Below are 53839 nucleotides of genomic sequence, written 5' to 3'. Positions count from 1 at the left end.
GCGCCGCCGGCCGCATCGTCAACGCCATCCCTGCGGTGATCGCCGCCCCGCCCGGCATCCGCACCACGCTGAACCTGCCGCTGGTGTCCGAGGTGGAGTTGTTCGCCAAGCCCTAGGTCCGTTTGACCGAGACGTCGCCGGGGTAGACCCCGCACCGATTCGACGGGTGCGTAAGGAGACTTTCATGTCGGTGCGTCGTTTGGTTCTGCTGGTGGGTGCGGTGCTGCTGATCGCCGGTGTCATTGCGATGCTGGTGCCGGTGTCGACCCCGGACGGCAACGGCGGCAGCATCGGCTGCGGCAACGCCATATCGGCCGACCTGTCGTCGGCACGTGCGGCCAACGACAAGAACGTCGTCGCCAATGTCCCGATCTTGAACCAACTCGTCCCGCACACCGACTTCGTGGCGCAGTGCCAGTCGTCGGTGTCGCAGCGGCGGTCCTGGTCGATTCCGCTGGCGGTGATCGGCCTGTTGGTGGCCGGGGGCTCGCTGCTGGTCAGCAGCCGACGAGGAGTCGGCTCGACGAGCTAGCCGACGAGGCATCAAGACCTAGGGCCGGTAGCCCGGAACGATCAGCGTGCCTGGGTAATTCACGTAATACGACAGGCAGATCGGGCTGTGCCGGCAGGCGATGATCGCTCCGGCGTCGGGCGCAGCGCCGATGGTGTGATTGCCCCGCGGCGGCAGACCGCAGTTCACCACGTAGGGGTTGAGCGGTACGACGCCGTTGGTGCAATCGGGGCCGGTTTCGGCGGCGGCAGTGCCGGCGGGCGCCAGGGCCGCGGCCAGGGCGGCGGCGATGCCGAGCAGCGCGACGCGCCGCATGCGAAGTGTCGAGACAACCATGGCTAACACCCTCTCGCCGACGATGAGCCGACACCGCCAACGGTACTCCGCCGTGCGCTACTTCACGGGCTCTCGCAGGGGTGATTGCGCCAATAGGCATTCGTTCGCGGATCGATGGCGGATACCTGCAACTGGCACATCGGGCGCGTACTAAACTAGAACACGTTTCAGTCTGCTTACGCCCCACGCTTGAAGGAGCCGGTCCATGCGCACTCCCCTCTGCGACGACCTCGATATCGAATATCCGATCTTCGCGTTCACCCACTGTCGCGACGTGGTCGTCGCCGTCAGCAAGGCCGGCGGCTTCGGCGTGCTCGGCGCGGTCGGATTCTCCCCCGAACAGCTCGAGATCGAGCTCAAGTGGATCGACGAGAACATCGGCGACCACACCTACGGCGTCGACATCGTGATCCCCAACAAGTACGAGGGGATGGACTCCACGGACCTGTCCCCCGAGGTGTTGAAGAAAACGCTGAACGACCTTGTGCCGCAGGAGCACATCGACTTCGCCAAGAAGGTTCTCGCCGATCACGGCGTGCCGGTCGAGCACAGCGACGACGACGCCATGGGCCTGCTGGGCTGGACCGAGGCGACCGCGACGCCGCAGGTCGAGGTCGCGCTCAAGCATCCCAAGTGCACGCTGATCGCCAACGCGCTCGGCACCCCGCCTGCCGAGATGATCAAGCACATCCACGCCGAGGGCCGCAAGGTCGCCGCGCTGTGCGGGTCGCCGTCGCAGGCCAAGAAGCACGCCGAGGCCGGCGTTGACATCATCATCGCCCAGGGCGGCGAGGCCGGTGGGCACTGCGGCGAGATCGGTTCCATCGTGTTGTGGCCGCAGGTCGTCAAGGCGGTGGCGCCGGTGCCGGTGCTGGCCGCCGGCGGTATCGGCAGCGGCCAGCAGATCGCCGCGGCGCTGGCGCTCGGCGCCCAGGGGGCGTGGACCGGTTCGCAGTGGGTCATGGTCGAGGAGTCCGAGCACACCGACGTGCAGCACGCTGCGTACGCGAAGGCCGAAAGTCGCGACACCGTGCGCAGCCGGTCGTTCACCGGCAAGCCCGCCCGCATGCTGCGCAACGACTGGACCGAGGCGTGGGAGAAGGACGGCAACCCCAAGCCGCTCGGAATGCCGTTGCAGTACATGGTTTCCGGCATGGCCGTGGCCGCCACGCACAAGTACCCCAATGAGAGCGTCAACGTCGCGTTCAACCCGATCGGACAGGTCGTCGGTCAGTTCACCAAGGTCGAGAAGACCGCCACGGTGATCGAGCGCTGGGTGCAGGAGTACCTGGAGGCCACCACCCGGCTTGACGAGCTGAACGAAGCGGCGTCCGTCTGACCCGTACTCACAACGCAATCAGGGCGAGCGATCTTCGTGATCTCTCGCCCTGATTGCGTTGTGGCCGATCAGCTGGCCGGGTAGAAGTCGTTCCCGTTGCCCCAGTCGCCGGAATGCATCGATCCGGGCTGCCAGCCCTGAGCGCCCAGGCAGAGCATGGGCAGGCCGTCGGGCGACTGCGCCGCGGCCTGTGAACCTGGGCACGGCGAGCCGACGGCCTGCACACCGTAGATCTTGGGCGAGAGCACCCAGAAGCCCACGCCCTCCGGCGGGCGGTCCATCCCGATCGGCGACTGTCCGGGAATCCAGCGGCAGAGCAGCGGCTCGCCACCGGGCCCGCGGCCGAACGCGAACCGGTCCCACTGATAGCACGGGGCGCTCAGATAGGCCTCGTAGCTCATGCCGGGCGGGTCACCCGGGAACGGGCCGTGGGGCTCATCGGCGGCGGCGCCTGGTGCCACGGCCAGCGCCGCTCCGGCGACGGCTGCTGCGATGACGAATTCGCGGAGCATCTATCCACCCTCTAGGTCTCTTCCCGCAGGGCCCCTTGCCCCCCGGCAACCCTCTCGCGTGAGCCTAACTGCTGTTGCGGGTGTGTCTGCGGTGAACTCGGAAAGGCGCGTGAGTCCCTGCCAGAACGCACCGGCAGCAGACTTTGCTCTGGTTGACTGCTCGGAACGCACCGAAGCTTGCTAAGCTGCCCGGCGATTACGTCGTCGGGGGTGGAGAAGGCGACGGGAGAACCAGTGGGTGAAGCGTGCGGCACCGGGACGGTTGCTGTCGAAGGTCGAGACGTCCTGTCCGGGCCTAAAATCGTGCTGACGGTCCGACCCTGCGACGGTGGTGACCGGCGGCGGCTTGCGGTTTCCGGCAACGGCTGTTCGAACCATCCGCAACAATCGCCGAGTACCGGCAGTTACGGTTTGTGCGTCGGAGCAGGCGTCGAAACGCTCGAGGAGTTGCGCTGATGGCAGAGGCCCAGTTCCGGGTCGCGGCTGGTTCCGATCTGGAGTCGCCACAGGTGGTTGCCTCCGGTGAGATCGACCTGGCCAATGTCGGGCAGTTCCAGGACGTCGTGGCCAAGGCCGCCACCGGGTCTGCCGCGTTGACCGTCGATCTGTCGGACGTCACCTACTGCGACAGTGCGGCGGTGCGTGCGCTGTTTGCGGTGGCCGCCACGGCCGAGCTCACGATGATCATCGCCGATGAAGGGCCGATCAAAACCTTGCTCGGCATCTCCGGTCTTGACCGGGTGGCCACCGTCATCACCAAGGAGTGAGTCGCACACCATGCCCGTCCCCGAGTTCCACCGGCGCGACCTGTCCCAGCAGGAGTTGTTCGACCGGATTCTCGAACGCGTCCACCTCGACCTGCCCCATGCCGTCGGTTTGGCGATCACCGTGCACGACCGCCGTCTCGACGAGGATGAAGTGTCGGTCCTGGCCGCCCGCGGCTACGGCGGCGAGATCGTCGAGGCGCAGCTCGCCGGGCTCGGCGGTCCGGTGATCGACGCCTTCGTTCACCAGATGCCGGTGCTGAGCCTGGATTTGTGGGCCGACGAGCGCTGGCCCGAGCTGAGCCTGCAGGCCATGGATGGCCGGGTGCCCGAGCACAGCGCCGCCTGGCGCGAGGTGCGTGGCGCGGTGTCGGTGCCCGGGGTCTGGAAGGCCGACAGCACGGTCGTGTTGTCCTGCGCGCTGGACCTGCCGTCGACGGCCACCACGGTGACCACCCTCATCGGCTACGAGCAACTGGTCTCCGCGGCCATGGTGTCGGCCGGCGCCGAGGACGAGACCGCCACCGCCGACATGCTCGCGGTCCTGCAATCGCGCGGAGCCATCGAGCAGGCCAAGGGCGCGATCATGGGTCGGCTGATGTGTGAGGCCGACACCGCGTGGGCCACTCTGCGGCGCGCGAGCCACGAATCGAACGTCAAGCTCCGCTCGCTGGCGGTGGCCCTGGTGGAACACATCAGCGGTGCACCGGCAGAACAGCCCGCGGCCGGCTCGCCGATCGTGCCCACCGACCAGGCCCGCCAGGCCGCCGCCTTGTTGTGGGCGGTGCTGACCCATGAGTCGACACCGGTCGAACCGACCGAACCGGCGAGCTGAGCGGCGTGACGGGCATCTCCTGCGATTAGTCCGGAGAAACGCCGCTGCACAGCACGGAAAACGCCGCCCGAGGTGGTTCGCTTAGGCCATGTCAGCTCACGAGCCTCACACCACCCACCCGCCGTCGCGCTGGTTGCCATGGCTGGGCGTCGGCGGAGCATTGACGGCGGTCGGACTGGCGGTCGGCGTGACCGTGGCGTCCGGCTCGTCTGACACGCTGCCCGTCGCCCAGGCAGCACCCACGACGCTGTCGACGACGGCCAGCACGACGGCGACCACGACGTCACCGGCCGCGACGTCGACCTCGAGCGCGCCTGCGTCGTTCACCGCCGATTCCCGGGGCTATGTCGACACCGGCGCACGGTGCGACGAGAACCAGACCCTGATGGCCTACGGGCGCACGTCGAAATCACTTGTGGTGATCTGCGTCAACGCCGACGGCGGACTGGAGTACCGCGGAGTGCGTCTGTCCGACAACGCTCCCCTGCACCTACCGATCACGCGCAGCTCCGACGGGACGCTGGTCGCCGTCAATGACGGTGTCACCTACGCCGTGTCGCCCACCCAGATCCTGGTGTCCTCGGGTGACGACGTCATCTACAAGGACTCGTGGATCGAGTTCAAGGAGGCCAGCTTCTCGCCGACCAGCACCTCGGGCACGGCGAGCAGTTCGGCGAGCGCGACCACGACGGTGAGCACCACCACCGTCACGGTGACATCAACCCCGACGACGACCAAGCCGGCCGGCTGACGCTCAGGTGTTACGGCCGCCGTTCACACCGAGGATCTGACCGGTGATGTAGCCGGCTTCTTCGGAGGTGAGGAACGCGCATGCCGCGGCGATGTCTTCGGGCTTGCCCATCCGCCGAACCGGGGTGGCGTCGATCGTGGCCTGAATGTCGCCCATGTTGCCGCGGGCTTCGGCGTTGCGCAGCATCGGGGTGTCGATGAAGCCCGGCGGCACCGCGTTGACCGTGATGCCGGCCGGACCGTATTCCAGCGCAAGGCTTTTCGTCAGACCGTTGACGCCGGACTTCGCCGCGACATAGGCCGACATGTAGGGCACGCCGGAGTGCGTGCTCGACGAGGAGATGTTGACGATGCGGCCCCAGCCGGCCTCGATCATGTCGGGCAGGACGGCCTGGATGGTGTGGAAGACACCGTGCAGGTTGATGTCGACGATGGTCTGCCACTGCTCGAAGGACAGGTCGAGAAAGCGCCGGAAGCTGTCCTTGCCAGCAGCGTTCACCAGGATCGTGACCGGCCCGAGGGCGGCGTGGATCTCGCCGAGTGCAGCGTCGATCTGCGCGCGGTCGGTGACGTCGGCGACATAGGAGTGTTCGGCCTCAGCGGGGTTGAGATCGATGATCGCCACGGTGTGGCCGTCGGCCCGCAACCGGTTCGCCACTGCCGCACCGATTCCCGAACCGCCACCGGTCACCAATGCCGTCTTCGAGGTGGACACAGGTTTCCCCTTTCCGGCGGACTGACCGCCTGATGAACGAAAGATGGTGAAAATCAGGATGTTCGGCGCGGCGGACGCAAACCGAGCGCCCGCCGGCCGGCGTCGACCAGCTGTGCGTGCAGCCACTCGTCGTCGGCCTCGCGTTTCGGATCGGCCGACCCGGCGATTCCGGCGAAGACGAACTGCGCGCGCAGGTACCCGCCCGGGCCCGGATGGACATCGGCGAGCAGCGCCATCTGACGCGAGATCATGTGTGTCCAATCGCGGTTGGCTCTCAGCACGGTGTGCACGCTCGGATCGGCCGCCAGGACCGAGACCAGCATGGGGTTCTCCACCGCCAGGCGGGCGTAGCCGTTGAGCATCCGTTCGGCCCGGGCCTGCACCCCGCGCAGCCTCTCCGCATCGTCGACCACCGCCGACAATTTGTCGATGATCGGTTCGAGGATCGCGGTCAACAACTGTTCTCGGGTCCGAAAGTGATGGTAGATGGCAGCTTTGGTGAAGCCGAGCTCGTCGGCGATCATCTGCAGCGAGGTCCCGGCGAAGCTGTGCCGGATGAACAGCGCAATGGCCGCGTCGATAAGCCGCTGCCGGGTATCGGGGGTGGCTGCGGCGACGGCGCTCATCGTCGACTCCCTTCGAACTCCAGCTTTACGATCGGCTAGTAAACTACCATACGATCGGCTAGCATCCTCCTTGCCGATCGTATAGGCGATGCCGTGACGTGAAGGGATTCTTCAGTGACCGACGTAGACGCCGTCAACTTCTTCACGGATCGCGGCCTGGTGGCTGATCCGTATCCGTATCTGGAGGCGCTGCAGGCCCGTTGCCCGGTCTCGAAGGAGCCGCACCACGGCGTGTGGATGGTCACCGGATGGGAGGAGGCCAGCGAGGTCGCCGGCGACGCCGACCGTTTCTCGTCCTGCATCGCGGTGACCGGCCCCTTCCCCGGCTTCCCGGTTCCCGTCGAGGGTCGTGACGACGTCGGCGAACTCATCGCCCGACACCGCAACGAATTGCCCTTCTACGACCAGTTGCCTGCGCTCGATCCCCCGGTGCACACCGATCACCGCGCCCTGCTGATGCGGCTGATCACCCCCAAGCGCCTCAAGGAGAACGAGGAGGCGATGGGGGCGATGGTCGACCGTGCGCTCGACGACTACCTCGTCGGCAGCGGCGGTGAGGTGATCGCGGGCTTCGCCCAGCCGTTCACGCTGATGATCATCGCCGACCTGCTTGGCGTCCCCGACGCCGATCGCGACGAGTTCGTCAAGGAGATGGCCAGCGGCGCGCACCACGGCGGCGGCATCGGCAGCGTCAAAGGCGAGAGCCTGGCCAAGTCCCCGCTGGAGTATCTCTACGACAAGTTCAGCGCCTACATCGAAGACCGGCGCGCCAATCCTCGCGGTGACGTGCTGTCCGAGATGGCCGCAGCGACGTTCCCCGACGGCTCCGTGCCCGATCCCGGCGACGTGGCCCGGGTGGCGGCCAACCTGTACTCGGCAGGTCAGGAGACCACCGTCCGGCTGCTCAGCGCCGCCCTGCAGATCCTTGGCGACAACCCGCAATTCCAGGCTCAGCTGCGGGCGGACCGTTCCAAGGTCGGCAACTTCATCGAGGAGGCGCTGCGCTACGAGAGCCCGGTCAAGGGTGACTTCCGCTTATCGAAGGAGCCGGTCACCATCGGCGGTGTGGACGTGCCGTCGGGTTCGACGCTGATGGTGGTCCAGGCCGCCGCCAATCGCGACCCCCGCCGCTTCACCGACCCGAACACCTTCGACCCGTCGCGGTCAAATGCCCGGCAGCACATCGCATTCGGGCGAGGCATACACACCTGCCCGGGCGCCCCGCTGGCCCGGGCCGAGGCGCGGGTGGCGCTGATGCGCCTGCTGGACCGCACCACCGACATCCGTATCAGCGAAGAACACCACGGGCCCGCCGATGCGCGGCGGTACACCTATGTGCCCACCTACATCCTGCGTGGGCTCACCGAACTGCATCTGGAGTTTGATCTCGCATGAAAGCCCACATCGACGACGGACGCTGCCGCGGCCACGGCGTGTGCACCACCGTCTGCCCGGACGTGTTCGCGATGACCGACGACGGCTACGCCGAGGCGATCGTCGACGAGGTGCCTGCCGGGCTCGAGGACAGTGCCCGGGAGGCGGCCGACGCCTGCCCGGAGAACGCCGTCATCCTCGATCAGTAGTTCACGATCGAGCGCCAATAGTCTTCGGGTATCTCGGTATTCGACCGCAACACCATCGCAAGCCCGGTGGCCATCGCCACGCCGAGCAGTCCGAGCCATAGCCCGAACAGACCGACCACCGTCCAGATCACGACGGTCAACGCGGGCCAGGGTGACACCAGGGTCAGCAGCGGGGCGAAGAAGAAGCCGGTGCCGACGAACCACGCCGAGCCGGCGCGGTCGGATCTGAGCACAAAACCAAGCCAGCGCGGAACCGGATGCGGATCACTGTGCCGTGTCATGCTTCCCACGCTCCCCCGCCCAGGTAGGCGAGGCAATTACCTGCGGGGTAATGGCGCAGCGCCGCCGCCTGGGAGATGCTGGCGCAATGGGTGGCACAGCGTTCGGGGATCTGTTGCGCGACTGGCGGCGCCAGCGCCGGCTCAGTCAGCTCGACCTGGCGCTGGAAGCCGACGTCTCGGCCCGGCACGTCAGCTTCGTCGAGAGCGGACGCTCCAGGCCGAGCCGAGCGATGGTGCTCCGACTGGCGGACGCCCTGGCCGTTCCGGCCCGCGAGCAGAATCACCTGCTGCTGGCTGCCGGGCTGGCGCCGGCGTATGCCGAGCGAAGCTTCGACGACCCCGCGATGGCGGCGGTGCGCGCCGGCGTCGATCGGGTGCTCGCCGCTTACGATCCGTATCCCTGTCTGGCGGTCAACCGCAATTGGGATGTGCTGCAGATCAATTCGGGTACCGCTGTGCTGTTGGACGGGGTCGCGCCGCATCTCCTCGAAACCCCGAACGCCCTGCGAATCGCATTGCACCCCGACGGCCTGGCGCCGCGCATCCGCAATCTGGCGCAGTGGCGGCATCACCTTCTCAGCCGGTTACGCAGAGAGGGCGGCGCGGGAAGCGCCTCCGGCCTGCTGGCCGAACTCGAGTCCTACCCCGGTGGCGAAGACGCGTCGACCGATCTCGGCGGGGTCGCGGTCCCACTTGAGGTCGACCGGCTCGACGGGGTGTCCCTGACGTTCCTCTCGATGGTGACGACGTTCGGCACCGCGCTCGACCTGACCGCTGCGGAGCTCAGCCTCGAGGCCTTCCTGCCGGCCGACGAGGCCACCGCCCGGGCGCTGAGACCGCCGTCGGCCCAGCAATAGAACACGTTCTAGTTGCGAGTTTCCTCAACCCGCACCCGACGTCTCCGTGCGTGGTGTAGGCATGGATCACCGGGCACTAGATCACGTCGTATGGAGGTGCGCTTTTTATGCCCAGTCCGAACCTGCCCCCCGGCTTCGACTTCACCGACCCCGACCTGAACAACGCGCGGTTGCCCGTCGAAGAACTCGCCGAGTTGCGCCGGGTGGCGCCGATCTGGTGGAACGAGCAACCCCGAGGCGTCGGTGGATTCGACGACGACGGCTACTGGGTCGTCAGCAAGCACAAGGACGTCAAGGAGATCTCCCGGCGCAGCGATGTGTTCTCCAGCCTGGAGAACACCGCCCTGCCGCGCTATCCGGACAACGCGGCGATCTCGCACAAGGACACCGGCCAGTTCATCCTGCTGAACATGGATGCGCCGCGGCATACCCACCTTCGCCAGATCGTCTCCCGCGCGTTCACGCCGCGAGCCGTCGAGACGTTGCGCGAGAATCTGCGAGAGCGCGCCCAGGCGATCGCGAAGGCCGCCGCCGCGCAGGGTTCGGGCGACTTCGTCGAACAGGTCTCGTGTGAGCTGCCGTTGCAGGCCATCGCCGACCTGATGGGTGTTCCGCAGGACGAACGCAAGAAGCTGTTCGACTGGTCCAACCAGATGGTGGGCGAAGCTGATCCCGAGTTCCACCGCAACGACCCGCAGGGCGCCGCCGGTGAGCTGATCATGTACGGGATGCAGATGGCCGCCGACCGGACGGCCAACCCCGGCGATGATCTGGTGACCAAGCTGGTGCAGGCCGACGTCGACGGGCACAAGCTCTCCGACGACGAGTTCGGCTTCTTCGTGATCCTGCTGGCCGTGGCCGGCAACGAGACCACGCGCAACTCGATCACGCACGGCATGACCGCGTTCGCCGATTTCCCCGACCAGTGGGAACTGTATAAAGCCCAGCGCCCGGTGACCGCGGTCGACGAGATCGTGCGGTGGGCGACGCCGGTGACCTCGTTCCAGCGCACCGCGCTGGAAGACGTCGAGCTCTCGGGTGTGCAGATCAAGAAGGGGCAGCGGGTGGTGATGTCCTACCGCTCGGCCAACTTCGACGAAGAGGTGTTCGACGATCCGTTCACGTTCAACATCCTGCGCGACCCGAATCCGCATGTCGGATTCGGCGGTACCGGTGCGCATTACTGCCTCGGCGCCAACCTGGCCAGGATGACGATCGATCTGATGTTCAACGCCATCGCCGACCATATGCCCGATCTGACGCCACTGGACAAGCCGGAGCGGCTGCGGTCCGGCTGGCTCAACGGCATCAAACACTGGCAGGTCGACTACACCGGTGCCGGCGCAAGCAAGTAGCTTGTGGCACAAGCCGATACAGTCGAGGCGTGACCGATACCTCCTGGACACTGACCGCCGCCGAGGGTGAACTGCAGATATTCACCGGGGTCGGGGGTCCTGCCGCCAAGATGGGGCATCGCCTGACCATCACCTTTTCGTCCTGGCAGGCGCAGGTCCAGTGGCGCGGGGATGACCCGGTCGCGGCCCGACTGGTGGTCGACGTCGACTCGTTGCAGGTCGTCCGCGGTGAGGGTGGCGTGACGCCGCTGACCGGACCGGAGAAGGGTGTGGTCCGCTCGAACGCACTGAAGTCTCTCGATGCCAAGAAATTTCCGCAGATCACCTTCGACACCGACGACATCAGCGTGGCCCCCGGCGGCTACCGCCTCGCCGGCGCCGTCACGATCCACGGCACGACACGTCCACAATCGGTCGACCTGGCCGTCGAGGAGCACGACGGGATGTGGGTGATGTCCACCGAGCTGCCGGTGGTTCAGACCGAATTCGGGGTCAAGCCGTACTCACTGTTCATGGGGACGCTGAAGGTGGACGACGAGGTCACGCTGACGTTCACGGCGCGCCACGCCAAATAGCCGTCGCCGATATCGACACGGCCGCACTATCCGACTTTCCAGCCGTATCACTGTCAACGCGGGACAAGTCAGACTGATGCTGGTGTGTCTGAGGTGGGGTCACGCCAGTCATCAGGCGGCTCGATCCGAGCGATCAGCCCTGCGTGCTGTTCAAGCAAGTACAGGAGGTTGGCCCCATCGATCAACTCAATCGGCTTGTTCTGTGCAAAGTCGAATGAGGCTGTGCCGTAACCGCTTGTCGTTACCAGGATGCCCTTTGAAGCGCCTTCATTCTGGAGTGTGCCGAATAAGTCCCTCACCGCAGATACCCCAACGGTGTTCTTGTATCGCTTCGCTTGAATGACGACCTTGCCGCCAAAGATTGGGCGAGTGTCGTATGCGACACAATCCACTCCACCGTCACGGGACGCGCGGGTCTGACGCGCCTCCAGGCCCATCTTCGTGAAGAGGTTTTGGATCAGGGCTTCAAACTCGCCCGGCGTCAGATCCATCAGGTTCGGTCGGCTGTCCATCCCGCTCATAGCGTCTGTCTCAGCGATGAACCGTGGGTCGACCATCGAAAATTCGACGACTGGCCGCACCGGAGCCAGTTCGGTCGGGCTCCTAGAAACACCGGCGTTCAGGTGCTTCAGACAGGCCGCTGGGTCGACATTGACGAGATCGAGTGCATCAAAGGTTTCCCGCGTGACGCGGACACTGATAAGGCACGGTCGAACTGGCTTACCGGTTCGCGGATCCAGCGTGTCCACGACGCCATTGAAGACAGCTACGTCAAACGCTCGGTTGGCGGAGAAGATAACGTGCAGGCAAAGCAGCGAGAGTTGTGCAATTGAGTTGGCGTAGAACGCTTTAACCTGCCCTGCTGGCCGCGGCGTCGCTTGAACCACGTTCTTGTTCTTCACCCACTTGTACGACTTATGTTTCGGGACTATGCCCTCTCGGGGTAATTCGTACTCGACTACGATTTGACGTGATTCGGGTGAATATCCAACTTTCGCGGCTGGCTCAACGCCTGAGGGTACCTCCATCATCGCTAAGGCGATTTCGACGCTGCGGGTGATCTCGTCTGGCTTCGGCTCGTTTCCGATGCTTGCTGCCGCGCTGGCGGCCTCGCTCGGATTTCGGCTAAGGCCGACCCGTAATAAGTCGTTTAGCTCCGACAGACTGTCCTCGACCTTCTCGTTCTGGAGGTCGACCTGAAAGGCGATGTCATCGGCGGCAAGCAAGATGTCACTGATATCCGCATCCGAGGGCCATAGCGCACGATTTCGTTCGATGCGCTGCCGCAATTCCTTGGCGGCGTGGCGTGCGCATACGTCCTGGGCTATTTGAAGTTCGCGGAGTCGCCACGACTCGCGGCTGACGTAGGCGTGCCACTCTCGCTCGAACCGACGCTCGACCTCCTCGCGGGCCTGGACGCTCTGAAAAGACGACGGCGGGTTCGGTGGCAAGAACTCCTCGCGGAGGGGTCGCGGTTCGGGCATCTCCAGACATTGGGCACGGACCCGTGCAATGGTGCTGTCCATCTCTGCGAGGCCACGCGTGTAGTGGTTCGCTAGCAGGTCGTAGACCCTCTGCCATTCGGCGCGATAGGTCGCAAGCAGCGGCCGTCTTTGGTACATGTCCGCCAGCTCCTGACGTGCGCGCTGGCCATCGCTGTTGAAGAGTCCCACTTGCACCTCCTCCTCGAAGCCTCTTGGCTCAGAGGTCCCCCAGTTCGAGGAGAACGTAACAACTTCTCCAGACAGGGAACCATCCCAGGCTGGTGGACCCCGGAGAACCTGGTGACATTGACGATGTACGGCCCAGATTACGGTTTGGGCGATCTGGCGCACTGGTCTGACCACTTGACCTCTGGCCGTCGCCGGGGCATGCTGGCGGCATGGCACTGCAGCCGGTGAGCCGGCGTTCCGTACCCGAGGACGTCTTCGAGCAGATCCTCGCCGAGGTCCTCAGCGGCGAGATGCAGCCGGGCGAACCGCTTCCTAGCGAGCGACGACTGGCCGAGGTACTCGGCGTCTCCCGGCCCGCCGTACGTGAAGCTCTCAAGCGGGTTGCCGCCGCGGGCCTCGTCGAGGTCCGCCAGGGTGATGCCACCACCGTCCGGGACTTCCGCAGGCATGCCGGCCTGGATCTGCTCCCCCAATTGCTCCTGCGCAGTGGGCAACTCGACGTGTCGGTGGCCCGCAGCATCCTCGAAGCGCGCCTCCACAACGGGCCCAAGGTGGCCGAACTGGCGGCGCGGCGCCACCCGGACGGGCTTCCCGAATTGCTCGAGCACTCGATCGCCGCGCTCGAATCAGCCGAAGACCCGCTCGAGCAGCAGCGGCATGCGCTGGCGTTCTGGGATCACGTGGTCGACGGCGCCGACTCCATCGCATTTCGGTTGATGTTCAACACGTTACGGGCCGCCTATGAGCCGGCACTGCCCGCACTGGCCACCCTGATGGCCGCCGAGGTCGGGCAGACCCAGGCCTACCGCACCGTCGCCCACGCCATCGCGGCGGGCAAACCGGACGAGGCGGCGACAGCAGCCCGTGAACTCCTGGAGCCGGCCACCACCGCGTTGGTGACCGCCCTGACCGCACTGGAGGACCAACAGTGAGCGCATCGACCAACGCCCGCCGCAGTCTCACGCTGGCCGACGCGGGCCGCGAGTTCTGGCGGCACCCCACCCCGTGGCTGTTCCTCGTGGCGCTGACCGGGGCCGTCATCGCCCGCGTCGCGGTCGGCGATTGGCGGCTCGGTGACGCGCTGGTGCCGTTCGCAATTGCCGCGGCATTCCCGTTCCTGGAGTGGACAATTCACGTGGTCGTCCTGCACTGGCGGCCACGCCGCATCGGCCGGTTTACTGTCGACCCGATGCTCGCCCGCAAGCATCGCGAGCACCACATGGCCCCGCGCGACGTCGACCTGGTGTTCATCCCGCTGCAGTCCGCTATCGGAGCGGTGGCCTCGGCGGTGGCAATCGCGCTGCTGCTGTTCCCCCGCACCGGCATGGGGCTGACGTTCCTGGTCGTGATGCTGACCTGTGGGCTGCTCTACGAGTGGTGCCACTACCTGGTGCACACCGACTACAAGCCGAAAACCGCTGCATACCGGGTGATCTGGCGCGACCATCGGCTGCATCACTTCAAGAACGAGCACTATTGGTTCGGGGTGACCACGCCGGGCACCGCCGACCGGGTGCTGCGCACCTATCCCGATGCGGCCTCGGTACCGACCTCGCCGACAGCCAGGAACCTGCACGGGACCGACGCGGAAAGCCCTGCCGCAGTTAAGCGTTGATGACGACCGGGTCCCCGATGTGGACCTGGTTGAAATACCACGAGGCGTTGTCCGGGCTCAGGTTGATACAGCCGTGGCTGACGTTGGCGTAGCCCTGCGAACCGACCGACCACGGCGCGGAGTGCACGTACACGCCGCCCCAGGTGACGCGGACGGCGTCGTTCACGGTGAGCTTGTAGCCCTCCGGGTCACTCAACGGAATACCGATCGTGCGTGAATCCATCACGACGGTGGACTGCTTCTCCAGAACATTGAAGCTGCCCACCGGGGTCGGGTGCTTGGGCTTGCCCATCGATGCCGGCATCTGCCGCGCCACCTGGCCGTCGATGCTGACGGTGAACGTGTGCGCCGAGATGTCGGCGACGCCGAGCACGATCGCCCCGGTGCCGAATGTCCGCGGAATCCCGCCTGCCATCATCGTGATCTCGGAGTGTGCAGGCCAGTACTGGTCGGGCACGAACTGCACGGTCTTGTCATCGAGCCAGTCGAATCGGCCCGCGACCGAGGCCGGTGTCGTCACGCTGATCGTCTGCTGCGCCGCCCACCGATCGGTGATCGGTTTGGTGAACGTGACGGTGATCGGCATGGCCACTCCGACGACCTGACCGTTGGTGGGCGCAACGGAGGCGACCGTCGCGCCGTCGATGGAGGGAGCGACGGCAGCTGAACTGGTTTGCACCGAAGCCGCCAATGACAGAACCGCGATCCCTGCGACGGCGAGTGCGCGTCGAACTGCATTGGCCATGGCTCGGTGTCCTCACGTGGGCGAACAGCAAAGTGAAAGTGTAGATGTTCCGCTCGGCGGCGCACGCCAAACATGCGGTGACATGCCGTAACTGCCCCCGATGGACGACGGAACGCGTGCAATGGCAACACGTCAGCGAAAGCCGGGCGGCTATCCCCCGTGGACGCGCTCCCAGATGCGCTCGCGCAGCGTCTGCTTCGGCGGGTTCACCGGTGGCACGGTGGCCACGACCGGCGGCACCGCCGCGGGCTCGACCGGCGGGAGTGCCTCCGGGTTGGCGTCGACCCCGGCGGGCGGCGCCTCCGGTGGCGGCGCAGGCACATTCATCGTCATCGCGACCACCGGGGCGCTGTCGAAGACCGGCTCGCTGGTGGGTTGCGGCGCCTGAGCCGGGCGCGACCCTTCGTCGGCACTCGCGAGCGCCTCAGGCGCGGACTCGGGCGCCGCCGGCGCGGACCCGGGCGCCTCAGGGGCGGTGACCGGGCGCAGCGGGGGCGTCTCGGCGGTGTTGACCACGTCGCGGTGCGCGGGACGCGCGGAATGGTCGGGCAGCAGTTCGAGGCCGACAGCCACCGAGGCAGACACCACGAATGCCACCACACCGCCGGCCAGCAGGGCCGTCGCACCGCGCAGCGCAACCGATTCGCGGCGGCGGGCCGGCGGCGGCACCGGGAGGTCGAACAGGTGATCGTCGAACATGCCGATGCCGTTCACCGAGGCCAGCGCAGCACCCCGGGCCAGCGCTAGTTCTGCTTCGGCGGGTGCGAAGACCGGAATGCCCAGCATCTGCTCAAGGCTGCGAGCGATCGGCTCCAAACCGTCGCCCGAGCCCAGCAGGACAAGGCCGTCGGGCTCCCATTCGCTGGCGCCCAGCAGCTGGGACAGCCAGTCGATCAGGTCCTCGTCGGATTCCAGGGCGTAGCTGACGGCGGTCTGGACCGTGCCCTCGTGCGCATCGACGATCAACGCGACGATGGCCTCGGGCTCGACAACGCACACCGCGGTGACGTCGGATCCGATGACCTGTCCGATTCCGCGTGCGAAGGCCTCGGTGGCCTCGGGCAGGCGGATGGGGATCACGTTCGCAAAGCCGCAGTCGGCCAACGAGTCGAGCAACAGGGAGGCCTCGACGGAGGCGTCGTCGCTCCATGTCACACCGATGGACTGCAGGCGCTGACCGCCCGCGATGGCCTGTGTGCGTGACAGCGCCTCGGCGACGAACTCCGAGGTGGTCACGGGGCTGAATCCACCGCGGCGCACCTCGAAGGCATCATGGCCCTTCGTTGCGCTTTCGGCTCCGTCGCCTTCGACCAGGACGAGGCCGACGGTGGTTGGGGTCATCGACAGTCCCAGGACGGTCTCCAACTTGAAGCACTCCTCTCCGGTGCAGACTTCGCTGGCCTCACACGGCACGCGCAGAGGCACCGATGGCCTGATGGGCGTACTTCGCTGGAAGCGCCGGAAGTGAACCGGGACAGCGTGGTCGTCTTCGATCTCCGTGGAGCCTACCCGCGCCCGGCCGATACCGGCGAATGAGCGCTGTTTGGTCCCGCTATGGCGACGATGCGATAACGGCGGGCTCGACGATGCCGACGAGGAGTGCGGTGCCGGTCAGGACTGGTGTATTGGCAGCGCGGCGACCAGTGGGGTGTCCACCCCGACCGGGCCGAGTTCGCAGGCTCCGCCCGGGTTGCCGATCGGGCCGTCGCGGCCGGGCAGGACCTCGGTGAAGAAGGCGGCGTTGTCGGCGAGGAACTTTCTCTCCTCGTCCGGCAGGTCGGATTCGAAGTAGATCGCATCGACCTCGCACAGGATCCGGCATGCGCCGCATTCCACGCATTCGACGGGGTTGATGTACATGGTCCGGTCACCCTCGTAGATGCAGTCGACCGGGCATTCCTGCATGCAGGCCTTGTGCTTGACGTCGACACACGCACTGCTGATCACGTAGGTCATGATCAGATTCTATGTGTGACCCGGCGTACCAGGTATGGGTTGAAGGCCCCGGATTCAGGGACCAAAGTCCCTGATTGGGCCGACCCCGGACACGACGGCGCCTGAGATCCGTCCGGCTCAGCGGCGTAGCGCGGCGGTGACGTCCACCCACCCGGTGGCATCCCGGCGGTGATCGGTGGTGTTTCGGCATTCGCCGTAGATCTGCATCGTGGCCCGATTGCTGGTGTCGTCGTTGCGGAAGTAGATGACGGTGACCCCATCCCGGGTGAAGGTCCGCCCGCCAGGGTGGCGATTCGGCGGCATCGCCTCGGTCCAGCCGTCGCTTCGCATGGCCGTCGCGATCGCATCGAAGTACCTCGGCGTCTCGAGAACCCCCGGCACGTCGAAGTTGAGGTACATCGCACCCTGGTACGGCGGCTCGTCGGCGTTCGTGCACGACATCAGCAGATAGCTGGCGCTGACGTTGCCGAGCTTGCCGGTGCCGGCGATCTGGCGCGCGGGCCCGAGTACCTGCGCCCTCGCCTGGTCATCGGTCAGCGGCCGCGCCACCGGGTCGACCGCCGCGCCGCGCAGGTCCCGAAAGTGGTGCAGCGCAACGAAACTCAGGCCCAAGATCAGACTGACCGAGAGCGCTGCGGCGATGAGCAGCACTGCGGGCCGGGAGCGAAGGGCGGTCGCGGCTGGCATGCCATCACGATAGTGACACCGAGCAAAGGACCAATGGCCCTACGAGGTGTGGGCCTTCGGCCCGCGACGATGGGCCTCCGGGACCGTAGCGTCACCGTAGACATCGTGATGCTGGCGCACGCCGGGGGATGCGTCGCGGTGATGCCCAATCACCCGTGGGGGTGAAGCCGGGGGCTGGCCGCAGTGTCAGCCCTTGGCTAGGGTGAACTGGCAGATGTCGGTGTAACCCTCGCGGAACAATTCAGCGCACCCGGTCAGGTATTTCATGTACCGGTCGTACACCTCGCGGGACTGCAGGGCTACCGCTTCTTCCTCGTTCTTTTCCAGTGCCGCGGCCCAGATCTCCAGGGTCCGGGCGTAGTGCAACCGCAGTGGGTGGACGCGGTTGACACTGAAGCCGGCACGGGTTGCGCGCTCCTGAACATCCGTCACCTTGGGCAGGCGGCCACCGGGGAAGATTTCATCCATGATGAATTTAAAGAACTTCAGGTGTCGCATGGTGATCGGCATGCCGCGCGCCGCGAAATCTTCATCGCTCGGCAAGACGATGGAGTGCAACAGCATCACTCCGTCAGTGGGCAGCGCGTCGTAGGCCATCTTGAAGAAGGCGTCGTAACGGTCATAGCCGAAGTGCTCGAAAGCGCCGATCGAGACGATCCGGTGGACCGGCTCGTCGAACTGCTCCCAGCCTTCGAGAAGGACCCGCTTGGAGCGCGTGCTTGCCGAATCGTCGAACAATTGCTGGACGTGCAGAGCCTGGTTCTTGCTCAGGGTCAGGCCGACGACGTTGACGTCGTAGGACTCCAGGGCGCGCATCATCGTCGCGCCCCAGCCGCAGCCGATGTCGAGCAAGGTCATGCCGGGTTGCAGCCCGAGCTTGCCCAGCGACAAATCGATCTTCGCGATCTGTGCCTCTTCCAGCGACATGTCGTCGCGTTCGAAGTAAGCACAGCTGTAGGTCTGCGTCCGGTCCAGGAACAACCGATAAAAGTCGTCTGACAGGTCATAGTGGTGCTGCACGTCGTCGAAGTGCGGCTCCATATGCGGCGTTTTCGCGGGTGTATTCAAAAGCTCGATGTCCTGTTCTTGCGTCTGCACTCCGGCCCACCCCCGCGAGACCAGTCGCACTCCCCTCGTGACGTATCCCGGGTAGCCTACGCGACCGCGCTCGAACTCCCCACTTGAGCAAACTGGCAGGGAGCTGGGTGTCAGCTGTTACGAGGATTCGTCCGCGTCCCCGTTTTTGCCGTATATGGGCTGTCCTTCCTCGTCAAGCCAGTCGTTGACCGCGGTGCCGGTCACGGTGTTGTCCGATCCTGGCAACACCGCGGTGGGCCGGTCTTCATAAGCCGTCATCATTTCTTTAGCTTTTGCCTTCGCATTGTCGTCCGGGACCGGCTTTTCGACTTGCGGCTGCTGTTCGTCGGTTCTTTCGGAGCGTTCTGGAGTGCTCACGATCGGATTCCTTCGCGTTCGGTGCCGTGGGACGTGATGCTGGAAGCGGACTGCCCACAAATGTGATGCACCAAACAGCGGCTGGGCGCTCAGCAACGCCGCGAGCGGCCAAAAGTCCACCCGAATGTTCTATTCGCGGCTTTTCGGGCAAAGTTGAGTCATGGACGCAAAGCCATCTCGTCATGGGCGTCGGCTGTCGACCGTGCTGGCCGCCCTTCTGTTGGTGCCCGGCTTGCTCACCGCCCCGGCCCACGCCGCTCCGATATACGTCGGGCCGGCTCCCCTCGCGCCACTCGATCAGTCCACCGTGCTGGGTCAGGTCACCCCGGGTCTGGTCGACATCAACACGACCCTGAACTACCAGAGCGCGGTCGGCGCCGGCACCGGCATCGTCCTCGATCCCAGCGGAGAAGTGCTGACCAACAACCACGTCATCGAGGGCGCCACCGGTATCACCGCGACCAGCCTGGCCAACGGCCGCACCTATCCCGTCGACGTCATCGGCTACGACCGCGCCAACGACATCGCGCTGGTGCGGCTGCGCGGTGCCGGTGATCTGCCGGTCGCCTCGGTGGGCACCTCGTCGGGACTGGCCGTCGGTGACCCCATCGCCGCGATCGGCAATGCCGGCGGCGCCGGCGGTGCGCCGAGCTTCTCCCCGGGCAACATCACCCAGCTGGGTGCCTCGGTTCGCGCGTCCGACGAATCCGGCGGTGGCTCACGTGAACTCACCGATCTGATCCGGGTCGCCGCCGATGTCCGGCCCGGCGACTCAGGTGGCCCGCTGGTCAACGCCGCCGGCCAGGTGGTCGGCGTGACCGTCGCGGCCACCCTGACCTATCGGATGGGCAACGTGCGCGGCGGTGAGGGCTTCGCCATCCCGATCGATCGCGCGCTCGGCGTCGCGGGGGCGATCCGCTCCGGGGGCGGACCCGGCATCCATATCGGGGACACCGCGTTCATCGGCGTCGGAATAGCCGATCCTGGCCCTGGGGCTCCACCCGGAGCCGTTGTGCGCCAAGTTCTTCCGGACACCGCGGCTCGTGGAGCCGGGCTTGCACCCGGTGACATCATCACCGCCGCGGACGGAATCGCGATCAACACGGCCACCGACCTCTCGAACTTCATGGACACCCATCGCCCGGGTGACACCATCACGTTGAGCTGGATCGACCGCGAGGGCGCACCGCGCAGTGCACCCATCGTTCTGGGCGCAGGGCCGGTCGGCTGACCTCAGAGGTGCAACTCGGCCCGCACCTGCATGAACCGCAACAGGCCGGCACGGCCTGCCACCGGCTGGTATGCGGCGACCATGTCGTCGACGAACGCGGCACGGTCGGATTCGGGTAGACGCTCGGTCCACGCTGTCGAGCCCACCGTGCACCAGGCAGTGAACTGCTCGACGCCGCCGAAGTCCCATTCGCGGTCGATCACCGCCATCGAGGTCACCTGAAACCCGCAGCCGTCGGCCAGCTCGCGTAACGTCTCCGGATCAGGATGGATGAACGGGGTGCTGAATCCAGCGAAGCTGGAGCCCCAGCGCGGGTCGGCGGCCACCTGCATGGCGGTCGACTCGATGCTGGGTCGCGTTCCCGCACAAACCATTTGGATGAGCGCCCGGCCCTGCGGTCGCAGCACTGCGGCGACGGCCGCGAGCGCTTCGCCGAGCTGCGGCACCCAGTGCAGGGCGTTGAACGAGACGACCATGTCGAAGCTGCCGCCGAACGGCAGCCGCCGCGCGTCCGCGCACACGTACACCGGGCCGGCCGGTGTGGCCGGTCCGCGATGCCCTGCGGTGGCCACCATCCGCGGTGAGGCGTCGACACCGACGATGTAACCGCGGGGCAGTCGGGCGGCGATCTCGGCGGTGAGGAATCCGTCGCCGCAACCGATGTCGAGTATCCACTCGCTGCCGTCGACGACGAGTTCGGCCAGGCTCTCGGCGGCCACCGAGCGCTGCAGGCCGCTGACCCGGCTGTAGTCCCGGCCGCTCCAGTCCGCCACCGACACAGTTAACGTCAATGCCGGTACTGGCGGCAATAGTCGTAAAGGATGGGCCCATGACCTCTGCCCTGGCGCGCTGCGCCGCAGCGATGATGACGACGATGGCGGTCGCGACGGCCGCACCCGCCTGGGCCGATTCGCCCGAGCCGCTGTACGACCTGGTCGATGCCGCGGCGCAGCGCTTGCAGACCGCGGACGCGGTGGCCGCCAACAAGTGGCTGACCGGCGGGCCGATCACCGACCCCGCGCGGGTCAAAGTGGTGCTGGACGCGGTATCCAAGGATGCTGAATCACGGGGCGTGGCAACAGATTACGTAACCACGGTGTTCACCAACCAGATCAACGCGACCGAAGCGGTCGAGTACGCGCGGTTCGCCGGCTGGAAGTTCGACCCCGCCGGCGCGCCGTCGTCGGCCCCCGATCTGGCGTCGTCGCGTTCGGTCATCGACGGCCTGAACCGGCAGATGGTCGAGCAGATCGCCGCGCAGTGGCCGGTCTTGAGCTCGCCGGCATGCCGAGCCGAACTGGACGCGGCCAAGCATGACGTGGCCGGGCAGCGCCAGTTCGACGATCTCTACCGCACCGCGCTGGACTCGGCGACCCGCTCGTACTGCGGGTCCTAACTCGCCGGGTGCGGGTTGCCCAGGTACGGAAACACGTCGAGGGTGTCGGTATGTGGGGCGAGACCGCTTGGCGGGCAATCACCCTTGGTCAGGAACGCCAGCCGGTAGTCGATGACGTCATCGGTGAATGTGCGACCGTTGGGGTACTTCGCGGGCTTCGCGGGGTCGAAGGTCAACATGTCCGGCAGCGTGCCCTCGGTGTCGATCGCCTCGATGGCCTCGTCGTCGGTGTAGCCGCCGGTGTGCCCCATCAAGTGGATGAATTGCCCGATCCAGCGCTCCCGGTCATGAATCGGCTCGCTGGCGTTGTACTCCTCTTTGGTGTCGTCGGTATTGAAGAAGCTGCTCACCGAGGGGTGTCCGGCCCGGTCGACGTGCAGCAGTTCGCCGTCGCGGTCCAGGCTGCAGCGCCCCCAGATCCGAAGGTCCGGATCGGGACCCAGTTCGGCGGTGGGCAGTTCGATCGCGATCGAGAACACGTTGGCGGTCGTGTTGGAGTCCACCCCGGTCCACGGTGACTCACCGCCGAGGTGCGGCGCGGTGAAGTTGCGCCCGCCGGTGGTGTCGAAAAGGTTCTTGATGCCGTCGAAGTCGAAGAAGAACGCGTCGCTGCGCGCACCGGCGGCGAACGTGTACCCGTCCGAGCGGACGACGTTCGCGTTTTCACCGAACGACACGTCGACGGCTTCGAAGATTCTCTCCCCCACCGCATATGGCGATTGCGCCTCATCGCCGACCGCCTTGAAGACGTCGACGGTCTGCCGCCCCTCGGTCGGTTCCGAGAACACGAAGCTGAACGCGATGTCGTTGCGCAGATCACCGTTGTTGTCGACGGCCAGCCGGTAGATGGCATCGGGATGCAGCGCGTCGGCGTTCGGGTTGGCGTTCAGGATGAGCACCGTGCGGCCGGGGTCGGCCGGCGACTGAAATGCGTACAGGTCGCACAGATCCAGTCGCTGATCGCCCATTGGCGGGCCAAGACTCAAGCCGGTGAAGTGGTTCGACATCAACGAGACTTTGCCGGATCAGTTCTGCCGGGGCAACAGCTCGTGGATGAAACGTTCGATGAACTCGTCGGCGGGGGTGTCGCCGACCGGTCGGATGACGAACTTGCTCAGCCCCGCGGCGATCAGCCCGTCGAGCTGCCGGTGCAGTTGCGGCCAGTCCCCGGCGATCAATTCGGCCGGATCCACGTCGGACCGTCGAGATCTCACGGCGGCGGCGATCTCGTCGGGCAGATGCCCGTCGGCAACGGCCAGACTCAGCCCGTAGTGATCCGGTTCGACCGCACGGCCCGCCTCGGCCGCGGCACGTTCGATGCTCTGCCGGGCTACCCGTGCCTCGTCGGGAGTGAGGAAGCTGCCCAGCCAGCCGTCGGCCAGCCGCCCGATCCGGCGGAATGCCGCCGGTGCCGAACCGCCGAGCCAGACCTCGACCGGGACCGGCGGACGGATGCCCAGCGAAACGCCGGCCAATTGAAAGTACGTCCCGTCGAAGGTGACCTCGTCGCCGGTCAGCAAGGCGCGCAACACTTCCAGCGTTTCGTCGAAGACGGCCGCGCGCTGCCCGTCGGGCACCGGGAACAGATCCCACTCGGCTTTCGACGCCGGGCGCAGACCGAACGCCGGCAGCACCCGTTTGGGAGCGAGCGCGGCCAGCGACGCCAGCTGTTTGCCGACCAGCACCGGGTTGCGCCCGGGCAGCACCGCCACCGAGGTGCCGACTTTGAGCCGGGTGGTGCGGCCCAGCGTGTACGCCATTCCGGCGAACGGGTCGACGGCCGGGGTGTACACGAGTTCCGAGAACCACAGCGAGTCGATGCCGGCCGCCTCGAGCCGGTCGATGACGCGGGGCAGATCCTCCACCGCGCTGCCGAAACTGATTCCGAAGCGGATCTTCACATCGCTCACCCTCGCCACGGTAGCCCGGTCCGGACCGCGACACAGCGGCGGATGTACCGGCTTTCGGCGGTCGCGCAGCTTAGCCTATCGGTGTGACGGGTGTTACAGATGTGACTTACGGTTGTGGGATCGTGACGTGCCCGAGGTAACCCGCCGCCAATTCGTGATCGGCTTGTTCGCCTCCGCCGGACTGGTCGGCGCATCCAGCGCGATCGCGATGTCGCAGACCCCTCCGCCGTTGACGGCCAAGGCTCCCCCGCCACCGATCGGCGCGGCCCCGCTGCTGCCGCCACCGCCGACCACCGCGCGGATCGCGTTGCCGGGCGGCGGCGAACTGACCAGGATCCCCGGCAACGGTGACCTCCTGGCGCTCACGGTCGACGACGGGGTGAACTCCGAAGTGGTCCGGCTCTACACCCAGTTGGCCAAGGACACCGGCATCCGGCTGACGTTCTTCGTCAACGGGGTCTACGACTCCTGGCGCGACAATGCGGCGCTGCTGCGGCCGCTGGTGGACTCCGGCCAGATCCAGCTCGGCAACCACACCTGGTCCCATCCCGACCTCACCACCCTCACCAAGGAGCAGGTCGCCGATCAGTTGCGGCGCAACGACCAGTTCCTGCGCAACACGTTCGGCACCGATGCCACCCCGTATTTCCGCCCGCCGTACGGCAATCACAACGACGACGTCGACGCGGTGGCGGCCGATCTGGGCTATCGGGTGCCCACGCTATGGGCGGGGTCGCTGGCCGACTCCACGGTGGTGACCGAGGACTTCATCGTCAAGATGGCCGACCAGTACTTCATCCAGCAGAACATCGTGATCGGCCACCTCAACCATCCGCCGGTCACACACGTCTTCCCCGCGCTGGTCGACGTCATCCGGTCGCGCAATCTGCGCACGGTCACCCTCAACGACGTGTTCCTCCAGCCGGAGATCCCGCACGTCACCTCCGCGTAGCGGCCAGAGAATCGATGCGGCGCAACGCAATCGCACATACCGCGGTATAGGGCGCGGCCCACCACGGCACCTCGAACCAGACCCGGCACCCGCCCGGAGCCGCCTCGACGCCGTGAGCGGTGGCCGGCACGCCCGCGACCGACCACGCCCAGCGTCGGCCCGGCTCGAATTCGGTGACTGCGAACGGAACACTGACGGCACCGATGGCCGTGACCGTTCCGGTCGAGCCGGCCACGAGATATCTGCCGCCGGAATCGAGTACGGCGCCGCTGATCGACGGGCCCCACCGCGGCCAGGCATCCAGGTCCGTCAGCAGGGTCCAGACCACATCGGCCGGGTACGGCACGTGGCGGTCCACCATCACCATCGGCAGCCGAATTCGTGCACCAAACCCCATATCTGCCAACGCTACGCCGCGTAGCAGATCGGCCGGGGTCGCCGGCTGCATAGGATCAGGTCCATGAAGGGCTCCGTGACAGTGCACATGGCCGCACCGGCCGACAAGATCTGGAATGTGATCGCCGACATCACCAGAACCGGCGAGTTCTCACCGGAGGTGTTCGAGTCCGAATGGCTCGACGGCGCCACCGGTCCGGCGCTGGGGGCGAGGTTCCGCGGACATGTGCGGCGCAACGAGATCGGCCCGGTGTACTGGACCACGTGCCGAGTCACCGCCTGCGAACCGGGACGCGAATTCGGCTTCGCCGTCCTTGCCGGCGAGAAGGCGGTCAACAATTGGCACTACCGGCTCGACCCAGCGGGTGACGGCACCGACGTGACGGAATCGTTCCGGATGGCAAATTTCCCCGGGATGCGGCTGTTCGAGCTGTTGGGCGGACAGCTACGCGTCCGGCGCAACCAGCGAGACATGCGCACCACGCTGGAACGCATCAAGAAGGTCGTCGAGAACGACTGAAACGTCGCCACGGTCGGCCCTCGGTTTGATACAACCGGTGCATGGGTCGGTGGTCACGCGAAGAAATTGAGTCGGCGTTCGAAGAACACAAGCAGGTTGTCGTCGGCATTGCCGACAGCTGGGACTGGTCGCGGTTTGCCGACCAGTTCACCGAGGACGCCACATATGTGGAGCATTCCTACGGCACATTCCACGGCCGGGAAGCGATCCGCGCGTGGATCGTCAAGACCATGAACACTTTTCCCGGCACCGAGATGCCCTGGTTCCCGTCGACCTGGCATTCCATCGATGTGGACAAGGGCTGGGTCATCTGCGAGTTCCAGAACCGGATGCGCGATCCCGGCGACGGCAGCATCCATGAGGAACCCAACATCTCGGTGCTGAAGTACGCCGGCGACGGGCTGTGGAGCTACGAGGAAGACGCCTACAACCCGATGAACTTCATGCCGATGGTGAAGGGCTACATCGAGACGTCCAGGAAGTTGGGAACCATTTCCGAGGATGCGGTCACGTTCGCCCGCAACATGGGATGGGCCCCGGCCTGAGGGGTGGCTGTCAGTCCGAGCTGCCTTCGGTGTCGTCGAAGAAGCTCCACTCGCCGTCGTGTTCGACCTCCATACGCCAGCCCAGCTCGGAGTTGTCGGCCCGCGAGTCGACGAACCAGGCGTGCGCGTCCTCGGCGCTCTCGATGTCCTTGGTGTCGACGACGTCGCCATGCGGGTTGATCACGCGGTAGGTTGCCATGCTTGTTGCTTCCCCGCTGGGGCGTAGTTCAATCGCCCGGATGCTTCAGACCCGCGCCGCACAACGGAATCACCACGTCGCCTCCGGCCAACAGATCGTTGATCCGCTGCCAGTCCGGCCCTGATCGGGCGGCGGCGCCGGCGGCCGCGGTGTAACAGACCGCCGCCGTCGGCTCGACGAACACGCCCTCGCGGCCCAGCGCACGGCGCCCCGCCACGATCGCGTCGTCGTCGACGGTGACGATGGTGCCGTGAGAGTCGCGCACGGCGGCCAGGATCTGCTCGGCGCGCGGCGGCGCGGTGATCGCAATGCCCTCGGCCACCGTGGACCCCAGCGCCGGGTCTCGGCCGTCCCACGCCGCCGCCAGCGGTGCGCACCCGGCCGCCTGGACCGCGATCAGCGCAGGCATCCGGTCGGCCAGCCCGGCGGCGACCAACTCGGTGAAGGCCAGGTAGCAGCCCAGCAGCAGCGTCCCGTTGCCGACCGGTACCAGCACCGCCGACGGCAGCCTGCGTCCGTTCTGCTGCCAGATCTCATATCCGTAGGTCTTCACGCCGTGCATGAAATACGGGTGGTAGACGTGACTGGCATAGAAGATGCCGGGGCGTTCGGCGATCCGTGCGGCCGCCGCGGCGGTGGCGGCGCGGTCCCCCGGCACCAGAGTCAGCTCGGCGCCGTGCGCACGGATCTGGGCGAGCTTCTCCGGCGAGGTCGATGCCGGAACCAGCACCTGGCAGTCGATGCCGGCCCTTGCGAAATACGCGGCGGCCGCCGTTCCGGCATTGCCGCTGCTGTCGACCACAGCCTGCCCGACCCCGAGCCGCTCCGCGAGCGCCGCCAGGACCACCGCGCCTCGATCTTTGAACGACAGAGTGGGACTGAGGAATTCGAGCTTGAAGCGGACGGCCGGCAACGTCGTCGACGGGATCATCGGGGTGTTGCCTTCACCGAGGGTGATCGATGCGCCGACCGGTACCGGCAGCACCGACTCACCGTCGGGTCGCCACGTCTCGATGACGTCGAGCACCCCGCCACACGGGCATCGCCATACCAATTCTGCGACGTCGAATTCTCGGCCGCATGAGCGGCATTGCAGCGGCGGCAGATTCATGGCTCCACTCCCTTGCGCTCGTCGATGACGAACAGGATCAGCGTGACGGACAAGACGGCGGCCGGAATCCAGATCGCGTGCACGCTCCAGGCGCGGGTGGCGAATGCGCCGACCACCGCGCCGCCGGTGAAGAACACCGTCAGCGCGGCGTACGTGCTGAACGCCTGCCGGGCCGTCGCGTCGCGGTCCACGAAACCGGTGTATCCACTCTCCACCAGACGCATCAGGTTGCCGGTGGTCGCCACCGGCAGATACACGAAATCGCCGATGTTGCGGAACAAACCGATCTGCATGGCGGCGACGAACGAGATCGGCACCGTCACATAGCTGTGCGCCACCGTGGTGGGCACGAACCCGATGATGAACAGCACTGTGGCCTGCAGCAGCATCGTCCACCGCAGCGGATGCTTCAGATACTTCTCGACCCGGCCGGACTTCAGATGCGAGGCCAGACCCACGCCGGCGAAGAACGCCAGAAGTGGCCACACATGGGCAAGCGCCGCGCTGACCTTTCCCTGACTCGTATCCAGCGCGAAGAGGATCACGTTGGCCGTCTGAACGTTCGCGAACACCCCGCCGCGGGCGAGGTAGGTATAGGCGTCCAGGAAGCCGTTCGCCAGCGTGAGCAGCAGGCCGAAACGCAATGTCGTCGAGGTGCGCGTCATCGTGGGAGCAAGCTTGCCTGAATCGGGAAATGAACACGAGCGTGGGCCGTGGACTCTAGTGTCGTCTCCCATGGGCATCGCCACACGAGTCAATGGTCAGCCGCCGCCCGAAATGGCGCTCGAGGACATCAATCTGGGCACCTTCGAGTTCTGGGGCATGGACGACGCGCTGCGCGACGGCGCGTTCGCCACCTTGCGCCGCGAGGCCCCGATCGCGTTCTTCCACGAGGTCGAGTTCGAGGGTATCGAGGCCGGCCCCGGCCACTGGGCGTTGACCAAGCTCGACGATGTGTTCTACGCCAGCCGCCACCCGGACATCTTCAGCTCCTATCCGAACATCACGATCGGTGACCAGATCCCGGAGGTCGCCGAGTATTTCGGCTCGATGATCGCCTTGGACGACCCGCGGCACGCCCGGCTGCGCAACATCGTGCGCAGTGCCTTCACCCCGAAGGTGGTGGCCCGCACCGAGGCCTCGGTGCGCGACCGTGCGCAGCAACTGGTGTCGGCGATGATCGCCAACCATCCGGACGGCAACGCCGAACTGGTCACCGAGCTCTCCGGCCCGCTGCCGCTGCAGGTCATCTGCGACATGATGGGCATCCCAGAGGACGACCACGACCGGATATTCCACTGGACCAACATCATTCTCGGCTTCGGCGACCCGGACCTGACCACCGACTTCGACGAGTTCCTCAAGGTCGCTTTCGACATCGGCGCCTACGCCACCGCCCTCGCCGAGGACCGGCGAGTCAATCCGCGTGAGGACCTGACCACCTCGCTGGTAGCCGCCGAGGTCGACGGGGAACGGCTGACCTCGGCCGAGATCGCGTCGTTCTTCATCCTGCTTGCCGTGGCGGGCAACGAGACCACCCGCAACGCGATCAGCCACGGCGTGCTGGCGCTGACCCGGTATCCCGAGCAGCGCAAGATCTGGTGGGACGACTTCGCCGCCGTCACCGACACCGCGGTCGAGGAGGTCGTGCGCTGGGCGTCGCCGGTGATCTACATGCGCCGCACCGTCACCCGCGACATCGAACTCAGCGGGGTCAAGATGGCCGAGGGCGACAAGGTCACCATGTGGTACGCCTCGGCCAACCGCGACGAGGACAAGTTCGCCAACCCGTACCTCTTCGACGTCACCCGCACCCCCAACCATCACGTCGGGTTCGGCGGCGGTGGTGCGCACTTCTGCCTAGGCGCCAACCTCGCCCGCCGCGAGATCGCGGTCGTATTCGAAGAACTGCACCGCCGCATGCCGGATATCGCGGTCACCGAGGAGCCGTCGATGCTGCTGTCCGCGTTCATCCATGGCATCAAGCGCATGCCGGTGAGCTGGACGCCCGCCTGAGGTTGTGGCGCGGACCGCGCGGCACTCGTAGCGTGATGGACATGAAGCAGCGGGTGCACTGGTTGGTGATGCACGGCATGATCCGAGCGGCGGCCGGCGTGGCGGCCCGCCGCGGTGACCCCCAGGCCCGGATGGCCTTCGACCCGGCGGTGCGCACCGACCCGGTCTCGTTCTTCGAAGAGATGCGTCCGCAGGGTCCGATGCTTCCCACTCGGCTCGGTTATCTGACCCTCGACCACGCGGTGGCCCACGAACTGCTGCGCTCCGAGGACTTCCGGGTGATCATCCTCGGTGGGAACCTGCCCAAGCCGCTGCGCTGGGTGGAGCGGCGCACCCGCGACGACCTGCTGCATCCGCTCCGACCGCCGTCCCTGCTGGCCGTCGAGCCACCCGAGCACACCCGCTACCGCAAGACGGTCTCGTCGGTGTTCACCTCGCGCGCGGTGACCGCGCTGCGCGACCGAGTCGAGGACACCGCCGCGGAACTGCTCGACTGCCTGTCCGACGGTCCCGGCGTCGTCGACATCGTCGAGCGGTACTGCTCGCAGCTACCCGTCGCGATCATCGGTGACATCCTCGGGGTGCCGCAGGCCGACCGGCCTCGGATCCTGGAATTCGGTGAGCTCGCCGCGCCGAGCCTGGACGTCGGATTGACCTGGTCGCAGTACCAGCGTGTGCAGAAGGGCCTGGCCGGATTCAACCTGTGGCTGTCCGCGCATCTGCGACAGCTGCGCGATCGTCCCGGCGACGACCTGATGAGCCAGCTGATCGTCGCCTCGGACGAAGGTCAGCATCTCGATGAGAGCGAATTGGCCGGCGTCGCGGGGCTGGTGCTCGCCGCCGGGTTCGAGACGACAGTCAACCTGCTGGGCAATGGGATTCGGTTGTTACTCAACTCCCCTGATCAGCTCGCGCGGCTCCAGGAGGATCCGTCGCTGTGGCCGGGCGCGGTCGAAGAGATCCTGCGCCTGGAGTCACCGGTGCAGCTGTCGGCGCGGATCGCCCTGCGCGACACCGAAGTTGCCGGCACCACGGTCCGCGCGGGTGAGATGGTGGCGATCTATCTCGCCGCTGCCAACCGTGACCCGGCGGTCTTCGAGGATCCACACCGATTCGATGTCAGCCGGCCGAATGCCGGTAAACACCTTGCCTTCTCGGGTGGACGGCACTTCTGCCTCGGGGCTGCGCTGGCGCGAGCCGAGGGCGAGGTCGGTTTGCGACGGTTCTTCGCGCACTTCCCCGAGGCGCAACTCGCGGGGCTCGGCAGCCGCCGTGACACCCGGGTGCTGCGCGGGTGGGCCGAGCTACCGGTCAGCCTCGGGGCGCCCGGACTGATCTCCTCGCGCGACTGACCCGGCACGCTCCTGCTCCTTGACCCGCGGGTCCAGGGAATCGGCGTGCGAGGCCCGTTCGTCGAGTTCTTCGCGGTGCGCGGTCGCATCTTCGCGGTGCTTGGCTGCGTTCGCCTCCAGGCGTGCCGCCTCGGCCGCCTTCGCTTCTGCTTCGGCTTGCGCTGCACGGGCTTTGGCAGCCGTCTCGTCGGCGACCGCTTCACGATGTTGCAGCTTGAGCTGTTCCTGACGGACTTCTTCGCGGATCTCGTCGGCCTGCGCGACTCGGCGGCTGACCTGACGCTTGCGACCGACCCAGACGAGTAAACCGATCACGACGAGCGCAACGACTGCGGCGATGACAATCCACACGACATTGTTCGAGTCCATGCTGGCTCCTTCAGTGGAGCGGGCCGCTGATACGGCACCGTCAATTCACCGCGTTCCCGTCCCGGCCGTGGGCCAAACCGCCCAGCGCCGTCAGCATGCCCGCCGCCGACCGCGGCCAGGTGAACGTCTCTGCCCGCCGCCGGGCGCAGTACCGCCGGTGCTGCTCGGGACGGTCGATCACGCCGGCGACGGCCGCGGCGATCGCGTGCGGATCGTTGTCGGCGCACGCGCCGCTGTCCGAGGTGAGGATCTCCGACAATGCCGAGGTGCGCGACACGACCGCCGGGGTCCCGCAGGCCAGTGCTTCGAGCGCGGCCAGGCCGAAGGTTTCGTGCGGACCCGGCGCCAGCGCGACGTCGGCGGAGGCCAGCAAGGTGGCAACGGCATTGCGCGAGTCGATGAAGCCGGTGAAATCCACCGGCAGCCGCGCCGCCTGACGCTGCAGCCGCGCCCGCATCGGCCCGTCCCCGGCAATCACCAGCCGGGCATCCATACCCGAATCACGAAGCGCGGCAAGCGCATCAATGCTCCGGTCCGCGCGCTTCTCCACCGACAGCCGACCGCAGTGCACCAGCAGCACCTGATCCGGGGCGGCCCACCGATTGCGGGTGCGCGTGCAGAACCGGCGGGGATGAAACATGTCCAGGTCCACACCCAGCGGCACCGTCATCACATTCGTGGCGCCGATGCGGTCGAACTCTTCGCGGGCGAAACTGGTGGTGCACAGCACCGTGTCGTAGCTCGCCGCGGTGCGCCGGTTCGCCAGGTCGGCGATCCGGCGAGCCAGCCGCTTGGGCATGATCTGACCCGTCAGCCGGTCCAGGCGCTCATGCGAGATCATCACGGTGGTGACGCCTTGTCGCGCACCCCACCGGCCCAGCGAGCGCAGGGTGAACCGGTCGGAGACTTCGATGGCATCGGGCGCCAGCCGCTCCAGCAGTGTGGTCACCGGTGCCGGCATCACCGCGCGGTAGCCGCCGGTGAACGGAATCTGTCTGGCAGGCACCGAGATTCGGGTGACTCCACTGGGCAGCGTGGTGTGGGTGGCCGTCGATCCGGGCACGATGAGGAACACCTCATGGCCTGCGGCACAGTACTCCGCGCCCAGTCGGTCGACGGCCGTACGCAATCCGCCCGACCGTGGGCCGTAGAAGTTCGCGACCTGCGCGACCCTCATCATGGCCGTATCCGATCGTGTGGCGATGTGCGGACGGCGACCCCCGACCCTCTGTGTCTTGAACACGCGGTGAACAGCCGCGTGTGGTCTAGCGTTGGTGACGTGCAGATTTCGGATGTGTTCCGTGCGGCGTCCGCAGCGGTCAATCGCGGTGCCACCGCGTTGATCACGTCGCCGCGGTGGGGCCGCATCGTCGGCCTGGGGTTGACCGAGATCCGCTACACCGGCCGCCGCAGTGGCCGCAACGTTGTGCTGCCGGTCGGCTACCGCCGTCGCGGCTCCGACATCCTGATCGGCGTCGCGATGCCGGATGGCAAGAAGTGGTGGCGCAACTTCACCGGCAAGGGAGCCCCGCTGACCATCCTGCTCGGCGGCGCGCAGCGTCCCGGTCACGCCGTGGCCACCCGGGATGCGCGCGGCCGGGTGACCGTCACCGTCCGGCTAGACGACTAAGCCAGATACCGGGTGAACCAGTCCTGCACCCGGGTCCACGCGTCGGCGGCCGCGACCGGGTTGTAGCGCGGGCCGGTGTCGTTGAAGAACGCGTGGTCGGCGTCGGGCTCGACGATCAGGTCGTTGACGAGGCCCGCCTGGTCGAGCGCCGCCTTGGCGGCGGGCTCCGAGGACGTGACCCGTTGGTCGAGGGCACCGTACAAACCCAGTACCGCCGCATTCTTCGATCCGGTGAAGTTCGGGGTGTCGGGCAGCGGACCGTAGAACGGCACCGCGGCGGCCAGGCGGGACTCGCCGGCGGCCAGCAGCCGCCACACCAGTCCGCCACCGAAGCAGAAGCCGACGACGGCGAGCTTCTGTCCGGGTGTCCGGTGTGCCACTTCGTCGAGCCCGGACCTCAGGTCGGCGACGAAGCGCTCAGGTGGGATGGTGCCCAACGCGGCGGTCGCGGCAGCGGGGTCGGTGAACGTGGCGGTGCCGCCCTCCTCGGAAAGCAGGTCGATGGCCAGCGCGGAGTAACCGATCCCGGCGAGTCGGCCGGCGACGGTGCGCACCCAGTCGTTGAGTCCCTTGTTCTCATGGATGACCAGGACACCCGCGCGCGGGGCGGCGGCCTGCGCCCAGGCACCCTGCAGCTGCCCGCGCGGGCCTGGCCAGGTGATGGGTTCGGTGGGCAGCGCGGTGGCCATACCGGGCGGTGGTGAGGTGGACGTCGGCGAGGTGGTCGACGGCGCGGGTGACGACGAGGCCGTCTTCGGTTTGTCGCTGGAGCACGCCGCGATCAGCGCGCTGGCAGCTGCGGTGCCGACGCCCAGCAGTGCCAGCCGCCGCAGGGCTTCGCGGCGGCTCAGCAGTCCGTCGACGTGATCCGTGGCAATCTCTTCGGCGATGTAGCGCTGCAATGGAGTCACCTAGGCGAGTATGCGCCTTCTGGGTAAGCGTGACCGGAAGCAACGATCCCCACCGGAGGTGCAGGCATGACAGAACGCGACGTACTGGCTGGATCCGAGGCGTTCGAAAAAGTGGTCGCGCTGTTGGACTATCCGATGTTCATCGTGACAACGCGGGTCGGCGATCGGCGCGCGGGTTGTCTGGTCGGCTTCAGCAGCCAGGTCTCGATCCACCCGTCCCGATTCTTGGTCGGGCTCTCCAAGAAGAACAACACCTATCGGGTGGCCGCCGAGGGTGCGACGCACGTTGCCGTGCACCTGCTGGCCAAGGAGCACCGCGAGCTGGCCCGGCTGTTCGGCAGTGAGACCGGTGACCGGGTCGACAAGTTCAGCCGCTGCCGGTGGCAGGACGGGCCCGAGGGTCTACCCATCCTCGCCGACGCCTCAGCATGGTTTGCCGGACGGATTCTCGAGCGCTTCGATCTGGGCGATCACGTAGGGCACCTCACCGAACCGGTGGCCGGGGCCGCGCCCGAGGAATTCGGAGACCTCGTCACGTTCAGCGACGTCAAGGACCTGGAGCCCGGCCACGAGGCTTGACTAGCCTGGGTCCATGTCGTCAGACGCTGCACTGACCGGCCGGATCGCGGTCGTGGCCGGTGCCACCCGGGGCGCCGGGCGCGGAATCGCCGCCGCACTCGGCGAGGCAGGCGCAACCGTCATCTGCACCGGCCGCAGCAGTGTCACCGGGCGCGGCGGGTCGGACTATGACCGGCCGGAGACCATCGAGGGCACGGCTGCACTGGTCGACGACCTCGGCGGGACCGGGGTCGCGATCCAGGTCGATCATCTGGACCTCGAGCAGGTGCGTGGGTTGGCCGACCGGATCCGGTCGGAGTTCGGCCACATCGATGTGCTGGTCAACGACATCTGGGGTGCCGAGATCCTCAAGGGCGAACCGCCGCAGTGGAACCGCCCGATCTGGGAACTCGACATCGCCGACGGGCTGCGAATCCTCCGACTCGGCATCGACACCCACCTGATCACCTCGCACGCCCTGCTGCCGTTGATGGTCGAGCGACCAGGCGGCCTACTGGTCGAAATGACCGACGGCACAGCGGAATACAACGCGGCGAACTATCGCATTTCGGTGTTTTACGACGCAGTCAAGTCTGCGGTCAACCGGATGGCGTTCGCGCTGGGCCACGAGTTGACGCCGTACGGTGCGACGGCCGTCGCCGTCACACCCGGCTGGATGCGCTCGGAGATCATGCTCGAGCACTTCGGCGTCACCGAGGAGAACTGGCAGTTGGCGCTCGAGGATGACCGCCCCGACGGCGGGCCGACCGCACCGCCGGGTTTCGCCGAGTCGGAAACGCCGCGGTATGTCGGCCGCGCAATCGCGGCGATCGCCGCGGATGAGGACAGGTCGCGCTGGCATCAGCGGTCGGTGTCGGCAGGCGATCTGGCACGCGCGTACGGCTTCGTCGACGTCGACGGGCGGCAGCCGGACGCCTGGGCGCACATGGAGTAAACAGATCGAAGAAAGTGTCCACTAAATCGTTGACACTCGTGCAAGCAAACGGTTCTATTGACGCTCGTGAGCTACGACACAATCATCCGCAACGGCCGGTGGTTCGACGGAACGGGTGCCCCGTCCGGGATCCGGGACATCGGCATTCGCGACGGCCGCGTCGCCGCGGTCAGCCTGCGCCCCCTCGACGTCACCGGCTGTGACGACGTCGTCGAAGCGGGCGGCAGGTGGGTCCTGCCGGGGATGGTCGACGTGCACACCCATTACGACGTCGAGGTGCTCGGCGGACCCGGCCTGCCGGAGTCGGTGCGCCACGGTGTCACCACCGTCCTGCTCGGTTCGTGCTCGCTGTCCACGATTCACGTCGGCGGCAGTGACGCCGGCGACCTGTTCGGCCGCGTCGAGGCGATTCCGCGCGAGCACGTCGTCGCGGCAATCGACGAGGCCAAGACCTGGACCACTGCCGAGGGGTACGTCCAAGCGCTCGAGTCGCGGCCGCTGGGACCCAACATCGCGGCGTTCATCGGTCACTCCGACATGCGAACCGCGGTCATGGGATTGGACCGCGCGACCCGAGAAGATGTGCGGCCCAGCGCTGCTCAGCAAGCCGAGATGGAACGCATGCTGGCCGAGGCGCTGGACGCCGGCTTCGTCGGGCTCTCGTCGCAGCAGTTGTTGTTCGACAAGATCGACGGCGAGACCTGCCGGTCGCGGACGCTCCCGTCCACGTACGCCAAGCCCCGCGAGCTGCGCCGGCTCAAGTCGCTGTTGCGCAAACGCGGTCGCGTGCTGCAGTCCGGGCCCGACATCCAGAACCCACTGAACCTGCTATCGCAAGTGGCACAGTCGATCCCGGCCCTTCGCGACAAACTCAAGACCAGCCTGCTGTCGGCGGCCGACGTCAAGGCCAACCCGTTCGCGATCTGGATCATGGGTCCGCTGGCCAAGGCGGCCAACACCCTCGGCGGCGACTTCCGCTGGCAGCACCTGCCGGTGCCGTTCGAGGTGTACGCCGACGGCATCGATCTCGTGGTGTTCGAGGAGTTCGGGTCCGGCGCCGCCGCGCTGCACCTGCGTGACGAAGTCGAGCGCAACGCCCTGCTGGCCGACGAGGAGTACCGGCGCCAGTTCCGCAAGGACTACGACAGCAAATACGGGGTTCGCGTGTGGCACCGCGACTTCTTCGACGCCGAGATCGTCGCGTGCCCGGACGAATCCGTGGTGGGCAAGTCCTTCGGTCAGGTCGGCATGGAGCGCGGTGAACTGCACCCGGTCGACGCGTTCCTGGACCTGGTCCTCGAGCACGGCACCAAGCTGCGCTGGCGCACCACGATCTCCAACCACCGGCCCGAGGTGCTCAAGAAGCTCGCCCGCGACCCTGGCGTCCAGATGGGCTTCTCCGATGCCGGTGCACACCTGCGCAATATGGCGTTCTACAACTACGGCCTGCGGCTGCTGCGCCATGTGCGCGACGCCGACCGCAAGGGCCGCCCGTTCATGTCCGTCGAGCAGGCCGTGCACCGGATGACCGGCGAGCTGGCCGACTGGTACCAGATCGACGCCGGCCACCTTCGCGTCGGTGATCGGGCCGACCTGGTGGTGATCAATCCCAAGCGTCTCGACCGCCACCTCGACGACTACGCCGAGCAGCCCGTCGAGCAGTACGCCGGCCTGCCCCGGATGGTCAACCGCAACAACGATGCCGTCGATCTGGTCCTGATCGGTGGGCGCGCGGTGGTCCGCGACGGCGAGCCGACGCCCGTCCTCGGGTCCGAGCGGACCGGCAGCTTCCTGCGAGTCGGCCGGGCGACCGCGGCACCCGGAACGACGACGACGGAAACGGAGCTGGCGCATGTCAATTGACACTTCGGCGGTACCCACGGATGTGGCTCGGACCGTGTTGGGCATGTGGAAGGCGCTGTCGAACCGCGACTGGGAGACGTTGAAGACGTTCCTGTCTGACGACTGCATCTACGTCGACATGCCGGTCGGCCCGATCGCCGCCGCGCGTGGACCCGAGGACATCGTGAAGCGGCTGAAGGTCGGGCTGGAACCGCTGGCGGGCTACGAGAACCACGACGGCGTCCTGGTGAGCAACGGCGTGGACACCATGTACGAGCACTCTGAGACATGGACGTTCCCGACCGGCGAACAGGGCGTGCTGAACTTCGTCACCGTGCACAAGGTGTCCGACGGCAAGATCACGCTGTGGAAGGACTACTGGGACATGAACGGGCTGACCAGCTTCGCGCCGCCGACATGGCTCGAGGACCTGGCCAGCGCCGATATGTCCTGGATGTTCGACGCGACCGGCCTGATCTGAGCCGCCTACCCCCGCCGGACCGATTCGCCGAGATCCTGGTCCAGAATCGTGCCTGCTCGGCCCATCGCGGCGTTGCCTGATCGCAGGAACTCGAGTGAGTGCCGCAGTTCGTTGGAGTCGATGTCGTCGGTTGCCGCTATGCAGAAGTGCATCGCCACGTCGTAGTCCGAGAGTCCGGCCTGGAATTCGGCCCCGAAAGCGGGATCAGGCGGTGGCATGTGGCCCTGCAGTCCAGCCACTCCGTCGTGGTACCTCGCGCACGCCGTGCTCAGCGATACGACGTCGTTGGCCTGCGCTGCCGCCGACACCGCTTCCGTTGCCGACTGGATTGCCCTGACATGGTCCTGCACTTTGTCCCACCACGCCTGCATCGACTGCCGCAGTGGCGGTGTGGACGGTGCGACGGTACGAGTCTGCGTGAGCGTCGACGGCGCAGCAGTGACCACGGTGGTCTTCGCCGGCAGACCGCCCGTCGGACCACACGCGGCCAGCGCGATCGTGGCAATCCCGGCGACGAGCATCAGAGGCGAGCGCATGGGAATCAGAGTCACCCCACAGCAATCGGGATCGCGAGGGTCCAACGGCCCCAATAATCCCGACTCGACAGTCGACACCTCGAGGATCTCGGACGCGAACGGGCTGATCTGAGCACCAGCCCGGGCTCGCGACGTTAGTCTGATCAGGCCGGACCGGCACCGTCGTCAGGAGGCACAGATGCGCAGGGTCGTCATTGGGTCGGTTGTCGTGTCGGGTCTTCTGAGCGCTGCGATCCCTTTGGCCGCTCCCGCGTCGGCCACGTCGTGCCACTCCCCGAGTTGCGTGCCGAATGTGGCCCAGAACGTCGTCGGCGGAACACCGTGCACACCGAGCCCGGGCTTCGTATTCGGGTTCGACGCACAGAAGAACACCCTCATCTGCGCGGCCAGCGGCGTCTGGGTGGCGACAGGGCCCTTGGTCGGCGAGGCGGCCAACGCGCTGCCGTGCACCACGCCTGGGACCACCGCGCAGCAGCGGGTGGCCGGTGACGAATGGGAGCCCAAGGTCTACGGGGTGCCGCTGATCTGCACAGGGCCGGCCGACTGGGCGCACTGGATGCACTTCCCGCCCGCCTGAAGTCCGGCCGCTAGAGACCGTAGACGCGGACGGCGTTGTCGCGCCCGATCAGGTCGACAACCCGGATCGCGTCGGCCTCGCTCCACTGGCCGCGCGCGACGAACCCGGCGAGCACCGCGGCCATCCCCGCCCGCCAGAGCCGCGAGCCCAGATAGGGCAGCTCGACCGGGCCGAAGGCGTCCGAGGAGTACAGGATCTTGCGGAACGGGGCCAACTCCAGAGTCCGCTCGATAAAGGCTTCGGCGCGGGCTCCGAGATGGTTGATGCTCAGGCCGACATCGAGGTAGACGTTGTTGAAAGCCTGTGCCAGATAACCGGCTTCGCGTTCGTAGGGATAACAGTGCAGTAGCACGATCGGCGTGGTGCCGGACTGGCGCAACAGCTCGAGCAAGAGCATCGGGTTGGTCCGGTGCAGATCGCAGTCGCGGTCGCCGAGGCCGACGTGGAACTGCAGCGGCTTACCGAGCGCAAGCGCTTCGTGAACGCCGAACCTGAGAAGCGTGCGGTCGGTCAGCCGCACTCCCCCGGCGTCCCGCCAACGAGCTGCCGCGGCGGCGACATCGCGTGCGTCGGGCTGCGACAGATCGCCGTCGAAGCCGCCGCGATAGGCCAGCACCGACTTGGTGGCCACGGCGGTCTCGGTGCGCTGGTGCAGGATCCGGCGGAACGCATCGGCGTAGTCGCCCGGGCATGCGGCCGCTTGCTCGGCGACCTCCTCGAGACGGACGATCTCGCCGACCTCACCCCCGGACGCGTCGGCGATCTCGGGCAGCCCCGCGATGTCACCGGGCAGGCCGGTGTCGACCAGCCAGTCACTGACCCCGGCGGCAGGCAGGAACACCCGGGCCAGCTGGTCTTCGCTCAGTTCACTGCGGCGTTCCCAATAGGTCTGCGGGTCAACATGTTCAGCCAGCCCGAGCAGCGGCGCGCAGTGCGCACGCACCGCGAAACCGAGTTGGGTGTCGAAGCCGGAGTCGAAGTCGGCCAGCGGTTCGATATTGGCCTCGTTGAGGCCGTTCTCGAAGCGCCCGCGATCACCGGAGGTCAGCCAGTAACCGTGTACGTGGTTGTCCACCAGACGGATACCGGCGATGTGGTCGTCGAGCATCGAAACGGACAGAGACACTCATAAGCTCCATGCCATCCGGAACTTCTCGGTCAGCGCCTCAGGGTCCAGGTGCGAATACATCTCGTGCTCGTAGCGGCGGACCGCGACCAGGACGTCGACGGCCGGATCGCCGAGGATCGCCCGCAACCGCGCCGAGCCGTCCAGCGCCGCGATCTGCTGCGCCTGGTCAGTACTGAGGGCGACGGTTCCGGCGGCCGCGCGATCGTCGTCGGACACGGTGCCCGGGTCGACCGTTGTCTCCGGCGGGAGTGCGGCGCCGTTCTCGATTCCGTCGGCCGCGAGGCCGAGGATCGCGGCGGTGGCGAAATATGGATTGGCCGACGGGTCGACGACCTTCACCTCCACGTTGGCCCCATACGAGTTGCCGTGTCCGCCGCGGACGAAACGCACTGCCGCTTCCCGGTTCTCGGTTCCCCAGCATGCGTAGGCGCCGGCCCAGTTGCCGGGCTTCATCCGCAGACCGGACACGATCGACCCGCAGAAGATCAGCTGTGCCTGCGGCAGCCCGGAAACGATGCCGCCGATGGCGCTCTCCCCCTCGGGGGTCATCCCCTGCGCGCCGGTCCCACCGGCGAACAGTGGGGTGTCGGCGCGCATCAGCGAAAAGTGCTGATGCGCACCAGAACCCACGCTCCCGGCGAACGGCACCGGCGACAGGCTCACCCGCAGTCCGTACTTGCGAGCCACCCGACTGATGATGATGCGGGCCAAGATCAGCTGATCGGCTGCGGCCACCGGCGACTTCGGGGCCAGGGATATCTCGAACTGGTTGATGCCGTACTCGGGATGGAATTGTTCTATACCGACACCGGACGCCGCGGCCGCGGCCGTCACATCCCGAACGAAGCCTTCGTACTCCAGCACGCCGGCCAGCCCGTACTGGGCCCACAGGTTGCCGGGCAGCCGATTGCCCTCGGGATCGACCAGCAGGAATTCGATCTCATGGCCGACCAACGCCCGCAAGCCTGCCTCGGCCAACCGGGCCTCGATGCGTCCGAGAGTCCCGCGCGAACATGCCGGGACCGGGTTGCCGTCCTGGTCGAAGAACGAGGCAGGCGCCCACGCCAGGCCATCACCGATGACTCGCAACTCGTCGAGATCGATACGTACGCGCTGATCGCCGACGACGCTGATTCCCGGGGAGAACGCAATCCCGGCGCGGTCGATGGCGAACCCGTGGGTGACCGGGCTGAAACCCAGCCCGGGATCGGCGAACGCGTTGATCCGGCGGACCGGCACGGTCTTCGCGTGGGTCAGGCCGGCGGGATTGACGAAAGTTCCGACGACGGCATCGACGCCGTCTGCGTCCAATTGCCCGATGGCTGCGCCGGCCGGCGGTGTGGTCATGGCAGCCATTGTGCCGACCGCACCGGCCGGATGCGACGGATACTCGCTACGCGCGGCTCGGCAGGGTCAGCTTGCAGCTCTGTCCGATGTCCAGCGTGCTGAGCATCCGGCCCATGCCGACCCACATCGCGCACGACAACGTCAGGTCGGCCATCAGCTCGTCGGAGAAATGCTCGCGGGCCCGATCCCAGAAGTCATCGTCGTATTTGAGCTTGGCCCAATCGGTTCCGAAGCGGTGGGCGAACTCCGCGGCGATGCGCTCCTGCTCGCTGTAGCCCTCCCACGTCTTCCACTCGAGCACGTGGTCGTAGAGTTCCTCGTCCACACCAGCCGCCGGACCGTCGGCGTCCCGGGTGTTCTGGCACAAGACGCATTCGTTGTCCTGTGCGATCACCGCGCGGGCGAGCTCACGCACCCGCATCGGCAGCCGGTTCTTGTCGCTGTACACCGCATGGGAGAAGGCGGCCATTGCCGTTCCCAGGTCGGGAGACTTGACGATCCAGCCCGCGACATCGTCGTCGGGAAAGTTTCCGATTCGGCTCATGGCGTGATGGTACGCCGGGCCGGCCCGATCTGGAACGTGTTCTAGTTTCTTGGCGAGATCAGCTGAGGGACAATACTGCGGTGCCCGGTCTGCAGCTCCGACGTCTGGTGATGGGGCCGCCGAGCGGCGGCAGACCGGTGACCCTGCCCAACGGGATGCGCATCCACCAGTGGCAGAGGATCGAAACCAACTTCCTGTACCCGGAGATCTTCGGCGAGGACTCGGTGTACGCGAAGGGCGGGTACATCGACTTCCAGCCCGGCGCAGTCATTGTCGACGCCGGCGCGAACGTCGGGATGTTCACCTTGTTCGCGGCGCTGCGCTGCCGCGGCGAGGCGGAGGTGTTCGCGTTCGAACCCATCCCCGCGACCTTCTCGGTGCTGGCGGTCAACGCCGGGGCCGCCAATCGCGGTGAATACGCCGCCGTGATGGGCGCCCGGCCCGGTGCATCTCTGACCATCCACCCGATCAACCGCGGCCTGTCCGCGACGAACGAGACGGTGGTGTTCGCCCACCACCCGAACTTCTCCCTATGGAGCACGCGGGATACGGAGTTCGCACGCCAGCGACTGGACCGCTTCGTCGCCGATGTGGCCGGATTCATCCCGGTCGGTCCCATCGCCGTGCGCCGGGCCGCGGTGCGTCCGGTGGTCGCGTGGATGGGCCGCACCGCCGCGGTGACGGCCACACTGGTCCCGCTGTCGTCGGTTATCGAGGAGTACGGCCTGACGCGCATCGACATCCTGAAACTCGACGTCGAGGGCGCCGAAATCGCAGTGCTGCAGGGAATCACGCCCACCCAGTGGGACATTGTCCGTCAGGTGGTGTTGGAGGTGGAGTACTTCGCCACCAAAGACGTCGTCATCGAGATGCTCGAAGCGCAGGGGTTCACCACGTACTGGTATGCCAGTGAGCGCGAGCGCTACGGCGCCGTGCAGAGCGAAGTGTGCATGGTCTACGCGTGGCGGGCCGAAGACCGTTCGTAGGTTACTTCGGGGGTCGTGACACGCACTGTGCGGAGTACAGCTCCACGCCCAGCTTGTCCATCAGCTCGAGCTGCGTCTCGAGGTAATCGATGTGGTGCTCCTCGTCGGCCACGATCTCCTCGAAGAGATTGGCCGTGGTGGAGTCCAGCTTCTCGCGGCACACGATGATGGCCGGCTTGAGCCGCGCCACCACCTCGTACTCGATCGCCAGGTCGCTCTCGAACTGCTCGCGCAGGGTCTGCCCGACGCGCAGCGAGCCGAGCCGCTGATAGTTGGGCAGACCGTCGAGCAGCAGGATCCGGTCGGTGATCGCCTCCGCATGGCGCATCTCGTCGAAGGACTCGTCGCGGGTGTGCTTGGCCAGCTCGGTGAAGCCCCAGTTGTCCTGCATCTTGGAGTGCAGGAAGTACTGATTGATGGCGGTCAGTTCGCTGGTCAGCTGCTCATTGAGCAGGCGAAGAACTTCCGGATCACCTTGCATGACGTCTCCCCAATTTAGCTGCGGAGATCACCCTAGTGCAACGACACGGCCGGTTTCGTTCAGCTGAATGGGACGGCATGTTGTAGGGGTACCTAACTAAGGTTAGTCTCGGCTAATATGACCGGTGTGCGACGCCGCCCTGCGACGAAAGTGAACCGCTGATGTACGTGTGCCTCTGCGCGGGGGCGACCAGCGCCACGGTCACTGAGGCCGTTGCCCGCGGAGCGTGCACGTCCAAGCAGGTCGCCGCGGCGTGCGGCGCGGGAGGCGATTGCGGCCGCTGCCGTCGCACCGTGCGGGCCATCATCGAACAGCACTTCGCCGCCAGCACGGCGCGAGCCAGCTGAACTAGGACTTTCCGCGGTGAAAATCCGCCAGCGCCTCAGCGTTGGCGGCAGCACCCATCAACTTCTCGAAGAATGCGTTCTCCCGTGCCGTCGCTGCGGCGATCTCGGGCCGGGCCGGTTCGGTCATCGTCTGCTTCACCGCCATCAAGCTCGAAATAGGCCGGGAGGCAAGCACTTCCGCGTGCTTTCGGGCGTCGGCGATGAGCTCGTCGGGCTCGCTGACCCGCCAGACCAGACCCATCCGCAGCGCTTCCGCGGCATCCACCCACTCCGAGGACATCAGCAGCCACGCCGCGTTCTGCCGACCGATCAACTGCGGCAGCAGGTATGACGACGCTGCCTCGGGAGCTACCCCCAGGCTGGTGAAGGGGCATTTCAGCCGCGCTGTCGAGGACATGAATGCAAGGTCGGCATAGCCCAGGATGGTGGTGCCGATACCCAGGCCGACCCCGTTGACCGCGCAGATCAGCGGCTTGGGGAATTGGCTCAGCGCGGTGATCAGGCCGGGGAATCCGTGTGCGCCCTGGACGAAGTCGGGATTGGTGATGCGCTCCTGCATGTCGCCCAGATCCTGGCCCGCGCTGAAGGCGCGGCCCGCTCCGGTGATCATGACGACGGCGACCTCGGGATCCTCGGCGGCGGCGAGCAGCGCCTCGGCGGTGGCGTCGTAGAGGGCCTCGTTGAAGGCGTTGAGGGCGTCCGGGCGATTGAGGGTGATCGTGCGGACCCGGTTCTCGTCGTCGATGAGCAGCGTCACGCGGCGAAGCCTAGAGGGTGGTTGCAGGCGACGAGTTCCCAATACCCGGCAGATGGGACCTAGCCGCTCAGTAGTCGCTCTGGGTGGTGGTAAGTGTTGGTACCCGCCGCTAGAGGGAGTTGTGGTGGCGGGATCCACTCAGTATCGCCGTTGGCGAGTTTTCGGGTTTTCCAGCCCTGGTCGAGAAGTCGGTGGTCGGCTCGGCAGGCCAGGGTGAGTGTGTCGATGTTGGTCAGCCCGCCGTCGGCCCATTCGTCGACGTGGTGGACCTCGGTCAGATAGCCGGGTGCGTCACAACCGGGTCGGGTGCAGCCGCGTTCCTTGTTGTGCAGCATGATTCGCTGATCAGCCGTGGCGATGCGTTTGGTGCGGCCCAGCCACAACGCCTGACCGTTCACCCGATCGAACAGGGCCAGGTAGTGGTAGGCGTGGGTGGCCATCCGAATGACGTCCGGGATCGGCAACAGTGTGCCGGTGGCGGTGACGGCATGTCCGGTCTTGTTCTGTAGGTCCTGCAGCGTGGCCGAAGCGATCACGGTGACAGGTAAGCCGTTGTGCTGTCCCAGTTTCGGGTCGCCGAGTTGACCGCGCACCAACGCCGTCAGTGCGTCGTGCTGGCGTTGGGCGTGGCTGCGCACATCACCGTCGGCCACCTCCTCGGATGGGGTGACGGTGGGTGACTGGTCGGCCGGGTTGCACACGCCAGGGGCGGCGAATTTGGTGAACCAGCCATCGAGCAGTGCCCGCAATTCCGGGTCGGCGATCAGCCGGCCCACACTCATGCCGTCGATCTGTTGGCCTCCGCACCAGGCGAATCCGCGTTTGCGGGCCCGGTCCTGATCGGAGAACACCCCGTCAGGGTTGAGGTGCAACGCCAACCGGTGGGCGACCTTCTCCAACTGATCGGGCCGCATGGCCTGGGCGTGGCCGGCCAGTGCGCGTTCGGCCTTCTCCACCTCGACCGCCGGGACATGGTCAGGCAGATCGCGGAAGAACTTCTGGATCACCCGCAGATGCTCGCCATCGAGTTGGCCGGCGTGCCAGGCCGCCGCGGTGTCCGGCAGCAGCGGCGGTAGCGATTCGCCGGTCAACGCCCGCCGCGGCGCCACCTGCTCGGCATCACGCATGCGGCGCTTGGCCTCCCGCGGGCTGATCCGCAACACATCCGCGAGCGTGATCGGGACCGGCGGGCAGCCCTCGAACTGCTCCAACCGCCCCACCAGAGCATGCGAGACCGCGACCTGGCGGCGGCGCGCGGTCTCCAACCGCTGCAGCACGACAAACCGCTGCGGTGGATCCAGCACATCGAGATCGACTGCAGCCAAGGCCTCGACGACATCGTCGAGCGCCCCCAGCACCTCATCGATCGAACTCATGATTAGAACACTAGTTCGAACCACCGACAAAAATCGTCAGCCGTTGCTGTACACCCGGGTCGGCGCCACCAACACGACCACGCGGCCCTGCTCGACCATCGTCCGGTCGTACTCGGCCCAATTCTCGTGCGTACCACCACAAGCGGTGAACACCTCACGCAGCAACAGCCGCAACTTGTCCGCCGACTCCAACCACGACGGCCGGTCGTCGGGGCCGGCGAGTTCGGGGGTTCCCTCCACCGACGCCCACTGCCAGCCGTCGCGGAACGTCAGCGTCACCGCCGGCCGGGCCCGCAGATTCGCCAGCTTGACTCGCCCATACGTGACGAACGCCAACACCGGGTCACCGGTCGCCGGATGCGCCACGATCCCGGCGTTGACCAACGACGCCTGAATGGTGCCGTCGGCCCGCAGCGTCGACACCACCGCCAGACCACGGTCGGCCTCGGCCAGTGCGACGGCCTCGTCCAGCGTTGTCATGCCGAAAACGGGCTGCGGAAGTTGTAGCGGCTGGTGGGTACCGCGTCGATGTTCACGTTGGCGCCGAATGCCGCTGTGCTGGCGACCATCTGCTCCATGCGGCTCTGCAGGTCGGCATCGTCGGCGGCGCCGAAGAACGCGTGCAGGCTGCCAACCGCTTCGATGGGGAAATGCTCCTCGACGATCGCGTTGATCAACGGCGCGTCCTCGGTGATGGCGCGCACCACATAGTTCTGCACGTAGGTGAAGGTCGACTGGGTGGCGATCGCCACCGGCGTGTGATTGCCGTGCCAGCGGGCCAACCAGGTGCGCTCGTCCATGTCGGCCGGCCGCCGCAGCAACGCCATGTTGGCCAGCCCGGGCGACCGCTCCCCCGGCGGGGTGGACGGCGGCGGCAGCGGCGCGGACTCCGTCACCAAATAGGCGGCAATCTCCTCGGCGTAGTGGCCGAGCAGCTCCAGCGCCATCAGCATCTGATCGCCGTAGTACTGCTGCGTCCACACACTGACCAGCCCCTGCACCGGCGGATCCAGCGTCGTCAGCGTCATCATCGACTCGCGCACGTCACGGTCGCGGACGTTGATCGTCAGTCCCGGCAGACCGAGCGCGAGCAGTTCCTCTGCGACCGGACCCCGCAGTTGTTCGGCCCACTCGTCGTCGGCGTCCGTGGCCCGCAGTGTGACTATCACCTTCTCCATGGCTGGAACCTACCGCAGTCAGTCGCGCAGCCAGCGCGGAGTGATGAAGACGCCTTCGGCTTCGACGGTGATGCCCTCGACGTCGGAGATGTAGCCGGAGACAAAGGTTTTCACGCCGTCGACGCGGGTGATCTGGGCCTCCGAGTGCAGCGGACCGAGTGGACAGGCCCGCAGGTACCGCACCGTGATGCTGCCGGTGAAGCGCGGTTTGCCATCCGGGCTGGCCGCCTCCCCCAGCACGTGATCCAGCACCAGGGCCGACACCCCGCCATGGACATGCCCGGGAGGACCCTCATAGGCGGCACCGAGATGGAAGTCGCACCAACGCCGTCCGTCGTCGTCGCGGTGGATCACCAACGGCGGCGCGATCGGGTTCCGCAGCCCGATCACCGCGTTACCCCAACTCATGCTCTGCCCCGACGGGGTGCGCCTCACGCCGAAGGCGCCGTCGATCTGCTTGCTCCGCAGCCGGGCGGTCGCGGCGTCGATGTCGGCCTTGACCGCGGCGACGGTCTCGGCGTCGACCTCGCTGCGAATGGTCGCGTCAACCAACTGACGCACCGAGATCGCCAGCGGCTCATAGATCGCCTGCATCCGGGCGATCTCCTCGGCGGACAGGTCCTCGACGGTGAACTCCAGCACCTCAGCACTAGAACACGGCGCCGATCGACTGTCGAACGAGGGTCTCGTCGCCCGCTAACAGGATTGACACATAACCGACCCCTGGTTGGAACGCGAGCGTCGAGAATCTCCAGGTAGCGCTCGATGTCCCGACGCGCCAGAAAGGCATGCCGATGAGCACCGACGTCACCGAGCCCGCGACACCGCCGAGCGAGCTGAAGATCCCGTGGTGGACCCGGGGCGATCTCAACGCCTTCTTCGGGCTCGGGTTCAACATCCTGGTCAACGTCCTCACCCTGACCACTCTGATGATCGGGGTCGTCAAGCTCCCGGCCGACGACGTGCTGGGCACCGTGCTGCCCGCACTCGGCGTGGCCCTCGTGCTGGGCAACCTCTACTACACGTTCCTGGCCCGGCGGCTGGCGCGGCGGGAGAACCGCACCGACGTCACCGCACTGCCCTACGGGCCGAGTGTGCCGCACATGTTCATCGTGGTTTTCGTCGTGATGCTGCCGGTCTACCTGGCCACCAAGAACCCCATCGAAGCCTGGAAGGCCGGGTTGGCATGGGCGTTCATGATCGGCGTCATCGTCATCATCGGCGGCTTCGTCGGCCCCTACATCCGCAAGCTCACGCCGCGCGCGGCGATGCTGGGCACCCTGGCCGGCATCTCGATCACGTTCATCTCGATGCGCCCGGCCGCCCAGATGTGGGAGGCCGCCTGGATCGGCCTGCCGGTGCTGGCGATCATCCTGATCGGCTTCTTCACCGACGTGAAGCTGCCCGGCAACATCCCCGTCGGCCTGGTGGCATTGCTGGTCGGCACCGCGATCGGCTGGATCGGTGGCTACATGTCGGCACCTGATGTCAGCCAGGCGATCTCCGACATCGCGATCGGTATCCCCGACCTTCGCCTCGATCTGCTGGGTTCCGGACTTGCCCACCTGGCTCCGCTGCTCGGCACCGCAATCCCGTTGGGCGTCTACAACTTCACCGAGGCGATGAGCAATGTGGAGAGCGCGGCCGCCGCGGGTGACAACTACAACCTGCGTAGCGTGCTGCTGGCCGACGGCGCCGGTGCGGTCATCGGTTCGGCGTTCGGCTCGCCGTTCCCGCCTGCGGTCTACATCGGCCACCCCGGCTGGAAGGACGCCGGCGGCCGGGCCGGCTACTCGCTGGCCAGCGGCGTCGTGATCGGTCTGCTCTGCTTCCTCGGATTGTTCGGGGTGCTGGCCGCGCTGCTGCCGGTGCCGGCGATCGTGCCGATCCTGCTCTACATCGGTCTGCTGATCGGCGCCCAAGCCTTCCAGGCCGTGCCGCGCCTGCACGCGGTGGCAGTCGTCGCGGCGCTGCTGCCCAACCTCGCCCAGTGGGCCAGCGGGCTGATCGACAACGCGCTGAACGCGGCCGGAACGTCGGCGGCCAAGGTCGGCATGGACGCCCTCGGCGGCGCAGGCGTGGTCTACGACGGACTGCAGACGCTCGGCGAGGGCGCCATCCTGGTCGGCCTGCTGCTGGGCACCATGGTGACGTTCATCCTGGAAAAGAAGTTCCGCTACGCCGCCCTGGCGTCAGTGGTGGCCGCGGCACTGTCGTTCGTCGGCCTGATCCACGCACCCGAGATCGCGTGGGCCGCCAATCCCCAAGTGGCGCTGGGTTATCTGTTCTTCGCGGTGGTGTGCCTGCTGTATTCGCTGCTGCCCGCGGCCAAGGAGCCGGTGACCGTCGACGAGTCTGACATCGTCGCCGGGCACTGAGTAGGGCGCTCGTCACCAGCCTCCGGTGCGAGGACCGACGGCAACACCGCATTGAATTGCTGTGGGCACCGAACGTCGACGATGTCGACCTTCGGTTGCTCGCTGCGAAGATGAACAGCGCGCCCGAAATATGCTGTCCCACTCTGACTGCCCCGCATACTTACCAAGCGGTTTCGGCTCGGTGAACGGTCGTCGACGACCTCGTTCTTGGCGCACAGGAAATTGCCAGATCTACTTACGCTATCGGCAATAAGCCGGATATTTCCTCGAGAAGGTGCGCCGTGGAATCACCATCGACCAGAGCACGTCTGACATCGGCCGTCTTCGTGACGGGACTGGGCCTGGCGATCGTGGCCTGCCCTTGGAACGCAGCGGCCGACCCGGGCGACACCAACTCGTCTGGCTCAGCGTCATCCGCACACTCCGCACGCAAAGCGGGCCCCGCAAAGCCCGCCGCACGCAGTGAAGACGACGGGTCCGTATCCACCTCAGCGACGTCCGTGAAGCGCCCCGCGAGCACCCACAATCGAACCGCCACGTCACCTCGACGAGACGCGTTGGGATCGAAGAGCCCGCAGCGACGGCGGTCGGTCTCCCGACGGGCTTTGATGTGACCGCAGAGCCTACGAGTGTCCAACTTCCTGCCGAAACCGGCGGACCCGCGGCAGAATCCAACAACCAAACGCCGTCGGCAGCGTCCTTGTCAGCGGCCCCCGTGATGGGCGTGGTATCACGTCTTTCGGCGCTGGCCACCGGTCCCTCGCTGCCAGATCCGCCCGCCATTCCTCGACCACTGGAAGTGTTGGCCTGGGCGCTGTTTCGTCGCACGGAGATCTCGGCGCTGGGTACCACAACCCAGGGATTCGTCTTCAGGAACGAGAGCAGTGATTCGGTGACGTTCGTGGGCTACGGAACCACCGAACGTCCAGAGAACGGCGGACCAGCGCCCGACACCGTCGTCGCGCCCAACCAGACGATCCGATTCGAAGTTGTCTACAACTTTCTGAAGACGACGCGAGTCCAAGCCCTGTTCACGACAGCGGAGGGCAACACGGTCTTCACCGCCAACCTCACCGTCGGCCCGTTCAACGAGGCCTCATCCACCTGTGCGAGCGCCGGCGGCGGTCAGCGATGCGTAGCAGACGGAAAGAACCTCAGGTTCACCAATCCTCCGGCACCGAATCTCGCGGCGTTGTTCAACGCCGTGGATGCCACGCCGACGCGTCCTGGTGATCAATTGCGCGGCGTCGTCGCGGGACTGCTGGGTACCACCACGCAGGGCTACACCATCTACAATCTCACCGGCAAACCGGTCACCGTGATCGGTTACGGCACAACCGAACTCCCCGAGAACGGGTTGCCCAAGCCCGGCACCGTGATCCCGGTAGGGGGCACCGCCCGAACCGAGGTGATCTACAACTTCCTCCGAACGACGACGGTCGAGCCGGTGTTGCGAGTAGGGCCGGACGGAACGATATTCACCGCCGACCTGACTGTCGGGCCCTTCAACGGCGCGTCGTCGACATGCGGTGCGGTCGGCGGAAGCGAGCGCTGCTCGGCCGACGGCAAGACGGTGGTCTTGGTGCAGGCGCCCGGCGCAAACACCGTCATCGGACCGGACCAGGCCGCAACGCAGGCCAGAATCATCGAGGCGTTGTGCAAGGACGGCGGCATCGGGAAGTGCGAGTTCAAGCCGGAGACGGAGTCCGAGGGGCTCAGCGCACCCAAGAACGTGGCCAGCCCAATCATCAACAGGGGGCAGAACCCCATCAAGAGGACGCTCAAGCTCATCGATGTGCGCAGCCAGACCGACAGCCTCAACATCACCGCCAAGGCGTCGTTCAGCAACTTGACGAAGACCATCAACGCCGAGATCCAGACCGCCTACGGGCACACGTGGACTTTCACCAAGACCTTCGAAGAAGACATCGAGGTGACCACGCCCCCTGGCTACACCACGACCGTCACCACCAGACAGCCCGTCTGGCAGGTGACGGGCACCTTCACGGTGATCGTCGACGACAGCACGTTCACGCTGACGGGTGTTCAGTTCAACACCCCGATCAAACAGGACGACTTCGGCTCCTACGAAGTGACCGACACACCGAACGCCCCCACGAGTTCGCCGGTGCCACGGTGGCTTTCGGCGGTGTTCGCGGCGCTCGGTCTCTGAGGACAGCGTCAGTCGCTGACGAACGGGACCTCGGTTCCGTCGGCGAGCACGATGTAAAGCCGTCGCCACGGATTGGCGTCGACCAGCCGCCACTGATGGCCGGAGCCGACGGTGTCCTCGGCCAGCAGCACGTCGCCGGGGGCGAGCGTGAATTCCTCGCCGTCGCGGGTGGTGAACGCCAGCGTGCCGGCGAGCGTCACAACGAGTTGGCGCACCGGCGCGGTGTGCCAGGCCAGCGTGCCGCCGCTGGCGGTCTCCTCCGCAGTCACCCGCGTCGACGACATCGCCACCGACACCAGGTCGTCGTTGCGTCCCGGCGACAGGTCGAGGCGTCCGATCTCGACGTGGGACTGCGCATCGGCTCCGGTGAACAAACGCACGCAGCGAATCACTTGGGCACCCTTTCGTTCTGGTCGGTTGCAACGGTATCGGCAGTCGCCGCGCTGACCTAGGGTGTGCAGCATGGCGGTTCCACTCGGCGACACCGAGCCGTACTACGACCTCGGTGACTACCACCGTCCCGTCGACACGCCGTCGCCGCACGCGCAGGTTTGGTTCGACCGCGGACTGGTGTGGGCGTACGCCTTCAACCACGAAGAAGCGATCACCTGCTTCGAGCGGGCGCTGGCGCTCGACGCCGACCTCGCGATCGCCCGGTGGGGCATCGCGTACGCGATCGGACCGAACTACAACAAGGGTTGGGAGGCCTTCGATCCCGTCGACCTGACCGCGTCGCTGGCCCGGGCCCGCATGGAACTGGAGCTGGCCGCCAAGAGCCGCGGCAGCGTCGTCGAGCACGCCCTGATCGCGGCGCTGGCAACCCGGTTCCCGACCGACGATCCTTCCGATGCGGAAGCATTGGCCGCGGGGCATGTCGCCTATGCCGAGGCCATGGCCGAACTGGCGCGGGCCTACCCCGACGACGTCGACGTCCTCGCCCTGGCCGCCGACGCGCTGGTGAATATCACGGCATGGGCATTGTGGGACACCCAAACCGGCGAACCGGCCCCGGGTTCGCGGGTGGTGGAGGCCAAGCAATTGCTGGACGCCGCGCTGCGCACCGAGGCCGGTCGCGGCCATCCCGGCGTGTTGCACCTCTACATCCACGCGATGGAGATGTCAGCCCACCCCGAGGACGCGCTGCCGGCCGCCGACCTGCTGCGCGGCCTGGTGCCCGACGCCGGTCACCTGCAGCACATGCCGTCGCACATCGACGTGTTGTGCGGGAACTATCGAGATTCGGTGCTGGCCAACCAGTCCGCGGTGGCGGCGGATCGCCGTTTCGTCGCGCACGCCGGGCCGCTGAACTTCTACTCGCTCTACCGGGCGCACGATCTGCACTTCATCGTCTATTCGGCGATGTTCGCGGGCCAGTCGCAGATCGCACTGCAGGCCGCCGGCGAGCTATCCGGGCAGCTGACCGCCGAACTGCTCAGCATCGAGTCGCCGCCGATGGCGGACTGGCTGGAAGCGTTCGCACCGTTGCGAGTCCATGTACTGATCCGGTTCGGGCGCTGGGATGAACTGATCGCCGAACCCCTGCCCGCCGACACGGAGTTGTACTGCACGACAACGGCAACCATCCACTACGGGCGTGGAGTCGCGCATGCCGCCAAGGGGCAGCTGGCCCAGGCGGCCGCCGAACGGGAGGCGTTCGCCGCGGCCTACGCGCGGGTCCCGGAGTCGCGGTATCTGTTCAACAACACCAGCCGCGATATCTTGGCCGTCGCGGCGGCGATGCTCGACGGTGAGATCGCTTATCGGGAGGGCGATTTTGAAGAGGCGTTCGCTCATCTGCGGCGGGCGATCGCACTCGACGACGAGCTCCCGTACGACGAACCGTGGGGCTGGATGCAGCCCACCCGGCACGCATACGGCGCACTGCTGCTCGAGCAAGGGCGCGTCGAGGACGCGGCCGCGGTGTATGCCGCCGACCTCGGTCTGGACCCGACGCTGAGCCGGCCATGTCACCATCCGGGCAACGTCTGGAGCCTGCACGGCTACCACGAATGCTTGCAGCGACTCGGCCGCACAAATGAGGCCGTGATCGTCGGCCGCCAACTCGAACTGGCCAAGGCCCGCGCGGACGTCCCGATCCTGGCCTCGTGCCTGTGTCGGCTGGAAGTGCTGGAAACACCGACCGGGGGCTGTTGCCACTAGCGGACGGGCCCGCCGAAGTAATCTCGGTGGGTGCACGACGGCCTCGAACCCCCCTCGCCCGTCCTTCCGACGCGGCGCGGCTGGCCCGGCCGGGTCGTGCATTTCATCGGCACCGCGCCGATCACGTTCGGCTGGCTGGCGGTGCTGTTCCTCACGACGATCGCCCAGCACCTACTCCCGCACTGGCACCTCTTGGAACTGCTGCGCAAAGACTCCACGAACCTGCACCACCTCGCCTCCGACCCGATCCGGGTCCTCGTCACCAGCCTGCTGTGGCTCGACGGCGCTGCGTGGTGGCCGTACCTGGTGGGTTTCTCTCTCTTCCT

General features: G+C 66.7%; 65 protein-coding genes (2 of these 65 cut by a window edge). 32 read left to right on the top strand and 33 right to left on the bottom strand.

The window, feature by feature from the left end; all coding sequences use genetic code 11:
• On the top strand, positions 1–116 hold the 3' end of the coding sequence (locus tag BST42_RS13370; protein ID WP_083119231.1) for an NAD(P)H-dependent amine dehydrogenase family protein. It extends 958 nt beyond the left edge of the window; 116 of the gene's 1074 nt are visible here — the last part of the coding sequence; its start codon lies beyond the left edge, outside the window; it ends in the stop codon at positions 114–116.
• A 68-nt stretch (positions 117–184) separates the two neighbouring features.
• On the top strand, positions 185–532 hold the full coding sequence (locus tag BST42_RS13365) for an aminopeptidase (RefSeq protein ID WP_083119229.1): 348 nt from the start codon (positions 185–187) through the stop codon (positions 530–532).
• Positions 533–550: 18 nt separating this feature from the next.
• Here the strand turns inward: BST42_RS13365 and BST42_RS13360 are convergent, their stop codons facing one another.
• The gene (locus tag BST42_RS13360) at positions 551–847 is read right to left on the bottom strand and encodes a hypothetical protein (RefSeq protein WP_083119228.1); all 297 of its coding nucleotides are present in this window, start codon (positions 845–847) and stop codon (positions 551–553) included.
• A gap of 205 nt (positions 848–1052) precedes the next feature.
• On the opposite strand from BST42_RS13360, the gene BST42_RS13355 reads away from it, so the two are divergent.
• Positions 1053–2186, top strand: a complete 1134-nt coding sequence (locus BST42_RS13355; RefSeq protein WP_083119226.1) for a nitronate monooxygenase — start codon at positions 1053–1055, stop codon at positions 2184–2186.
• 68 nt (positions 2187–2254) lie between these two features.
• Here BST42_RS13355 and BST42_RS13350 read toward each other — a convergent pair whose 3' ends face one another.
• Positions 2255–2698: a hypothetical protein gene (locus BST42_RS13350; protein WP_083119225.1), complete on the bottom strand. Its 444-nt coding sequence runs from the start codon at positions 2696–2698 to the stop codon at positions 2255–2257.
• 455 nt (positions 2699–3153) lie between these two features.
• Here BST42_RS13350 and BST42_RS13345 point away from each other — a divergent pair, with 455 nt between their 5' ends.
• The 3 genes from BST42_RS13345 to BST42_RS29360 all read left to right on the top strand — a co-directional run bounded on the left by BST42_RS13345 (position 3154) and on the right by BST42_RS29360 (position 5048).
• Positions 3154–3465, top strand: a complete 312-nt coding sequence (locus BST42_RS13345) for an STAS domain-containing protein (protein WP_083119223.1) — start codon at positions 3154–3156, stop codon at positions 3463–3465.
• A 10-nt stretch (positions 3466–3475) separates the two neighbouring features.
• Positions 3476–4297: an ANTAR domain-containing protein gene (locus BST42_RS13340; RefSeq protein WP_083119221.1), complete on the top strand. Its 822-nt coding sequence runs from the start codon at positions 3476–3478 to the stop codon at positions 4295–4297.
• A gap of 88 nt (positions 4298–4385) precedes the next feature.
• The gene (locus tag BST42_RS29360) at positions 4386–5048 is read left to right on the top strand and encodes a hypothetical protein (RefSeq protein ID WP_133057458.1); all 663 of its coding nucleotides are present in this window, start codon (positions 4386–4388) and stop codon (positions 5046–5048) included.
• A gap of 3 nt (positions 5049–5051) precedes the next feature.
• On the opposite strand, the gene BST42_RS13325 is transcribed toward BST42_RS29360, so the two are convergent.
• Positions 5052–5762, bottom strand: coding sequence for an SDR family NAD(P)-dependent oxidoreductase (locus tag BST42_RS13325; protein WP_083119216.1), 711 nt, complete (start codon positions 5760–5762; stop codon positions 5052–5054).
• Positions 5763–5815: 53 nt separating this feature from the next.
• A complete protein-coding gene (locus BST42_RS13320; protein WP_083119214.1) occupies positions 5816–6388 on the bottom strand; it encodes a TetR/AcrR family transcriptional regulator in 573 nt (190 codons plus the stop codon).
• A 114-nt stretch (positions 6389–6502) separates the two neighbouring features.
• On the opposite strand from BST42_RS13320, the gene BST42_RS13315 reads away from it, so the two are divergent.
• Together BST42_RS13315 and BST42_RS13310 are read left to right on the top strand one after the other, a co-directional pair.
• Positions 6503–7783 carry a cytochrome P450 gene (locus BST42_RS13315; protein WP_083119212.1) on the top strand — a complete coding sequence of 427 codons (1281 nt, stop codon included), beginning with the start codon at positions 6503–6505 and terminating at the stop codon, positions 7781–7783.
• Positions 7780–7971 carry a ferredoxin gene (locus BST42_RS13310; RefSeq protein ID WP_083119210.1) on the top strand — a complete coding sequence of 64 codons (192 nt, stop codon included), beginning with the start codon at positions 7780–7782 and terminating at the stop codon, positions 7969–7971. Before BST42_RS13315 ends, BST42_RS13310 begins: the two co-directional genes overlap by 4 nt.
• On the opposite strand, the gene BST42_RS13305 is transcribed toward BST42_RS13310, so the two are convergent.
• On the bottom strand, positions 7965–8252 hold the full coding sequence (locus tag BST42_RS13305; protein ID WP_083119209.1) for a hypothetical protein: 288 nt from the start codon (positions 8250–8252) through the stop codon (positions 7965–7967). The genes BST42_RS13310 and BST42_RS13305 overlap by 7 nt on opposite strands.
• A gap of 86 nt (positions 8253–8338) precedes the next feature.
• Here BST42_RS13305 and BST42_RS13300 point away from each other — a divergent pair, with 86 nt between their 5' ends.
• From BST42_RS13300 to BST42_RS13290, 3 genes are all read left to right on the top strand, one after another.
• A complete protein-coding gene (locus BST42_RS13300) occupies positions 8339–9109 on the top strand; it encodes a helix-turn-helix domain-containing protein (protein ID WP_083119207.1) in 771 nt (256 codons plus the stop codon).
• Between the two features lie 107 nt (positions 9110–9216).
• Complete coding sequence (locus BST42_RS13295; RefSeq protein ID WP_083119206.1) at positions 9217–10464, top strand: cytochrome P450; 1248 nt, start codon at positions 9217–9219, stop codon at positions 10462–10464.
• A 29-nt stretch (positions 10465–10493) separates the two neighbouring features.
• The gene (locus BST42_RS13290) at positions 10494–11039 is read left to right on the top strand and encodes a YceI family protein (RefSeq protein ID WP_110918589.1); all 546 of its coding nucleotides are present in this window, start codon (positions 10494–10496) and stop codon (positions 11037–11039) included.
• Between the two features lie 68 nt (positions 11040–11107).
• Here BST42_RS13290 and BST42_RS13285 read toward each other — a convergent pair whose 3' ends face one another.
• A complete protein-coding gene (locus BST42_RS13285; protein ID WP_083119204.1) occupies positions 11108–12712 on the bottom strand; it encodes a restriction endonuclease in 1605 nt (534 codons plus the stop codon).
• Between the two features lie 209 nt (positions 12713–12921).
• Between BST42_RS13285 and BST42_RS13280 the strand changes: the two genes are divergently transcribed.
• A complete protein-coding gene (locus BST42_RS13280) occupies positions 12922–13644 on the top strand; it encodes a FadR/GntR family transcriptional regulator (RefSeq protein ID WP_083119203.1) in 723 nt (240 codons plus the stop codon).
• Positions 13641–14327: a sterol desaturase family protein gene (locus BST42_RS13275; protein ID WP_083119202.1), complete on the top strand. Its 687-nt coding sequence runs from the start codon at positions 13641–13643 to the stop codon at positions 14325–14327. Before BST42_RS13280 ends, BST42_RS13275 begins: the two co-directional genes overlap by 4 nt.
• Here the strand turns inward: BST42_RS13275 and BST42_RS13270 are convergent.
• From BST42_RS13270 to BST42_RS13245, 6 genes are all read right to left on the bottom strand, one after another.
• The gene (locus BST42_RS13270; protein WP_083119201.1) at positions 14317–15072 is read right to left on the bottom strand and encodes a L,D-transpeptidase; all 756 of its coding nucleotides are present in this window, start codon (positions 15070–15072) and stop codon (positions 14317–14319) included. The genes BST42_RS13275 and BST42_RS13270 overlap by 11 nt on opposite strands.
• Before the next feature lie 150 nt (positions 15073–15222).
• Complete coding sequence (locus BST42_RS13265; RefSeq protein ID WP_133057457.1) at positions 15223–16413, bottom strand: DUF7159 family protein; 1191 nt, start codon at positions 16411–16413, stop codon at positions 15223–15225.
• A 270-nt stretch (positions 16414–16683) separates the two neighbouring features.
• Complete coding sequence (gene fdxA / locus BST42_RS13260; RefSeq protein ID WP_083119197.1) at positions 16684–17028, bottom strand: ferredoxin; 345 nt, start codon at positions 17026–17028, stop codon at positions 16684–16686.
• A gap of 117 nt (positions 17029–17145) precedes the next feature.
• Positions 17146–17715, bottom strand: a complete 570-nt coding sequence (locus BST42_RS13255) for a lipoprotein LppJ family protein (RefSeq protein ID WP_133057456.1) — start codon at positions 17713–17715, stop codon at positions 17146–17148.
• A 186-nt stretch (positions 17716–17901) separates the two neighbouring features.
• A complete protein-coding gene (locus tag BST42_RS13250) occupies positions 17902–18756 on the bottom strand; it encodes a cyclopropane mycolic acid synthase family methyltransferase (protein ID WP_083119194.1) in 855 nt (284 codons plus the stop codon).
• A 174-nt stretch (positions 18757–18930) separates the two neighbouring features.
• Positions 18931–19170 carry a hypothetical protein gene (locus BST42_RS13245; protein WP_133057455.1) on the bottom strand — a complete coding sequence of 80 codons (240 nt, stop codon included), beginning with the start codon at positions 19168–19170 and terminating at the stop codon, positions 18931–18933.
• Between the two features lie 160 nt (positions 19171–19330).
• On the opposite strand from BST42_RS13245, the gene BST42_RS13240 reads away from it, so the two are divergent.
• Positions 19331–20401: a S1C family serine protease gene (locus BST42_RS13240; RefSeq protein WP_083119192.1), complete on the top strand. Its 1071-nt coding sequence runs from the start codon at positions 19331–19333 to the stop codon at positions 20399–20401.
• A gap of 2 nt (positions 20402–20403) precedes the next feature.
• On the opposite strand, the gene BST42_RS13235 is transcribed toward BST42_RS13240, so the two are convergent.
• Positions 20404–21174 carry a class I SAM-dependent methyltransferase gene (locus BST42_RS13235; protein WP_083119669.1) on the bottom strand — a complete coding sequence of 257 codons (771 nt, stop codon included), beginning with the start codon at positions 21172–21174 and terminating at the stop codon, positions 20404–20406.
• A 56-nt stretch (positions 21175–21230) separates the two neighbouring features.
• Between BST42_RS13235 and BST42_RS13230 the strand changes: the two genes are divergently transcribed.
• Positions 21231–21797 carry a chorismate mutase gene (locus BST42_RS13230; RefSeq protein ID WP_083119190.1) on the top strand — a complete coding sequence of 189 codons (567 nt, stop codon included), beginning with the start codon at positions 21231–21233 and terminating at the stop codon, positions 21795–21797.
• On the opposite strand, the gene BST42_RS13225 is transcribed toward BST42_RS13230, so the two are convergent.
• Complete coding sequence (locus BST42_RS13225; protein WP_083119188.1) at positions 21794–22804, bottom strand: DUF4331 family protein; 1011 nt, start codon at positions 22802–22804, stop codon at positions 21794–21796. The genes BST42_RS13230 and BST42_RS13225 overlap by 4 nt on opposite strands.
• A gap of 18 nt (positions 22805–22822) precedes the next feature.
• The gene (locus tag BST42_RS13220) at positions 22823–23698 is read right to left on the bottom strand and encodes a TIGR03854 family LLM class F420-dependent oxidoreductase (protein WP_083119186.1); all 876 of its coding nucleotides are present in this window, start codon (positions 23696–23698) and stop codon (positions 22823–22825) included.
• A 136-nt stretch (positions 23699–23834) separates the two neighbouring features.
• On the opposite strand from BST42_RS13220, the gene BST42_RS13215 reads away from it, so the two are divergent.
• Entirely contained in the window at positions 23835–24659 is an 825-nt protein-coding gene (locus BST42_RS13215) for a polysaccharide deacetylase family protein (protein ID WP_083119185.1), read from the top strand.
• On the opposite strand, the gene BST42_RS13210 is transcribed toward BST42_RS13215, so the two are convergent.
• A complete protein-coding gene (locus BST42_RS13210; RefSeq protein WP_237159403.1) occupies positions 24646–25056 on the bottom strand; it encodes an SRPBCC family protein in 411 nt (136 codons plus the stop codon). The genes BST42_RS13215 and BST42_RS13210 overlap by 14 nt on opposite strands.
• 63 nt (positions 25057–25119) lie before the next feature.
• Between BST42_RS13210 and BST42_RS13205 the strand changes: the two genes are divergently transcribed.
• Positions 25120–25575, top strand: coding sequence for an SRPBCC family protein (locus BST42_RS13205; protein ID WP_083119181.1), 456 nt, complete (start codon positions 25120–25122; stop codon positions 25573–25575).
• A gap of 41 nt (positions 25576–25616) precedes the next feature.
• Positions 25617–26120: a nuclear transport factor 2 family protein gene (locus BST42_RS13200; RefSeq protein WP_083119180.1), complete on the top strand. Its 504-nt coding sequence runs from the start codon at positions 25617–25619 to the stop codon at positions 26118–26120.
• A gap of 10 nt (positions 26121–26130) precedes the next feature.
• Here BST42_RS13200 and BST42_RS13195 read toward each other — a convergent pair whose 3' ends face one another.
• From BST42_RS13195 to BST42_RS13185, 3 genes are read right to left on the bottom strand one after another with little or no spacing between them, the layout of a single operon-like run.
• Entirely contained in the window at positions 26131–26319 is a 189-nt protein-coding gene (locus BST42_RS13195; RefSeq protein WP_083119178.1) for a hypothetical protein, read from the bottom strand.
• A gap of 28 nt (positions 26320–26347) precedes the next feature.
• Positions 26348–27430 (bottom strand): pyridoxal-phosphate dependent enzyme, encoded by a 1083-nt coding sequence (locus tag BST42_RS13190; protein WP_237159402.1) that lies wholly within the window; start codon positions 27428–27430, stop codon positions 26348–26350.
• Positions 27427–28095 carry a YoaK family protein gene (locus BST42_RS13185; RefSeq protein WP_083119176.1) on the bottom strand — a complete coding sequence of 223 codons (669 nt, stop codon included), beginning with the start codon at positions 28093–28095 and terminating at the stop codon, positions 27427–27429. Before BST42_RS13185 ends, BST42_RS13190 begins: the two co-directional genes overlap by 4 nt.
• 70 nt (positions 28096–28165) lie before the next feature.
• On the opposite strand from BST42_RS13185, the gene BST42_RS13180 reads away from it, so the two are divergent.
• Together BST42_RS13180 and BST42_RS13175 are read left to right on the top strand one after the other, a co-directional pair.
• A complete protein-coding gene (locus tag BST42_RS13180) occupies positions 28166–29446 on the top strand; it encodes a cytochrome P450 (RefSeq protein ID WP_083119175.1) in 1281 nt (426 codons plus the stop codon).
• Positions 29447–29487: 41 nt separating this feature from the next.
• Positions 29488–30798, top strand: coding sequence for a cytochrome P450 (locus BST42_RS13175; protein WP_083119663.1), 1311 nt, complete (start codon positions 29488–29490; stop codon positions 30796–30798).
• Here BST42_RS13175 and BST42_RS13170 read toward each other — a convergent pair.
• Together BST42_RS13170 and BST42_RS13165 are read right to left on the bottom strand one after the other, a co-directional pair.
• On the bottom strand, positions 30751–31167 hold the full coding sequence (locus tag BST42_RS13170; protein ID WP_083119173.1) for a hypothetical protein: 417 nt from the start codon (positions 31165–31167) through the stop codon (positions 30751–30753). The genes BST42_RS13175 and BST42_RS13170 overlap by 48 nt on opposite strands.
• A 40-nt stretch (positions 31168–31207) precedes the next feature.
• Entirely contained in the window at positions 31208–32344 is a 1137-nt protein-coding gene (locus BST42_RS13165) for a glycosyltransferase (protein ID WP_083119660.1), read from the bottom strand.
• 102 nt (positions 32345–32446) lie between these two features.
• Here BST42_RS13165 and BST42_RS13160 point away from each other — a divergent pair, with 102 nt between their 5' ends.
• A complete protein-coding gene (locus BST42_RS13160) occupies positions 32447–32797 on the top strand; it encodes a hypothetical protein (RefSeq protein WP_207569492.1) in 351 nt (116 codons plus the stop codon).
• Here the strand turns inward: BST42_RS13160 and BST42_RS13155 are convergent.
• Complete coding sequence (locus BST42_RS13155; protein ID WP_083119171.1) at positions 32794–33708, bottom strand: dienelactone hydrolase family protein; 915 nt, start codon at positions 33706–33708, stop codon at positions 32794–32796. The two genes, BST42_RS13160 and BST42_RS13155, sit on opposite strands and share 4 nt — an antisense overlap.
• Before the next feature lie 66 nt (positions 33709–33774).
• On the opposite strand from BST42_RS13155, the gene BST42_RS13150 reads away from it, so the two are divergent.
• The 4 genes from BST42_RS13150 to BST42_RS13135 all read left to right on the top strand — a co-directional run bounded on the left by BST42_RS13150 (position 33775) and on the right by BST42_RS13135 (position 37544).
• Complete coding sequence (locus BST42_RS13150; protein WP_083119169.1) at positions 33775–34287, top strand: flavin reductase family protein; 513 nt, start codon at positions 33775–33777, stop codon at positions 34285–34287.
• A 13-nt stretch (positions 34288–34300) separates the two neighbouring features.
• Positions 34301–35221 carry an SDR family oxidoreductase gene (locus tag BST42_RS13145; protein WP_083119167.1) on the top strand — a complete coding sequence of 307 codons (921 nt, stop codon included), beginning with the start codon at positions 34301–34303 and terminating at the stop codon, positions 35219–35221.
• A gap of 66 nt (positions 35222–35287) precedes the next feature.
• Complete coding sequence (locus BST42_RS13140; RefSeq protein ID WP_207569491.1) at positions 35288–37084, top strand: N-acyl-D-amino-acid deacylase family protein; 1797 nt, start codon at positions 35288–35290, stop codon at positions 37082–37084.
• Entirely contained in the window at positions 37074–37544 is a 471-nt protein-coding gene (locus BST42_RS13135; protein ID WP_083119164.1) for a limonene-1,2-epoxide hydrolase family protein, read from the top strand. Before BST42_RS13140 ends, BST42_RS13135 begins: the two co-directional genes overlap by 11 nt.
• Positions 37545–37549: 5 nt before the next feature.
• Here BST42_RS13135 and BST42_RS13130 read toward each other — a convergent pair whose 3' ends face one another.
• On the bottom strand, positions 37550–38080 hold the full coding sequence (locus BST42_RS13130) for a hypothetical protein (RefSeq protein WP_083119163.1): 531 nt from the start codon (positions 38078–38080) through the stop codon (positions 37550–37552).
• Between the two features lie 292 nt (positions 38081–38372).
• Between BST42_RS13130 and BST42_RS13125 the strand changes: the two genes are divergently transcribed.
• Complete coding sequence (locus BST42_RS13125) at positions 38373–38657, top strand: hypothetical protein (RefSeq protein ID WP_237159401.1); 285 nt, start codon at positions 38373–38375, stop codon at positions 38655–38657.
• 10 nt (positions 38658–38667) lie between these two features.
• Here BST42_RS13125 and BST42_RS13120 read toward each other — a convergent pair whose 3' ends face one another.
• From BST42_RS13120 to BST42_RS13110, 3 genes are read right to left on the bottom strand one after another with little or no spacing between them, the layout of a single operon-like run.
• A complete protein-coding gene (locus BST42_RS13120; protein ID WP_083119655.1) occupies positions 38668–39765 on the bottom strand; it encodes an amidohydrolase family protein in 1098 nt (365 codons plus the stop codon).
• 18 nt (positions 39766–39783) lie between these two features.
• Positions 39784–41142, bottom strand: coding sequence for a type I glutamate--ammonia ligase (locus BST42_RS13115; protein ID WP_435406033.1), 1359 nt, complete (start codon positions 41140–41142; stop codon positions 39784–39786).
• Between the two features lie 37 nt (positions 41143–41179).
• The gene (locus tag BST42_RS13110; RefSeq protein WP_083119157.1) at positions 41180–41677 is read right to left on the bottom strand and encodes a carboxymuconolactone decarboxylase family protein; all 498 of its coding nucleotides are present in this window, start codon (positions 41675–41677) and stop codon (positions 41180–41182) included.
• A gap of 80 nt (positions 41678–41757) precedes the next feature.
• Between BST42_RS13110 and BST42_RS13105 the strand changes: the two genes are divergently transcribed.
• Positions 41758–42663: an FkbM family methyltransferase gene (locus BST42_RS13105; RefSeq protein WP_133057454.1), complete on the top strand. Its 906-nt coding sequence runs from the start codon at positions 41758–41760 to the stop codon at positions 42661–42663.
• Between the two features lies 1 nt (position 42664).
• On the opposite strand, the gene bfr is transcribed toward BST42_RS13105, so the two are convergent.
• Positions 42665–43144, bottom strand: a complete 480-nt coding sequence (gene bfr / locus BST42_RS13100) for a bacterioferritin (protein ID WP_083119154.1) — start codon at positions 43142–43144, stop codon at positions 42665–42667.
• A gap of 161 nt (positions 43145–43305) precedes the next feature.
• Here bfr and BST42_RS13095 point away from each other — a divergent pair, with 161 nt between their 5' ends.
• Positions 43306–43491 carry a (2Fe-2S)-binding protein gene (locus BST42_RS13095; RefSeq protein ID WP_083119152.1) on the top strand — a complete coding sequence of 62 codons (186 nt, stop codon included), beginning with the start codon at positions 43306–43308 and terminating at the stop codon, positions 43489–43491.
• A 1-nt stretch (position 43492) separates the two neighbouring features.
• On the opposite strand, the gene BST42_RS13090 is transcribed toward BST42_RS13095, so the two are convergent.
• Genes BST42_RS13090 through BST42_RS13070 form a run of 5 tightly spaced genes read right to left on the bottom strand, consistent with a single transcriptional unit; the run spans position 43493 to position 47444 of the window.
• Positions 43493–44248, bottom strand: coding sequence for an enoyl-CoA hydratase/isomerase family protein (locus tag BST42_RS13090; RefSeq protein ID WP_083119150.1), 756 nt, complete (start codon positions 44246–44248; stop codon positions 43493–43495).
• 59 nt (positions 44249–44307) lie between these two features.
• Positions 44308–45624 carry an HNH endonuclease signature motif containing protein gene (locus BST42_RS13085; RefSeq protein WP_083119149.1) on the bottom strand — a complete coding sequence of 439 codons (1317 nt, stop codon included), beginning with the start codon at positions 45622–45624 and terminating at the stop codon, positions 44308–44310.
• Positions 45625–45660: 36 nt separating this feature from the next.
• Positions 45661–46104, bottom strand: a complete 444-nt coding sequence (locus BST42_RS13080) for a TIGR03618 family F420-dependent PPOX class oxidoreductase (protein ID WP_083119147.1) — start codon at positions 46102–46104, stop codon at positions 45661–45663.
• Complete coding sequence (locus tag BST42_RS13075; protein WP_083119146.1) at positions 46101–46802, bottom strand: hypothetical protein; 702 nt, start codon at positions 46800–46802, stop codon at positions 46101–46103. The genes BST42_RS13080 and BST42_RS13075 overlap by 4 nt, the downstream gene beginning before the upstream one ends.
• A gap of 18 nt (positions 46803–46820) precedes the next feature.
• Positions 46821–47444: a PaaI family thioesterase gene (locus BST42_RS13070; protein ID WP_083119144.1), complete on the bottom strand. Its 624-nt coding sequence runs from the start codon at positions 47442–47444 to the stop codon at positions 46821–46823.
• A gap of 152 nt (positions 47445–47596) precedes the next feature.
• Here BST42_RS13070 and BST42_RS13065 point away from each other — a divergent pair, with 152 nt between their 5' ends.
• Both BST42_RS13065 and BST42_RS13055 read left to right on the top strand, forming a co-directional pair.
• On the top strand, positions 47597–49180 hold the full coding sequence (locus tag BST42_RS13065; RefSeq protein WP_083119653.1) for a SulP family inorganic anion transporter: 1584 nt from the start codon (positions 47597–47599) through the stop codon (positions 49178–49180).
• Positions 49181–49904: 724 nt separating this feature from the next.
• A complete protein-coding gene (locus BST42_RS13055; RefSeq protein ID WP_133057453.1) occupies positions 49905–51353 on the top strand; it encodes a hypothetical protein in 1449 nt (482 codons plus the stop codon).
• Positions 51354–51361: 8 nt separating this feature from the next.
• Here the strand turns inward: BST42_RS13055 and BST42_RS13050 are convergent, their stop codons facing one another.
• A complete protein-coding gene (locus tag BST42_RS13050; RefSeq protein WP_083119139.1) occupies positions 51362–51745 on the bottom strand; it encodes a cupin domain-containing protein in 384 nt (127 codons plus the stop codon).
• A 70-nt stretch (positions 51746–51815) separates the two neighbouring features.
• Here BST42_RS13050 and BST42_RS13045 point away from each other — a divergent pair, with 70 nt between their 5' ends.
• A complete protein-coding gene (locus BST42_RS13045; protein ID WP_083119138.1) occupies positions 51816–53513 on the top strand; it encodes a tetratricopeptide repeat protein in 1698 nt (565 codons plus the stop codon).
• A gap of 30 nt (positions 53514–53543) precedes the next feature.
• On the top strand, positions 53544–53839 hold the 5' portion of the coding sequence (locus BST42_RS13040; protein ID WP_237159400.1) for a rhomboid-like protein. The gene runs 421 nt beyond the window's last position; the window shows 296 of its 717 coding nt (coding positions 1–296); it begins with the start codon at positions 53544–53546; its stop codon lies off the right edge, out of view.

This window comes from Mycolicibacterium rhodesiae, assembly GCF_002086695.1.
Lineage (GTDB): Bacteria > Actinomycetota > Actinomycetes > Mycobacteriales > Mycobacteriaceae > Mycobacterium > Mycobacterium rhodesiae.
Note: the sequence above shows the minus strand (reverse complement) of the source record. Positions and strands in the feature narration are given on the sequence as shown.

Bases quoted from the DNA above. Each gene is read 5' to 3' on its own strand.
- BST42_RS13280 (WP_083119203.1), top strand. From the start codon at position 12,922: ATGGCACTGCAGCCGGTGAGCCGGCGTTCCGTACCCGAGGACGTCTTC.
- BST42_RS13210 (WP_237159403.1), bottom strand. From the start codon at position 25,056: ATGGGGTTTGGTGCACGAATTCGGCTGCCGATGGTGATGGTGGACCGC.
- BST42_RS13350 (WP_083119225.1), bottom strand. From the start codon at position 2,698: ATGCTCCGCGAATTCGTCATCGCAGCAGCCGTCGCCGGAGCGGCGCTG.
- BST42_RS13195 (WP_083119178.1), bottom strand. From the start codon at position 26,319: ATGGCAACCTACCGCGTGATCAACCCGCATGGCGACGTCGTCGACACC.
- BST42_RS13150 (WP_083119169.1), top strand. From the start codon at position 33,775: ATGACAGAACGCGACGTACTGGCTGGATCCGAGGCGTTCGAAAAAGTG.
- bfr (WP_083119154.1), bottom strand. From the start codon at position 43,144: ATGCAAGGTGATCCGGAAGTTCTTCGCCTGCTCAATGAGCAGCTGACC.
- BST42_RS13080 (WP_083119147.1), bottom strand. From the start codon at position 46,104: ATGACAACGCTGGACGAGGCCGTCGCACTGGCCGAGGCCGACCGTGGT.
- BST42_RS13250 (WP_083119194.1), bottom strand. From the start codon at position 18,756: ATGGAGCCGCACTTCGACGACGTGCAGCACCACTATGACCTGTCAGAC.
- BST42_RS13265 (WP_133057457.1), bottom strand. From the start codon at position 16,413: ATGACCCCAACCACCGTCGGCCTCGTCCTGGTCGAAGGCGACGGAGCC.
- BST42_RS13190 (WP_237159402.1), bottom strand. From the start codon at position 27,430: ATGAATCTGCCGCCGCTGCAATGCCGCTCATGCGGCCGAGAATTCGAC.
- BST42_RS13255 (WP_133057456.1), bottom strand. From the start codon at position 17,715: ATGCCAGCCGCGACCGCCCTTCGCTCCCGGCCCGCAGTGCTGCTCATC.
- BST42_RS13355 (WP_083119226.1), top strand. From the start codon at position 1,053: ATGCGCACTCCCCTCTGCGACGACCTCGATATCGAATATCCGATCTTC.
- BST42_RS13115 (WP_435406033.1), bottom strand. From the start codon at position 41,142: ATGGCTGCCATGACCACACCGCCGGCCGGCGCAGCCATCGGGCAATTG.
- BST42_RS13165 (WP_083119660.1), bottom strand. From the start codon at position 32,344: ATGAGGGTCGCGCAGGTCGCGAACTTCTACGGCCCACGGTCGGGCGGA.
- fdxA (WP_083119197.1), bottom strand. From the start codon at position 17,028: ATGACCTACGTGATCAGCAGTGCGTGTGTCGACGTCAAGCACAAGGCC.
- BST42_RS13095 (WP_083119152.1), top strand. From the start codon at position 43,306: ATGTACGTGTGCCTCTGCGCGGGGGCGACCAGCGCCACGGTCACTGAG.
- BST42_RS13185 (WP_083119176.1), bottom strand. From the start codon at position 28,095: ATGACGCGCACCTCGACGACATTGCGTTTCGGCCTGCTGCTCACGCTG.
- BST42_RS13135 (WP_083119164.1), top strand. From the start codon at position 37,074: ATGTCAATTGACACTTCGGCGGTACCCACGGATGTGGCTCGGACCGTG.
- BST42_RS13270 (WP_083119201.1), bottom strand. From the start codon at position 15,072: ATGGCCAATGCAGTTCGACGCGCACTCGCCGTCGCAGGGATCGCGGTT.
- BST42_RS13320 (WP_083119214.1), bottom strand. From the start codon at position 6,388: ATGAGCGCCGTCGCCGCAGCCACCCCCGATACCCGGCAGCGGCTTATC.
- BST42_RS13340 (WP_083119221.1), top strand. From the start codon at position 3,476: ATGCCCGTCCCCGAGTTCCACCGGCGCGACCTGTCCCAGCAGGAGTTG.
- BST42_RS13130 (WP_083119163.1), bottom strand. From the start codon at position 38,080: ATGCGCTCGCCTCTGATGCTCGTCGCCGGGATTGCCACGATCGCGCTG.
- BST42_RS13175 (WP_083119663.1), top strand. From the start codon at position 29,488: ATGAAGCAGCGGGTGCACTGGTTGGTGATGCACGGCATGATCCGAGCG.
- BST42_RS29360 (WP_133057458.1), top strand. From the start codon at position 4,386: ATGTCAGCTCACGAGCCTCACACCACCCACCCGCCGTCGCGCTGGTTG.
- BST42_RS13295 (WP_083119206.1), top strand. From the start codon at position 9,217: ATGCCCAGTCCGAACCTGCCCCCCGGCTTCGACTTCACCGACCCCGAC.
- BST42_RS13120 (WP_083119655.1), bottom strand. From the start codon at position 39,765: ATGCTCGACGACCACATCGCCGGTATCCGTCTGGTGGACAACCACGTA.
- BST42_RS13205 (WP_083119181.1), top strand. From the start codon at position 25,120: ATGAAGGGCTCCGTGACAGTGCACATGGCCGCACCGGCCGACAAGATC.
- BST42_RS13365 (WP_083119229.1), top strand. From the start codon at position 185: ATGTCGGTGCGTCGTTTGGTTCTGCTGGTGGGTGCGGTGCTGCTGATC.
- BST42_RS13300 (WP_083119207.1), top strand. From the start codon at position 8,339: ATGGGTGGCACAGCGTTCGGGGATCTGTTGCGCGACTGGCGGCGCCAG.
- BST42_RS13230 (WP_083119190.1), top strand. From the start codon at position 21,231: ATGACCTCTGCCCTGGCGCGCTGCGCCGCAGCGATGATGACGACGATG.
- BST42_RS13065 (WP_083119653.1), top strand. From the start codon at position 47,597: ATGAGCACCGACGTCACCGAGCCCGCGACACCGCCGAGCGAGCTGAAG.
- BST42_RS13170 (WP_083119173.1), bottom strand. From the start codon at position 31,167: ATGGACTCGAACAATGTCGTGTGGATTGTCATCGCCGCAGTCGTTGCG.
- BST42_RS13085 (WP_083119149.1), bottom strand. From the start codon at position 45,624: ATGAGTTCGATCGATGAGGTGCTGGGGGCGCTCGACGATGTCGTCGAG.
- BST42_RS13200 (WP_083119180.1), top strand. From the start codon at position 25,617: ATGGGTCGGTGGTCACGCGAAGAAATTGAGTCGGCGTTCGAAGAACAC.
- BST42_RS13225 (WP_083119188.1), bottom strand. From the start codon at position 22,804: ATGTCGAACCACTTCACCGGCTTGAGTCTTGGCCCGCCAATGGGCGAT.
- BST42_RS13180 (WP_083119175.1), top strand. From the start codon at position 28,166: ATGGGCATCGCCACACGAGTCAATGGTCAGCCGCCGCCCGAAATGGCG.
- BST42_RS13305 (WP_083119209.1), bottom strand. From the start codon at position 8,252: ATGACACGGCACAGTGATCCGCATCCGGTTCCGCGCTGGCTTGGTTTT.
- BST42_RS13075 (WP_083119146.1), bottom strand. From the start codon at position 46,802: ATGGAGAAGGTGATAGTCACACTGCGGGCCACGGACGCCGACGACGAG.
- BST42_RS13310 (WP_083119210.1), top strand. From the start codon at position 7,780: ATGAAAGCCCACATCGACGACGGACGCTGCCGCGGCCACGGCGTGTGC.
- BST42_RS13045 (WP_083119138.1), top strand. From the start codon at position 51,816: ATGGCGGTTCCACTCGGCGACACCGAGCCGTACTACGACCTCGGTGAC.
- BST42_RS13145 (WP_083119167.1), top strand. From the start codon at position 34,301: ATGTCGTCAGACGCTGCACTGACCGGCCGGATCGCGGTCGTGGCCGGT.
- BST42_RS13110 (WP_083119157.1), bottom strand. From the start codon at position 41,677: ATGAGCCGAATCGGAAACTTTCCCGACGACGATGTCGCGGGCTGGATC.
- BST42_RS13345 (WP_083119223.1), top strand. From the start codon at position 3,154: ATGGCAGAGGCCCAGTTCCGGGTCGCGGCTGGTTCCGATCTGGAGTCG.
- BST42_RS13360 (WP_083119228.1), bottom strand. From the start codon at position 847: ATGGTTGTCTCGACACTTCGCATGCGGCGCGTCGCGCTGCTCGGCATC.
- BST42_RS13240 (WP_083119192.1), top strand. From the start codon at position 19,331: ATGGACGCAAAGCCATCTCGTCATGGGCGTCGGCTGTCGACCGTGCTG.